This is a genomic window from Microbacterium candidum, from assembly GCF_030315975.1.
Classification (GTDB): domain Bacteria; phylum Actinomycetota; class Actinomycetes; order Actinomycetales; family Microbacteriaceae; genus Microbacterium; species Microbacterium candidum.
Genome location: NZ_JASXSZ010000006.1, coordinates 26,702 through 82,709, shown reverse-complemented (window position 1 = coordinate 82,709; position 56,008 = coordinate 26,702). Strand labels below are relative to the sequence as shown.

Below are 56,008 nucleotides of genomic sequence, written 5' to 3'. Positions count from 1 at the left end.
CAGGTGGCGGTGGTGCCCGGTTCCTCTCGAGCGAGCTTTGCGAGTGCGAGCAGGGTGTTGGCCGCGGAGTGACCAGCGCCCACGACAGTGGTGTGCCGGCCGGCGAAGGTGGCGCGGTCCCGACCGAGTACGTCGGGGAGCGCGTGGGTCACGGCATCCGAGATCTCGTCGAAGCCCAGGAGTCCGAGCCCGTTCGAGGACAGCGAGTTGGGTGATAGGTAGGTGCCGGATGCATCGATGACGGCTCGGGCCGTCAGGTCCTCAACGTTGTCACCCTCACGCGTGCGGAGCGCGAAGGGGGTCGCCGCCCGCCCGCGGGTGCGGGTACGGTCCATGCCCTCCCGGGTGACGCCGAGAACCTCGACGCCGAGTCGGGTCCGCGACGCGATCTGCTCGAGCCGCGACAACGGGAGGACGTAGTCGTCGATCAACTCGTGGCCCGTCGGCGCGCGATCAGGCGATGGCAGCTCCCATCCGGTCGCTTCCAGCAGGCGCCGGGATGCCGGGTCGACGAGATGCTTCCACGGGGAGAACAGACGCGTGTGACCCCACGCTCGCACGCTGGCCGCGATCTCATCTCCGGCCTCGAGCACCATGAAGTCGATGCCTCGCTCTGCGAGGTTCGCTGCGGCAGCCAGCCCGATCGGGCCGGCTCCGATGATCGCGACCGGCAGCGTGTCCAGCCGGTCGCTGGTGGCGACACGTGGGGTGAGGTCGAGCAAGGTCATGGCGTCCTCCATATATCGATGATCTTCGATATGGCAGTCTCCGCCCTATATCGACAGATGTCAATATCGACTATTATCGATGCATGATCGAGCTCGAGGTCACCGATGTCACAGCGACGTGCTGTGCTCCGCTCGTCCGAGAGACGCTGTCGCCGGAGGATGCCGAGCGGCTCGCGCACACAATGAAGGCCCTCGCCGACCCGACCCGGCTGCGACTGCTCTCCATCGTCGCGGCCTCCGAGGGCGCCGAGGCCTGCGTGTGCGACCTCATCGAGCCGGTCGGCCTCAGCCAGCCGACGGTGTCGCACCACCTCAAGGTGCTCACCGAGGCGGGGTTCCTTACGCGCAGCAAGCGGGGCACGTGGGCCTACTTCGCGCTCGTACCCGGTGCCCTCGACCGTATCTCGGACGTCCTCGTCAGCAAATAGCCGACGGCCCTCGGGCGGCCGGGCCGGCGCGCGTAATCGGGTGCGCGCGTGTGTGGTCGCGATCCGGATAGACGGTCGTTCATCGACCTAGTGGCCGATGCGAATGAGCGTTGGCTCCGACAACGCGAGATCGACTCGAGAAGCAGGGACCGTGAGCCTCGTCCAACAGACGACGAATGCAATGCACGCAGGCACTTTGAAGTGACACTCCCCCGATCCCCTGCAATGTCTGGGATCCGGTGTAAACCGGGTTGCATGGTCCGAGGAAGGTATTCGAAGGCAAAGGTCCGCCGCGAGGACATTTATCGACGGCAGCGCGAGGCGAACGACGCCGCGGTGACCGTTGCTCGCGAACGCGCCGCGGCCAAGCGTGAGGCTGAGAGAACATATACGGCGTCACGCGAGCTCGAGGTCTTCTGGGGCGGCCGTGAGGATGGACTTCGTCGGCTTAGCGACATCTCCCGTCAGCTCGCGAAGTTGCATCGCGCCGAGCACACGCTGCTGAATGAGCGAGATGAGTTGGTGGGCGCGTTGCGCTCGGCCGACGTATCGTGGGCACTGCTCTCGTCGTGGTCGGGACTGAGTCGGCAAGCCCTGAGCAAGCGAGCCGCTCCGATGGCGGGAGCCGATCAACGTTAGGGATCCTAGAGTTGATTTACCCTCCGACGTGGCAACTTTGCGGTTGTCCGCTCAGAGCTTGGCGAGCACCTCACGGACGGCAGTGGCGGCCTCGGTAGCTGTCACCGCTGGGATGCATTGGTGCCCGAGGGAATCTTGCCATTCGGCATCCGTCGGTAAGCGGGTGAACGAGATCTTCGACGCACTCGTGTACGGCCCGTATCTGCCGAACACCTTCTCGGCGGCAGCATCGATCTTTCCGGCCTGCGCGAGCGCCCAGAGATCGTAGAGGTCACGAGGCGCTGCACGATCGTGCCAGGACGACAACTTCGATGCCACGAACGCCGACGGCGTGAGCACCCGTAGCTTCGCGGGCGGGGCATCGCTGTAGCGCTGCTCGATGTCTACGATCTCCGTCGGCCAGTCGGGATATCCGTTGGACGCGAGCAGCTGGATCTGGACGCGCGTGGCACCGACCTGCATGACCGATGGATCGGGATGTCTGGCCTCCCGGATCCGAGGAGTGAAGATGACCGCTCCGAACGTGCGCCGGAATCGGTCGATGATCGCGGCTTCGATCCTGTCGCCGAGCTCGGCGCGGTCACTGCGCGCGATAAGGTCGATGTCCTCCGAGAGCCGGACGTCGACGAGATGAGTGCGCGCGAGAGCGGTGCCGCCGAAGAACACGACGTCGTCGGTGCCGACGCTCGCGATGGCGGCGAGTGCGTGCGAGATGACGTGATCGCGGATGACCTGCTCTGCTGCCACACCGAACAGCTGCTCCACGGCGATCTGTTCATCGGGGTCGAGCACACCAGGAACCGGCGCCGATTGTGATCTCGCGGGCATGCGGTTGGCTTCATCCCGCTGCGCCATGCAGCACCTCCTCGCTCATCTCGTTCAGCATCGTCCGAAGTTGCGCGTTCGCGCGGCCGTGCACATTCACGATCGCATTGAGATCCTCGGGTCGAACCTGGGCCCGCAAGTTGCGAACAGCTGCGGCCGCCTCGTCGGGCATCCCGCCCTGAGCAGGCTTCATGGTCAGGTCATAGAGCGTCTGCGCCGGGGTGGTGACGAGTGCCGGCCCCAGCTCGGTCCGTTCGAGAACCGCGTCGAGGCGTCCGATGTCGCGGGGGATCATGTAGACGCGGCCGCCTCGGTCCAATTCGACCGGCGGCCGGCCTGCCTCGGGAACCGCCACCGTCGTGACGCCGATCGCACGAGGAATGGCCGCCCAATGGCGCGCAGCACCGAGCCCCATGAGGACCACGCGGCGGTTCCCGAAACGCGCGGTGGCAACCGCGAGGCCCGCCGCTTCGATGGTGGGACGCCACGTTCGGCCGTCGCGGCCATCCGGAGGCACCGTGTAGACGCCATGAGCAAGGCGAGTAGCGGCCCCCCGTTCGACGAGTCGGTCAACGTTCCGCCATACGTTGGTGCCGAGTGCGCGAAGGTCCACGTACCGCGCAGTCCGCAGTGGGGCGCGCTCGATCGTCCGGACAATGTCGATGTCGGTGACCATGGAATCTCCCTTACTGAGAGTGAGTATACACCAGTCGTATACTCACTCTCAGTAACTTAACCACTCGGCCACCGCAGGCTACGGAAATCGATCGGCGCCGATAGCTCCCCACCTCATGAAGCAGCGCGTCGTGGCCGAAGCAATCAAGGATCCGCAGACACGCGCGCCTCCGTCGATGTCGCAGTGGTGGCCATCGCCGTGGCGACGCTCGTCATCGCCGCGCTCGTCATCGCAATCGTCGTCGTCGCGCTCGTCGCCGCCGTCTTCGCTCGTCGCCGCCGTCGTCGTCGACGCTCGTCATCGCCGCCACAATTGCTGCCCGCTGCGCGCGGGCCGACTCGGCACCGAATTCGACGCGATGCCGAAGGCACTCCTCAAACGGGCCGAGGCCAGAGCGCGAGCCGCTCAGGCGACCTCGCCACAGGTGACACATCTACTGGCACAGTTAGGCGCGACACGCCGTGTAGATTGGCGTATTTTCGTGCAGGTGAGCCACCGAGCGAACTCTCGAAAACCGCGGAATTCCGCGGTAAAACGGGGCAAAGGCAATTAGTATTACGAAAGTTCGAATCCCCCATCCTCCGCCACTTCGTCTACCTCGAGTCGCGTTCGGCCTGGCGGCGCGCGCCTTGAGCCCGGCTGGATGCGTCGCGCTTCTTTCCTCCGCTGGTCTTTCTGTGTTCTCGCGTCACCCCGGCGCCGGAGACTTTGCCGCCGGAGATGGGGGCGCTGTCCGGACCGGTTTCCTTCCCGGCCTGAGCACGGGCAAGCCGTTCGTTCTTGAGTTGCTCGGCGTGCTCGTGCGCAAGCGCGGCGAGCCGCTCGGAGACTCGGGCGAGCGCTTCCTCGAAGGCCTCAGCACGGAGGCGATCTTTGCTGCCCTTGGGATGCGCGGCACCGCGCGAACCCATATCGACCACCGTCCGGGCGGCTTTCCGGCGATAGTTCGTGACGTGCTTATTGCGTGCCCGGCGGATCCGTTTGTGCAGGCTGAGAAGCTCATCCTCATCCAGCCGCTCCATGCGCGTCGACTCGATCTCTCGGAGGAGATCCCGTTCTGAGTCTTTCAGGACCCACAAGTAGTCGTCCATGGCGTCTCACCGCATGTGCATGTGGAAGGGGGTCAATTCCCTGTCCAGCAGTCCCTGGAGCTGGGCCCACGCCGCCGCATCCCCCAAGACCACCGTGGGGTCTCCTTTCCCGTTGACCTGCGCAGGCGTGGCCTCGACAACGACCGCCGCGTCGGGCGCCAGCCCGTCCTCGACGTGAAGCACTCGGTTGCGGATGCGAACGGTGAGTTCCTTGCCCCCGTCGGCGGGACGGATCCCGACAGCCAGGTTGACTCCTTTCGCCTTCTCCGCATCCAATTGGTACCGCCAGCGGCTGACCACCTCGGCGACCGGCAACTCGACCGCGAAGACCTGTGCGAACGCGCCGAGGATCTGGGCGGGATCCACCGTCCCTTCGAGTTCGAGGGCACCGGTGAGGTACCACGATCGTGCGATGGGGTTGATCTGCTGATAGCCGAGAGCTCGCAATGCCGCTGCCTTCACCAGGCGCGCGTCCTCATTCTCAGGGTCGGCGCGCAGGGCGATCTGGGCGAGTTCGGCCGCAAGCTGGTGCTCGCCGGCAGCATGGTCGGCTTTCGCCGCATCCAGGACCTTGTCGACGCCCCCCATGAGCTCGGTGAAGCGCGCGGCCTTTACAGCCGGCTGGGACGGGAACAGGTCCGCGGAGTCACCGGAGAACCAGCTCACCCACCCCGTGAAGAACTCCGGGACGGAGGTGATGGGGGTCCCGTACATGGGCACCGTGTAGGGCGGGTCCCACATCTCCTCGGGCAGATCCTTCAGCGCGTGCTGCAGTTCGACCGGCGTGTAGCCCTTGTTGATGAGCCGGATCGACTGATCCCACAGATACTTCGTCGCGTCGATGTACTTGCTCACGTGGCCCGCGATCTCGTCCTTGCCCTGAATCGGTCGGAGGTGAGAGCCGACCAGCCACTCGGGCCGCACCTCGAGGACCCTTTTCAACGCGGCGATGTAGTTGTCCGGAATGCGCGGCTTGGAACCTCGGATGCTGTGCAGGTTCGGGATGCCGGTGAAGAACTCGTCGGCGATCGCGATCAAGTCGTACTCCGGCACGTGGAGGCCGAACTCGCTGATCGCCTCACCGCCTGTATAGAACGCGGTCAGTTCCAGGCCCGCCACGGTCAGGGTGGTGTCCTCCGAGAAGAACTTCGTCGGCGGTATGTACGCCCCCGCACCTGGGCGAATCAGCCCGATGCCGTGATGATGCATCTCTTCGGGGGCGAGGAAGGCGCCGCCGAAGTACCCGGCACCCATGGACTGCCGTTGCAGGATCTCGCCGAACTCGTTGGCCATTTCCTCGAGGAAGTTCGACCAGGCGTAGATGTCGACCTCGCCGGCGGCGACGGCGGCCGGATCCACGATCGCAGCTGCCCCGTTGTAGTGGTCCGTGTGGTGGTGGGAGTAGAACACCGCCTTGATCGGCTTGTCCGAGATCTTCTTGATCTCCTTTGCGATGAACTCGCCCGCTTCATGGCTCATGCCGACGTCGTAGAGGATGAGACCCTCGGGTGCATCGAAGACGATGCAGTCGCCGATGAGGCCGTCCGGGCAGTAGATCGTCCATACCGGCAGGTCACCGCATTGATAGGTGCCCTGCTGTTCGACGGTCAGCCGCCGATGCTCCAGGAAATAGTCGGGCCAAGAGCGTTCCACGTCATACGGATTTCCCATCGCACTCTCCTTTGTCTGGCGATCTTGTGGGAATGAACAGCCGGAAATTCGAGCAGCCGTTCTCAGAAACTCTGAAGTCCTTCTCCGATCAGCACGACACCGATCACGAGGAGCAGGACGGCCATGATGGTGGCGTTGTTCCGCACGAGCCACTCGCGCAGCGAATCGAGCGGACCGCTCATCGCGTCTCGTGCGACGAAGTAGCCGATGACCGGAATGGCGACGGACGCGGCCGAGATGATCACGAAGACGACGATGGCGATCACGGTCGCAGCGATCGTCAGCTCGGCAGCGCCGATAGTGATCCCCGCGCCCGAGGCGAGCACGATGTTCTTCGGGTTGATCGCCACGAACAGGAAGGCCAGGACGATGGCCCGGCCGACCGTGAGCGAGTCGATCGCGCTCAGCCAGGCGGGCAACGTCGCCGGTTCGTCGCCCTTGGGCCGTGAGCGCCATTGCCTGACGGCGAGGAGCAGCAGGACGACACCGAGCACGATCCTGATCGTCCCGGCGATCGGCTGGGACGCGCTGGGATCCGCGACCGGGATGACGGCGCCGAGGAGGGTGAAGACCACCACGCTGATCGTGATCCCGAGGATCCACCCGAGCAGGAACGCCGTACTCGTGCGCCCCGCGCGCGGCGACAACAACAGCAGGATTGTGGCGATGATCGGAATGGGACTGATTGCAATCCCGACGGCCATCGGCAGAATCTCACCGATTACGGCCCACACTGACAACCCTCGATCCTGAGAGTGCACGCCGACTCGACACCATGCACTTTCGAGCCGGATGCCAGGCAATCGTCTTGCGCAGTAGATTATGCGCCCCGATCCGACAATCTGCCATACCCGTACGGCTACCCGCACGGAGTTCGGCGCCGTATGTCGAGGTACTCCGACTAGTGGGTAGTGACCGGCCGACAGCGGAGATACGGTTGCCTCGAGTTCTCGCCGTGGATTCCTCCTCAGGTGAGAAAAGGCGTGGATACTCGGCCCCGCGGGTGCGATCCTGGCCGTGCCTGTGACGATCGTGCTGAAGGCCGTCTTCATCGACAGGGATGATCGGCCTGCCTGGTTGCGCGGTCTCGTGTTGTCACGGCGCGGAATCAAGCGTCGACTGGATTCCGATGGGGATGCTCCGGCATTCGAGTAGGTCGCTCATGACCTTCGCGCCCGTCTTCGCGCGACGCGGGCGGAATCACGTCGCGCTGACTTCTTTGCCCGCGTCCGCGTATGCCACGCGCAGTGTCCTGCCGACCCATTCGGTGCCGCGGTAAAGGTTCCGTTCGCCGATATCGGCGGCGAGACCGCTTGAGATGAGGTGGTCGTACACGCGCTTCTCGCTGACGACGAGCTTGAGCGTCGAGCCGGCGCCGGCCAGCGCGGAGTGCAGGCGGCGCAGCACCTCGATGATCGCGAGGCCGATGTCGTCGGTGCCACGCAGCCGGACGATCACCACACTGCCCTTCGACTCCGGTGTCACCTCGGGGAACTGCCCTTCCACGATCGGGGCGCTCGCGAAGAAGAGGCTGCCGTATGGCTGCAGTATGACGATCTCGCCCCCGCCGACGGTGGCGGGCGCCTCCGTCTCGCGCACGTGTCCGTCGTCGGCGATCATCACGCGGCGCACGAGCACCCGGTTCGACTGCTTCGCGACGAACAGCACGATGCCGAGGCCCGCGCCGACGAGCACCGCGAACTGCAGCGGGATGAGCAGGGTCAGGAGGAACGTCACGATCATCGTCGTGGTCTGCAGCAGCCCGCTTTTGATCACCGAATACACACGGCTGGGTTTGACCGATCCGATGCCGACGACGACGAGCAGCGCCGCGAGCGCCGGCATCGCCACATGACCGACGGCTGCCGCTCCGATCAGGATGGTGAGGGCCATCGCGATCCCGGCGTAGATCAGCGACATTCGGGTCTTCGCGCCTGCCTGGACGACAAGAGCGGATGCCGACATCGATCCGCCGACCGGCATCCCGCGGAACAGCCCGGACACGATGTTGCCGGCGCCCTGGCCGAGGATGTCGCGTGAGGCTTCGGCCGGCCGCCCGTCCGGGGTGGGGATGCCAGCCGACACCCCTGCGCCCTGCACCATCCCGACGAACGACAATGACACCGCAGGGAGCAGGAGGTACGGCACATCGTTCGGCGATGGGAGCACCGGGGCCGGCAGAGCCGGCGGGACGACGACGATGTCGTTCAGGACCTCGACCTGCCGCCCGACCCACAGGTTCAGCAGCGCCGCGACGACCGAACCGAGCACGACGGCGACCACGAGCCCCAGGCTTCCGACCCGAGTGCGCTCGAGCACCACGATCGTCAAGATCGTGATCGCGCCGACGACGACGGCCGGAAGACTCCAGTCCGCAATATGGAACAGCAGGTCGAAGGTGCGCAGGATGCGGTTGGCGCCGTGCGCGTCGTAGCCGGTCAGGTTCCCCAGCTGGCCCAGCACGATGTTCACGCCGACCGCGGAGATGAACCCCGTCATGACCGCGGTCGGCACGAACCGGACGAGCTTGCCGGCGCGCAACAGGCCGGCGATGATCATCAGGGTCCCGACCATCATCGACAGGGTGTACAGCGCGCGGTCCGGGTCGGGGCGCGTCTCCAGCCCCGCATCCGCCACGATGAGGGCCATCGCGCCGGTCGCCTGCACCGCCATATACGCGCTGCTCGTGAACACTGCCGCGCCGACCATGCCGAACAGATAGCCATACAGGCCCGCCAGCGGGTTCACCCCCGCGAGAACACCGAACGCCAGCCCATCCGGGACGCTCGTGACACCGAGCACCAGCCCGGCGACCGCATCCCTGCCGGCCGTCTTCCTCGAGAACCAACGCTCAGCGTCATTCCCCACGCGCTCAGCCTAAGACGCGAGGCGGGACCGAGGTACCCGGGCGGATGGAGATCGCGTCGTCCCGACTTTCGCCCTGCGAGGGGTTGACGCGACCTGCCGGCGTCGTGCCGCTCTTCTCCGTCGAAGATCCGCCACAGCGTGAACCCTGGCGGGCTCCACCTCGTGTGAGTGAAGACGGGCCTGCGCCGTTGCAGGCCGCATCTCGAGGAGGCGCAATGTCATGGTTGCCAAAAGAACCATCGTCGGAGCCGCCGGCCTAGCGCTGGCATTGGCCGTGGCGGTCGCCGGACCGGCGAACGCGGCCGGAACGGGCACATTTCAACAGATCAACCTCGTGTCCAATCAACCAGGAGTCGCGGCGCTCACGGATCCAGCGCTCGTGAACGGCTGGGGCTTGTCTCACGGGCCCAACACGCCGGTATGGGTCTCGGACAACGGATCCGATCAAACGACGCTCTACACGGCGGGCACCGGAGGCAACTCGGTGACCAAGGTGCGCTCCGTCGCCATCCCGGGCGGTGCTCCAACAGGCCAGGTGTTCAACACCACGCTGGGGTTCGACGTACCCGGGACCACCACCCCCACACCGGCACGGTTCATCTTCGCCGGCGAGGACGGCTTCATCTCCGCATGGGCCGGTGGTGCCGCAGCCACCCAGGTCGGCGGGCAGATGCCCGACTCGGTCTTCAAGGGCCTGGCTCTGGTGCAGAGCCCGACCGGACCGCTGCTGCTCGCGACGAACTTCCGCGCCAACCGGATCGACGCCTGGAACTCGTCGTGGACCCTCGTGTCGACGCCGTCGATGTTCCACGACCCGGGCCTGCCCGCCGGCTACGCGCCGTTCAACGTGGCCGAGATCAACGGCCAGGTGTTCGTGACGTACGCCCAGCAGGACGCGGCGCTCCACGACGACGTTGCAGGGCCGGCGCACGGGTTCATCGACGTCTACACGACGGGCGGCGACTTCGTGAAACGGTTCGCGACTCACGGCGTGCTCAACTCGCCCTGGGGCATGACCCTCGCACCCGCGAGTTTCGGCCAGTTCGGCGGCGACCTGCTCGTCGGGAACTTCGGCGACGGGCGGATCCACGTGTTCGACCCGCAGACCGGCGCGGTCCTCGGAGTTCTCCGCGGTATGTCTGGAGGACCGCTGGTCATCGACGGGCTCTGGGGCCTGATCGTCGGCACCCAGGTTGCCGGTGGCACTGAGTCCGTGTGGTTCAGCGCGGGGCCGAACGGCGAGTCGAACGGCCTGCTGGGCCTGCTCCAGCCCGCTGGGAACGGCTAGACACCGACGAGCGGTGAAGGTGGCCGGGACCGCGGCAGCGGCCTCCGGCCACTCGGTGCGCGAGAGCGCCCTATGCGGCGTCGGCGCCGAGGCGCAACACGACGTCGCTGTAGGCGACGCCTGCCACCGAGTGCTGGCGGCCGGGAACTCAGGGACGGACGGTGTGACGCTGGCAACGCCCAGGATCGATCCCGCCTCGCTCCGCACGGCGAGATGGAACGCCCCCGGCACGTCGTCATCCGGCATGTGCAGGCCAAGGTCCGCGCGATCACGGCGGAGAAGCTCCCGACGCAGCGGGTACGTCTGCTCAGCCGACACTTCGGTCACGGTCCACGTCGCGCCTGAGAGTGTGTCACGCAACTGCAACGCTACGAACCAGTGACGACCCCCTGAGATCGACTGGTGGATCGCCACCGTGGCACAGCGCGCCCCCGCCGCTACACGCCGGGTCACTCGACCGGCAGCAACTCGACCTCGAGCCGCCCGTCTGTCTCGACGACGACCGTCATCATCGTGTGCCGCGGCTGCCTGCGGCGGTCCGTCGGCGAGCCCGGGTTGAGCAGGCGAAGACCGCTGGGCGTCACGGTGTCCCACGGGATGTGGCTGTGCCCGAACACGAGCACGTCCGCATCGGGGAAGGCCAGGTCCATGCGCCGCTCCCGCGACTTCGCGTCGCCCGTCTCGTGCACGACAGCGAATCTGAGCCCCTCGATGGTGCGCCGCGCGACCTCGGGCAGCACCGCGCGGAGGTCGTCACCGTCGTTGTTGCCGTACACGCCAAGCACCTCGCAGTGCCGCTGGAGCTCTTCGAGCACGGATGCCGCGACCCAATCGCCGGCATGGACGATGAGGTCCGCCGCATCCGCCTCACGAATCACGGCATCGGGCACCCGGCGCGCGCGGTCCGGGATGTGCGTGTCGGAGATGAGGAGGAGCCTGGACGTCACCCGTCCAGCATCCTCGATCGAGCGCGACCTCGCCCGCGGAGAGGCGGCCCCCCGAGCCGGCTACTCCGCGGTTCGTCACGCCTCTCGGCTCGTCTACACCCTCGCGAAGAGCGACGACGAGGCCTCCCGGGATGGACCCGTGGTCGTGACGGTGGGCTGCGCCGAACCCGGCGGGCTTCAGTCCAGCAACGCGGTCAGCTCGGCGACGATCTCGGCCGCGGACTGAACCCGATGCACGTGATCGATCGAGAGGCCCGCGTACCACGGCATCACCCCGGGCCGGTCGGACCCGCTGGCGGCCGGCATCGTGCTCCGGTTGCCCGCGGACCGAGCGCCCTCGAGCGAGGTCCTGACGACGCGCACGGTTGCGGGCCAATCGCCGTCGTCATCGAAATAGTCGGTGAGCACGGTGTCGCCGGCCGTTCGAGCGATCAGCGCCGCCAGATATTCCGGATGAACTCCCGCTTCACGCGCGCCCAGGAATCGCGTGCCGATGCGCACTGCATCCGCGCCGGCGTCGATCAGCTCCCGGACTCGCTTAGGCGTACCGATGCCACCTGCCGCGACGACGGGGATGCTCACGTTCGCCAGAGTGTTGCGAAGAAGTTCGTCCAGCGGACCCGCTCCGCGGACATGGCCGCCGGCCTCGATCCCCTGGATCACCACGAAGTCACACCCCGCCTGCTCCGCCAGCGCGGCCTCCGAAGCGGAGCCGACCTGCCATGAGACCAGCGCGCCCGCCTCGTGCCCTGCCGCCACGCCCGCCGCCACGGGCTCGCCCCAGAAGAATTCGACCACGCGAGCTCCGCGCGTCCGCTCGGCTATGCCCTCGAACGTCGGCAGGTAGGGCAGCAGGAACCCCATGCCCAGCGTGCCCGCGGGATGGGACGGAAGACCGAGTCCCATAGGGAGCATGCCCAGGCCGCCGGCGGCCGCGACGGCCTGCGCCAGCTCCTCGGTTCCGACCCCGCCGAGAGCGGCCAACTGCAGAGGCAGCTTGCAACCGACCAGGTCGGTGAACCGTGTTCTCATGGCGGCATTGTGCCACGGCCGCCGTCATCGCCCCAGGGCCATATCCGGATCTTCAGCGACCACCGCACGGCAGAAGGCGATCCTTGTGCTTCACCGAAGCGGATCCACCGGTCGCGTTCTCCCCGGTCAGGGTTTGGTGCCGGTGGAGACCTGGTGCTCGAGTTGTTTGAGATGCTCGCCCAATTGACCGCTGACCGCGGGATAGCTGCTGACCGGATCGGGTGCCGACCGGGTCGTGGCGGTGAGGGCCATGAAGGCGATGATGCCGCCGGCCACGGCTGCCAGAAGGCCGATGACCAGGACCATCGTCCGCGACCTCGGTGGTCTGGGGGCGACGGATGCCGCGTGATCCATTCGCCGAGTCGGCGTGGGAGCGGGGTCGGGGGCGGGCATGATGAGAGTCGCGCGGGTGGATCCCCCGTCATCGGACTCGGCCCCCAGCAGCAAGCGGATGGTCGCCAGATCATCGACCGGAGCATCGGCATCGGGCACTATGGCCTGATCCGGCAGTCGGCTCAGACGGCTGACGACTTCTTCGGCAGTGGGACGTCGCGCAGGGTCGCGGGCTGTCATGGCCCGCAGGAGCTCCCACCACGGCGAGCCGAGCCGGACGGGAATCTCCGGGTCGCGGGCCAGTCGCGCTGAGGCCGCCTCGACCGGATTGCCCTCGAATTCGCGGCGCCCCGTGAGGCACTCCAGGAGCACCAGTCCGAGCGAGTAGATGTCGGTGGCGGGCGTGAGGCCCCATCCGGCGACCTGCTCCGGACTCATGTAGCTGGCCGTTCCGATGACGGATCCGGTGGCTGTCAAGTTCGCCGCGTCGACGAGCCGGGCGATGCCGAGGTCGGTGAGCTTGGCGGCGACGGCATGATCCGACTCCGGCAGCAGGATGTTCGCCGGCGAGACGTCGCGGTGGATCACGCCCTGGCTGTGGATGTATCCCAGCGCACGTGCGATGTCGGCTCCGATCGCTCCGACAGCCGCCTGGTCGATCGGCCCATGTCGCAGCCGGTGTCGGGCGTCCGATCCCGCGACGAATTCGAGGACGAGGACAGCGCGTCCGTCCGCATCCGCGATCGCGTCGAAGAGGGTCACCAGGCATTGATGCGACAGCCGCGCGAGGAGGCGCACCTCCCCTTGCTGGCGATCGAGGTCGTCGGCTGACGCGTACTCGGGGCGGAAGATCTTCAACGCGACCTCGCGGCCCAGCGTCTCGTCGGTCGCCCGATAGATCTCGGCCATTCCTCCGCGGCCGATCATGTCGGTGATCCGGTACCGGCCCGCAACCAGTCCGCCGACCGCGGGTCGGTTGCGCTGGAGTCTCCTCGTCTGCGTCACGCTCAGCCTCCGTCCCCGTTGTCGCCCTTGCCGTTCTTCCCTTTCCCGTTCCGGTTCTGCTGATCCTCCTGCTGCTGTTGGATCTGCTGGAGCTGTTGCTGCAGGCGGGCTTGCGCGGCCTGGTCCAACAGGTGCGAAAGATCGGCGCGGATCGTCGCGATGGACGCCGTGATCGCGTCGTGCCGGACGCGACTGATCTCACCTCGGCCGAACGCGGCGTTGTTCAACCGCTCCAGAGCGGCGAGCTTCTCCTTCGCGCCCGCCAGATCATTCGCGTCGGCGGCCTGCGCCACCGCGAGCACCCCGTGCTGAAGTGTGCTGGCCGTGTCGGTGGAATACGACCCGCCGGTGCAACCGGTCAACGTGACCGCCAACACCACTGCACCTGCGACAGCCCACCGGGATCTCGTCGTGTCGGCTCGCGACGTCAGCCAGCTTCTCGACATCCATCAAAGGTAACCGCCGAGGGCGCCGCCGGAAGCATCTTGACCGGGCGGTCAGTCAGGCATACCGTTGAGTCGACCCCCGAATCGGGAGCCATCACCTTTCGAAGGAGGGAGAGTCGAATGAAGAAGTGGATGCGTTGGGAGGACTGGGTGGCCGTCGGCGTCGGACTCGTCGTCGCGCTGTCCACGTTCGTCTTGCCGCACGTCGGCGCCTCGATGGCGTGGATGCTCACACTCGGCATCCTGCTGATCGCTTCCGGTGTCGTGAACCTGGCCATGCCCGGCCTCGTCGCCACCGAATACGTGCAGCTGGCGCTCGGCATCCTGCTCGTCATCGCGCCGTGGATCGGCCAGTACGCGAGCGGAGGGAACATGGGGCCCGCGTGGGTCAGTTGGATCGGCGGCGCGGTCGCGGCGATCGTCGCGGCGATCGCCATCAGACCGGCCATGCACGCGCACGACAAGTCCCTCCCGCACTGATTCGTCGTTCGAGAGACTGGGATGACGGCTGAGCCGCCGTCCCAGTCGCGCTTGTGAGGAAGTCGCCATGACCAGAAGCCGGGAGAGCAGGGCGCTGATCCTGGATGCGGCGGAGCGCCTGTTCGCGGAGCGCGGCTTCGACGCCACGCCGACGGCCGCGATCGCCGGTTCCGCGGGTGTGCCGAAGGGGCTTCTGTTCTACTACTTCCCCAGCAAGACGGATCTCCTGCGGGCACTGGTCGGAGAGCGGCTCGAGCTCGACCCGATCGACATCACCGCACTCATCGCCCGCGGGGACCCAGCGCGCGCCCTGCTCAACGTCTCTCGCGTGCTGCGCCGCCTCCAAGAGGAGTCAGCCGTACGGCGCGTCATCGTCTGGCGCGAGCAGCGCACGCATCCCGAGGTGCACGCGAGTCTGCGCGACTATCGCCGTCAGCTGCAGAGCCTCGTCGAGCAGGTGCTGCGGGCCAGCATCCTTCATCCGATCGCCGCACACCGGCTCCGGGCTGCAGCGACCGCCTGGGTGGCGATCATCATGACCCCGACGCTGCACGACCACATCGCGCCGGATGCGCCCGCGCCTCCCGAGCTCGCAGAGGCACCCGCCGATGCGGCCGACGCCGCCGACCTGCCAACGCTCGCCGACCTGATCTCCGCCGGCCTGCAGGATCCGGCCGCCTGAGGAGGCGAGAGCGGGGAGCCGACGACCGAGATGCGCGAGCGCGATCGGCCCCGCGCCTTCCGGCGGCACGCACAATAGGTGCCATGGTCGAGATCTCCGACGCAGACTTCCAGGCGATGGTCGGCGAGGAGTACGACGCCCTGCCCGACGACATGGTGAGGGGTCTCGAGAATGTCGCGATCCTCATCGCGAATCAGCCTCCGGGCGAGCGGCCGCGGCTCTTCGGGCTCTACAGCGGACGTCCGTTGAAGACCCGCGGTGTGTACGGCTATGGCGAGCTCCCCGACCGGATCACCCTGTTCAAGAACAACATGCAGGAGCACAGCGCGGATCTCGACGCCCTCCGGCTGCGCGTGCGCATCACCCTCGTGCACGAGATCGGGCACTACTTCGGGCTGGATGACGCGCGCCTGCGCGAACTCGGGTGGGCCTAGACGCGGAGGCGGTGCCGTCAGTGCGCCCGCGAGACGTGATCGTCAGGACTCATGCGGGTCACGTCGCGCCTTATGCGCCGCTCGTCGTCGCATCCGTTCCTGCATGATTCAGGGCGACGTCGAGCGCATCCACTGCGGCGCACGCGATGTCGGGGACCACGCCGACCCCCTCCCAGTTCGCGCCCGTGACGGCGTTCACCGAGCGCGCAGTCGGGACGTGCAGCTGCAGGTGAGGCGTGAGCTCGAAATCCTCACGCGGGTGGGCACCGCCGCCGGTCCGCTCACCGACGACGATGGCGCGGCCGAGCGCCTGCAGGTCGTAGGCGAGCTCCTCACCGCCGCTGAACGTCCGGGCGCTGGTGAGCACGTAGACGGGGATGTCGGGATCGACCTTCGGTGAGACGAACGTCGCGGTCCAGAACTGCGTGACACCGCCGTCGCGGCGCACCAGGTCCTGCACGTGCACCGGCTCGTCGCCGGTCAGGTGGCTGACGATCATCGACACGGTCTCGGGGACACCGCCGAGGCATCCGCGCAGGTCGATGATCAACGGCGACACACCCTGCAGGAGCGTCAGCGCGGCCGAGATGGCCGGGCCGGCGTACTCCCCCGTCGGGATCACCGGCCCGATCGCGAGCAGTCCTTCGTTGCCGGGGAGGCGGCGAACCTCGGTCACACCCGGTCCGTTCTCGCGCACCAGCTCGGCGATGACCTCGCGCGGGTCCGGCTCGGGTGCGATCGGCGCCGGGAAGTAGCGCACGCGCAGATGCCGGTCGCCGTTGACCTCTTGCAGGGCTGCTGTCAGCGCCTCCGCCGCCGCCGGGCCGTCGGTCTCGTCCACCGCGAACCCGTCGAGGCCGTCGGCGATCGCGGCGGCGATGTCGGGAAAGACGTAGTGCTCGCGGACGAGGTCTTGGATGCGGTCGATCAGCATCGTCCCAGTCAAGCGCACGCCGCAAGCCGCGGCGAGCATCGGCTGCGGCCAGTCATGTCGTCAACACCACCTTGCCGGCACTCCGGCGATCTTCGATGTACGCGTGGGCGTCTCGAACGTCGTCGAACGCGAACGCTCTGTCCACATGCGGACGCACCCACCCGTCGTCGACGGCATCCAACAGAGTCGACATCCACCCCGCGACCATGTCCGACTCGCCCCACATGTGCCCGAGGTTCACACCGAACACCGCCTTGTTGGCGCTCAGCAGCGCCACCGGGTGGAACAGCGGCATGCCGGCCGCCGCCTTGCCGAGCCGCAGCGACCCCGGCAGCCGGGACGAGCTCGCGGTCGATACGCCGAACATGCCGAGCCGGCCGGTCGCGCGGAGCGCTCGGTAGCTCTTCTTCCAGTGGCTGCCGCCGAGCGGGTCGGTGATGAGCGCGACGCCCTTGCCTTCCGTGAGGCGATCGACCTCGACCGACCAGTCCGTCGTGCGGTAGTCGATGACCTCGTGCGCTCCCCGCTCGAGGAGGAACGCATGCTTGCCCGCACTGGCCGTGCCGTAGATCGTGGCTCCGATGTGCCGCGCGATGTCGATGGCCGCGAGCCCGAGACCGCTTCCCATGTTGTGGATCAGCACCGTTTCGCCCGGCTTGAGCGAGCCCATCACGACGAGCAGCTGCCAGGCCGTGAGGTAGCTCACGGGGATGCCGGCGGCCTCCTCGTACGAGAGCGCGTCCGGCTTGTCGAACACCTGCGCGCGGGGCACGCAGACGACATCGGAATAGCCGCCGAAGCGCGTCAGCGCGACCACATCCTTTCCGATCCAGTTCGCATCCACACCGCTTCCGACCTCGTCCACCGTGCCGGAAACCTCGTAGCCGACGACGGTCGGCAAGGGCGGAGCATCCGGATACAGACCCTGCCGCGCGAGGATGTCGGCGAAGTTGATCCCGCTCGCGCGCACGCGGATGCGCACCTCCCCCGCGCCGGGTCGAGGATCGGGGGCTTCGCGCACCTCGAGCTTCTCGGGACCTCCGCGGCCGACGAGGACGATCTGCTTCATGGCACCTCCGGTGCACGACACGAGGTTCGGAACGCTCCACGATCGCACGCTGGACGCCGCGAGCGCCACACTTCAGCGCCGAGCGCGGCGCCACCTGACCCAGATGGCCACAAGTGTGCCGAGCACCACGATGAGCATCGCAGCGAGCCAGATCCACACGTTCGTCTCGATGCCCACGATCGAGCGCTGATACCCACCGCACGACGAAGTCCCGCCTGGCACGGCATCGTCGCACCAGCCCACACCGATGACGGGCGCGAGGAGCACCGACGCGATCACGACGGCGAACAGACCCCACCAGCGTGCTGCGGCGGGCGGCCGAGGGTTCGTGGCCATGGCGAAAGCATGGCAGAGCAGCCGCCATCCACGCGTGATCGATGGCAGATCGCAACCGAGCGCACCGCTATCGTCGCGCCGCAGGTGGGCCTGCCGCCTCGAGATCTACCTCAGTGAGCCGGATGTCGACATGAACGAGTGGGCGACCGAGCTCGCGTTCAAGCTCGCGGACGACTGAAACGGGCAGACCGCATCGCCTGCGAAGATGGCCCCATGGCCACGCAGTACGACGAGATCTCCGACCGCCTCCGCGAGTTCATCGCGCAGCAGCACATGTTCTTCGTCGGCACGGCCGCGCGCGACGGGCGGGTCAACGTGTCGCCGAAGGGCCTCGATTCGCTCCGGGTCCTCGGGCCGAACCGCGTCGTGTGGCTCAACGGCACGGGCAGCGGCAACGAGTCCGCCGCGCACCTGCTGGACACGCCCCGGATGACCTTGATGTTCTGCGCGTTCGAGGGGAAGCCCCTCATCCTCCGCCTGTACGGCACGGCACGCACCATCCATGAAGGCGAACCCGGATGGGACGAGCTGATCGCGCTGTTCCCGCCGATGCGCGGCGCGCGCAACATCTTCGACGTGGAGGTCGACCTCGTGCAGACCTCCTGCGGGTTCGGCGTGCCGCTCTTCGACTACGCCGAGCAGCGCACCCTCATGGACTCGTGGGCCATGAACAGGGGCCCCGAAGGGCTCCAGAGCTACCAACGCGAACGCAACGCCGTCAGCATCGACGGATTCCCGACGGGCCTCCCCGTGCGCTGACCCGCCGAGAGCTTCTCACCCGCGGACAGCGCGCTCCAGCCGTTCGGCGTTGTCGCGCAGCCACTGCGCTCGACGCCGGATGCGGTCGCCGATCCCGTCATCCCACATCCGCTGCCATCCGCCGCCAAGGGTCTCGGCGCGCGACTTCATGAGGAACCACGAGCGATCGGCCTGGTTGATCGCGAGCTCCACCAGCACGGCCCGCGCCGCGTCATCCAGCCCGTACGCGTCGACGATCAGCGTGCCGGTCGCGACCGGGTCGACATCCCGGGTCGCGCGCTCACGATCGTCGACCGGCATCCACCCGCCCCACCACAGCAGGACGTTGGTGACCTCCTCCGCACGGGTCGCGGGACGTATCAGGTCGAAGTCGATGAGCGCGGCCGCTCTCCCCTCTCGGAAGACCACGTTCTCCGGCGTCACGTCGAGGTGGCCGACGAGCGTCGGCCGAGGCGCGATGGATGCGGGGATGCCGGGAGGGTCCGGATGGCGCAACTCCGTCGCCCAGTCGGGCACGCCGAGCGACTCGACAGCGTCGTCGTATGCGCGCACCAGCATGGCAACCCCGGCGATCCGCTCGGGATCGGCAACCCACTCCGGCCACGGGCGGCCGGCGACCTCCCCGTCGACGAAATCCAGGATGTCGCGGCCCTTCGCATCGACACCGTGGAAGCGCGGGGCGCCGGCGAATCCCACCGACTCCAGGTGGCCGAGCACACGGCGCACAGCGTCGGACGCTCCGCTCACGGGCCGACGGACGGTGTCGCCGACCCGCACAACCCCTTCGGTGACGTCGCCGCCGAGGAGCGGCACCTCGATGTCATCCGCATTCGACGTCATCCCTCCAACCTATGGCCGACGCGAGCGATGGATGCCGCGGAACCCTGGGTAGCATGCACGGCATGGCCATCAGACTGGACAACGTCGGCATCGCCGTGCGCGACCTCGACGCAACGATCGCCTTCTTCACCGACCTCGGACTCACGGTCGTCGGGCGCGACACCGTGAGCGGCGAGTGGACCGACACGGCGGTCGGGCTCGACGGCAATCACGCGAAGATCGCAATGCTCCAGACGCCCGACGGGCACGGCCGGATCGAGCTCTTCGAGTACATCCACCCCGACGCGATCGAGACGGAGCCCACGCTCCCGAACGAGATCGGCATGCACCGCGTCGCCTTCGCGGTCGACGACATCGACGAGGCCCTTGCGATCGCGGCGAAGCATGGATGCCACCCGCTGCGCGGTGTCGCCGACTACGAGGGTGTCTACAAGCTGACCTACGTGCGCGGTCCGAGCGGCATCATCGTCATGTTCGCCGAAGACCTCCGCCGCCGCGGCGCCTCCGCGGAATCGTAGCGACGCCCGTCAGCGCCAGGACGATTCCGGGATCGAGTCGGGCGACGTCTGCGCGTAGGTCTGGAAGTCCAGGGCGATCGACGGCGTGTTCGGATCTTCCGCTGCCGCGTCGGTGCCGATCTGCACCCACGACTGCAGCGTCAGCGTCGACAGCGTCGTGCGCGACGGATCGGCGTTGAGGGCGGCTGCCACGACGTCCCCGATGGCGATGAGCTTCGCGCGGGTGAGCGGCAGGCTGCACGCGTGCACGATCGCGTCGTACATCCCCGGATGCTCGGTGGAGGCCACCACCTGCACCCCCGGGCTCAACACCACGCCGGCCGGCAGCTCAGCGCGCGAGGCCGCCCCGACGATGGGCTCGCCGCCGGCCACAGCGGGCAGCGGACTGCTCGCGTACTTCTCGCATGCCGCCGGAGCGCTGGGCGTGGAAGGCGTGCGCGAACCGCCCTCCGTGGCTGGATCGGGCGTCGTCGCCGCGCAGCCGGCCAAGAGGAGAACAGACATCGAGACGAGCGAGAAGGACAGCCTGTGCTTCGGCGACATGGCCACTCGATTCCTATGAACGATGTAGTTAGTGTCGCACGAGGCGATCGCGGGTGAAAGCGACTACACGATCGCGCGCACCCCGAGCGGCGTCGCGATCCGTGCCGAGATCGGCGCGTTCACGAAGACGACGGTCTGCCCGACGGTCCCGGGCGGAGGCTCATGGGGCGGCCCGGGCAGGGCTGAGCCACTCACCTCGCCGGACGTCGCTCACATGCGGAGCCGGATGACGAACAGGAAGTAATACAGGACCGGCAGTGCGAGCACCGACAGCACCGCGATCGCGGTGCGCGCCCGGCTGCGACCCCGTAGGACCGCGCGGAGCACGACGAACAGCAGGATCCCCAGGAGCCCACCCAGGCAGTTCAAGATGACGTCGTCGATATCCGAGGCGCCGAGCGCGAACAGGCCCTGGATGATCTCCACCGCGACGCTCACCGACGCGATGACCAGCATCGTCTTCGCAATCGTCATCCTCGTCAGCAGGGAGAGATATGCACCGAGCGGAATGAAGAGGAGCACGTTGCCGGCGATGTTGCCGAACGCGAATCTTCTCGTTCCCGCCGAACCGCTGAACAGGTAGTCGGCGACGCTCGCGAACGGGATGAGGTTGATCGATCGCTCGGAGCCGGGTGTGCGCGAGAGGAGCAGCAGCTTCAGGAGGAATGCGACGTAGAGCGCGAACACCACCCAGATGACGACGGTCTCGACCTTGGCGCGCGTGGTCAGGAGCCGCCAGGTCGACCGGTCCTCGACGATGTCGCTCTGCGCAGGCATCCCCGCACAGTACACGGCGAACCTCTTCGCCGACCGATCAGCCGCGGACTACTCCCCTGAGAGTACGCACAGCTACGCCTGGGGCCTCATGACAGCGCCCAGCGAGGCGAGCAGGATGGGCATGTCCGGCTCGATCCGCCGAAGGAAAGGCATCCCCCATGTCCACCCCGACCACCTCACCGCAAGATCTGGTCCGCCGATCCCGTGAGGCGCTCCTCGCCCTCGCTCTCCAGTTCCTGCTCGGAATGGGCACCAACCTCATCGGCACGCCGGAGGAGAACACCGGCGCCGCCAGCGTCATCGCCGGCATCCTCCTCGGCCTGCACGCGCTGGTCGGCATCGGCGTCATCATCGTGTCCGTCCGCGTCTGGATGGTCTCGCGACGCACCGGGATCGCCGTGAACGCCGCGCTCTGGGCATTCATCGTCATCATCGTCACGTTCCTCGCCGGTGTCGGCACGATGATGACGAACAACAACGGCTGGCTGTCGTTCGTCATGTCCCTCGGGTTCGTCGTCGCGGCGGCGCTCTACGTCGTCACCGGCGCCAGCGCACTGGCACGGCAGCGGACCGGGGACGCGGCCTGACGGCCGGATCGCAGGAGGGCCGGGTCCTCATCGGCGGATGAGCGCCGATGAGGAGCCGGCCGCGAGGAACGCCGTCCCGAAGCACAGCTCGGTCCACGAGCACTCGGGGAGCGCGTCCTGCATCGCCGCACGGATCGTCTCCCAGGGGCGCCGCGCCATCCACTGATCGAGGGATGCGGACGTCCCCACCACCGCGACCCCGAGGTGCGACAGCCACCCGGGAGCGTGCTCCGGAAGCTTGAGATCCAGGACGACCCACCGGCCGCCGGCCGAGAGCGCCGCCGCGCCGTGGGCGATCACGCTCCCGCAGTCCGGAACCTGCGTCAGCGCGTACGTGGACAGGATCGCATCCGCCCGTTCCGGAAAGGGGAAGGCGGCCGCATCCATCTGCACGAGCCGGACGTTCCCCCATCCGTGCGCTTCGACGCGGACCTGCGCCCGCTCGAGCATCGCATCGGTGAGGTCGACGCCGACCAGGTGTCCGCTCGGGCCGATCGCGTCCTCGATCATCCCGAAGTTCGCGCCTGTGCCGCAGGCGATCTCGACCACGGCGTCCCCCGCGTGCAGATTGAGCGCCCGCACGGCACGGACGCGCTGGGCGTGCTCCGGATAGCCCGGAACCGGGGACAGCCGGGAGACGAGGTCGTAGTGCCGAGCCTTGCGGCGGTAGGTCTCGATGAGCCGCTCGCGCGTGGAGTCCGCCTTGGTCACGGCTCCCCCGCATCCGCCTCGACCGCGGCCTTGATCGCCGCCATCTCGATGTCGCTCGTGTGCTGGACCTGCGATTCCAGCGTGCGCGCGGGGATGGCGCGCATCACATTGGCGCGGTCGATCTCGACCCACATCATCGTGTCGGTGTGCCCGCCGTCCACGGCCGCGAACTCCATGCCCCACCGAGCGACGGATGTGCCCATCGTGCCCGCGAACGCGAGAGATCGGGGCGAATCGACGAGCGTCACGCGCTCACTGCGCCGGTGGTTCCAGCCGAAGTCCCGCGCGCGCTGATCGATCCAGCCGCCCGCCTGCAGCACGCCGCCTCCGCGGACCTCGCACGCGAGGACCGTCGGCGCCCACTCGGCCCAGCGCCCGACATCGCACAGGTAGCCCCACACGTCGTCGACGCTGCCGGCGACCGTGAGTCGACTCTCGGTCCTGATCGTCATTGTTCGGGAGAGCGGATGCCGGCCGCGTGGTCGACACGTCCTCCTCGTGTGACACGAAACGGCCGCGCGGATGGTTCAATCCACGCCGCCGGCTGCCTCAGTCGCCGCCGAGCTCGAACGGGTGCGTGAGCCGCCACCAGTCCGTGGGCGGCGCGATGCTGCCCTCGATCTGCACCGGGACGCTTACCGTCTGCGAGCCGGCCTTCCAGGTGAGGCTCCCGACGACCGCGCCGTCCTGGTACGACGTCGGTGTCGTCGTCTTCATCGTGACGGTGATCGGCGTATCCGACCAGGTGCGGATGGACGCGCTGTCACGGATGACCATGCGGGCGCTCGAGCCCCATCGGGTCGTGTACGTACCGAGCTGCTGCCCCGCGTCCGCGAGGCTGACGTCGTGGAATCCGGCCTTGATGCTGTCGAGCAGCGCCTTGACGTCGTGGCTGACGGAGTCATGCGTCTGACCGCCGAGCATCACTCCGGTCACCTGGAGCGGGGCGCCCGAGCCGACGTCGAGGGACGCGGCGTACAGCAGGTTGTGAGTGCCCGTTCCGAGGTTCCCGGTCTTCAGGCCCGTGATGCCGTCGACACCGAGCAGGTCGTTCGTGTTCTGCAGCGCGCCTGCGCCCGGCACGTTCTGGGACTTGGTGCCCGCGATCGCGACGAGTGCGGGATTGGTCGCGGCGATCTTCCCCAGCTTGATGAGGTCGGTCGGCGTGCTGGTGTTGCGCGCGCTCATCCCGGTGGGCTCGACGATGGTCGTGTGGGTGAGGCCGTTCGCAGCGAGCCACTTCTTCGCCGCACTCGTATAGCCGCCCGGCGAGCCGAAGGCCCAGGTGGACAGTGCGTCCGCGTAGTTCGCCGATGACGGGAGCAGCATCGTGGAGATCGCGTCGCGCTCCGACATCGAGCTGCCCGTCGGCATGGGCGAGATGGTCGCGCCCATCACGAAGTACTTGTCGTACAGGTCGTGCTGCGCCTTGCTCCACGTGATCGTGGGTCCGGCGTCGTTGGCATCCGCGAGCGGCTTGGCGTGGAGGACGACGAGCGCCGTGATCAGCTTGCTGATGCTCGCGATGGGGCGAGGGCCATCCCCTCCGCTCGTCTTCCAGATGCCTGCGGCATCCGCACCGAGGTACTGGTCGGCACCCGCGACCGAGATGGCGGCGGACCCTTCCGCCGGCAGCGCGAGGGTCGCGGCAGCGGGCGTCGGGATCGCCGGCGGCTGGGAGGACACGGTGGGCGAGCTCACCGGCGCGTTCAGCGCCCAGGCCGCATACCCGGCCGGCGTGCCGAGGAGGACGAGCAGTACGACCGCCGTGATGATGAGGCCCCGCCGGCGGCGGCGGCGCCGGGTCGGCTGGTCGGCCCCGGAGCTGACGGCGTCATACTCGCGCTCGTCGAGCATCAGCTCCTTGAGATCGGCGAACTCGTCGCGCGACTCTTCCTGCGTCGTCATACGGCGCGCCCTTCGGGGATCCGGGGAGAGGCGACGCGGCGGGATGCGTCTCCTTAATCACACTTCAGGACATATCTAACATGCTTTCTTGATGCTGAAGCTGTGAAGTGCGTCCCGGTGTGGAGACGCCAGCAGACGTGCCGATCGAGGCGGTTCGTGCGGGAGCACCAACGTCGCCGCAAGCCTCGTCGGGACGAACGAACGCCGCGTCGTTCTGCGCGCATAGTCTCGGCGCACTGCCGTCGCCCCGAGAGACGGCGCACTCGACGAAGAGGAGCGCTCATGTCCGATCTGACCGAAGTCGGCGCCTGGGTGCGGGACAACCTTCCCCGCATCATCGCCGACGCGCACATCCCCGCCGCATCCGTGGGGATCCTGACCGCCGACGGCGAGATCTTCACGACCGCCGCCGGCATCCTGAACCGCAACACTGGGGTCGAAGCCGATGAGGACTCGGTCTTCCAGATCGGCTCGATCACCAAGACCTGGACCGCGACGCTCATCATGCAGTTGGTGGACGACGGCCTGCTCGACTTGGACGCGCCCGTCCGCGACGTGGTGCCGGCGTTCGAAGTCGGCGACGAGGCGGCGGCGAGCGCGATCACCGCCCGTCAGCTGCTCAGCCATGTCAGCGGCTTCGAAGGCGATCTCTTCAACGACACAGGCGCGGGCGACGACGCGGTCGAGAAGTATCTCGCCACCATCGGAGACACCCCGCAGCTGTTCACCCCCGGCGAGCGGTTCTCCTACAACAACGCCGCCTACGTCGTCCTCGGCCGCATCGTCGAGGTCCTGCGGGGGAAGCCCTACGACCAGGCGCTGCGAGAGCATCTCGTCGCGCCGCTCGGGCTCACGCACGTCGCCACCGACGCATCCCAGGCCATCATGTTCCGCGCCGCTCTCGGACATCTCCCCGCAGAGGACGGCGGCGAGCCTGTCCCCGCACCGGTGTGGAGCCTCGTACGGTCGAACGCCCCCGCCGGATCGATGCTCGCGATGACCGCGCACGACCTGCTCGCGTACGCGCGCATGCATCTGGCGGGCGGCGTCGCCGCGGACGGTACGCGAGTGCTCTCGGGAAGCAGCGTACGGGCGATGCAGGAACGCCAGGTCACCCTCCCCGATCTCGGCGTCCTGGGAGACGCCTGGGGCCTCGGCTGGGAGATCTTCGATTGGCCCGGCGGCCCCGTCATCGGCCACGACGGCGGCACGATCGGCCAGAGCTCGTTCCTGCGGATGGTCCCCTCGGCGGGAGTCGCCGTGGCGATCCTCACCAATGGCGGGCAGACGGTCGACGCGTACACGACCATCACGAGCCGAGTGCTCTCGGCGCTCGCCGGCGTCTCCGTGCCCGCGCTGCCCACCCCGCCGGAGGTCGCCCTGCCCGTCGACCTCGAGCGGATCCTCGGCACCTACTCCTCGTCGGTGTCGGACTCCACGGTGAGCATCGACGACGAGGGGCGGATCTGGCTGACGCGGACCATGAAGGGCATCTTCGCAACTCTGGGTCCCGCCCCGGAGCCTGTCGAGCTGGTCGGCTGGAGCGGAGAGACCCTGCTCCCCCGGACGGCGTCGCAGGGGATGCACATGCCGCACGCGTTCGTCGGCGACGACGGCGACGGCCACGCGCTGTACCTGCACACGGGACGCGCCGACCGGAGGGTCGGCGCATGACCGCCATCGGAACGGACGCCGGGACGATGACCGATCCCGCGATCGCGGAGATCTTCGCCGACGCAGGCGCGGACGGCTTCCTGCACGCGCGGGAGATCGGCGTCGACGGCGATGCCGAGGTGGACTGCGGCGCCGACGAGCCCGTTGTCCTGGCGTCGGTCTTCAAGATCCTCGTCCTGACGGCGTTCGTCCGCGCGGTCGCCGCCGGACAGCTGGATCCGACCGAGAGGACGACCGTCACCGCGCGGTACCGCACGGGCGGCATCGGCACCGCCGGCTTCTCCGACGACGTTCAGGCCAGCTGGCGGGATCTCGCTCAGAACATGATGACGATGAGCGACAACGCGGCCACCGATGTCGTGTACCACCGTCTCGGCGCTGACGCCGTCGATCGCGTCATCGCGGACCTCGGACTGCAGAACACACGACTGATCGGCTGCTGCGAGGATCTGTTCGCCTCCGTCGTCGCGGATCTGGACGGCGAGGACGGCGACGATCTGGACGAGCTCCTCGGCGCGGCCGGTCCAGAGCGACTGCTCGGGATCGGCGCCCTGGATCCGGCCCGGACGTCCGCATCCACCCCGCGTGACATCACGACTCTGCTGACAGCGCTGTGGACCGATACAGCGGCCCCCGCCGAGGCCTGTGCCCAGGCGCGCGCCATCATGGCGCAGCAGATCTGGCCGCACCGACTCACCTCCGGATTCCCCTCCGGCGTGCAGATCGCCGCGAAGACCGGAACCCTGCCCACCTGGCGCAACGAGGCCGGCGTGGTCACCTATCCCGACGGCCGCCAGTACGCGGTCGCCGTGTTCACCCGGGCGCACACGCTCGCCGAGCGGCAGCCCCGCGTCGACGCCGCGATCGGCCAGGCCGGGTACGCCGCCGTGGAGCGACTGCGCGCTGCCGCATCCTGACCCGCGGGCGGACCGGTGCGCCGGTCCGCCCGCCCTTGGGCTCCTCGCGATCCCGCATCACTTCCTTCGATCCCGCATCACACGACACCTGCTGGAGACATCTCATGCGACACCGCATTCCGCTGATCGCGCTCCTCGGCGCGACCGCCCTCGCCCTGACCTCGTGCGCCGGAGGCGGCGCGACCGCAGCCGGCAATGACGCCGCGCTCGCGAACGGAAAGACGTTCACATACGCCATCGCCACCGACCCCGGTTCCCTGGATCCGTTCGTCACCGTCCTGTCGGTGGCCCGCAACATCGACCGGTTCCTGTACGCGCGACTCGTCGAGGTGAAGGACGACGGCACCGTCACCTCCGGCCTCGCCGAGAAGTGGACCGCCGACACCACGACCGCCACCTTCACTCTGCGCGACAAGGTCACCTGCGAGGACGGCACCCCGCTGACCGCGACGGCCGTCGCGGCGAACATCACCCACATCGCAGACCCGGCGACGGCCTCTCCCCTGCTGGGGCTCCAGGTGCAGCCGGGCACCACGGCCGTCGGTGACGACGCCGCCCGCACAGTGACCGTGACCAGCGGCCACCCCGACGCGTTCCTCCTCGACAACGTCGGGAGCGTCCCGATCGTGTGCGGCACCGTGATGAAGGACCCCAAGGCGCTCGCCGCCGGCAAGGGCGCCACGGGGATGTTCACGATGACCCAGGTCACGCCGAACAGCCAGTACGAGCTCACCCGGCGCAAGGACTTCACGTGGGGACCCGGCAACTGGGATGCGGCTCAGAAGGGCCTGCCCGACAAGACGGTCTTCCGCGTCATCCCCAACCAGACCACCGCGACGAACCTCCTGCTCTCCGGAGAGGTCAATGCGGCCAATGTCACGGGGCCGGACCAGAAGCGCCTCGAACAGGCGAAGCTCTTCAGCGCCCAGATCGTGACTCCTGCCGGTGAGCTCACGTACAACCAGGCCTCGGGCCGCCCGACCGCGGATCCCGCCGTGCGCAAGGCGCTCACACAGTCGTTGGATCTGGCCCAGGCCCGGCAGGTCCTCGGTGGCGTCGAGCCGACCGGCCTCGTCACCGTCGTTCCGAACCCCTGCCGCGCCGACACTGTGAAGGGGAACGTCGCAGGCTACGACGCGAAGGCCGCGGGCGCCGCGCTCGATGCCGCCGGATGGAAGCTCGGCTCGGACGGCGTCCGCACCAAGGACGGCAAGCCGCTCGCGCTCAAGATGATCTACTCGACCCAGCTCGGCGACACCGGCACCGCGGCCGCCGAACTCCTGCAGTCGATGTGGAAGAAGGCCGGCGCGACCGTGACCGTGACCGCGGTCGACGGGCCGACCCTCAGCGAGACCCTGTTCTCCACGGGGGACTGGGACATCTCCGGCGCCGCGCTCACGGTCGGACTGCCCTCGCAGCTGGTGCCGTTCTACTCCGGCCCGGCATCGCCCAACGGCACGAACTTCGCGGGGGTCGACAACGCCGACTACAAGGCCTCGGTGACGGCCGCGTCGACCAAGGCCGGCACGGAGGGCTGCGACGACTGGGCGGCCGGTGAGAAGGCGCTGATGACCACCTCGACCGTGGTCCCCTATGCGAACCTCGCCGTCCCCACCTTCGGCAACAAGGCCACGTTCACCGTCGGAGACGGGATCGACCCGACGTCGATCCGCATGTACCAGTGAGCGAGGACATCGTGCTCGACGAGCTGCAACGGCTCCTGGACGCCGCCGTCCGTGAGATGAACGTGCCGGGCGTGGCGATCGGCATCGTCGACGGCGACTCCGATCACGTGCTCACCGCGGGCGTCGCGTCCACCGTGACCGGCGCCCCGGTGACCGCGGACACCCTGTTCGCGATCGGATCGACTTCGAAGACCGTGACCGCCACGGCGGCCATGCACCTCATCGAGGAGGGCGCATTCGACCTGGACACCCGGGTCGTCGATCTCCTGCCCGAGCTGCGCCTGTCCGACCCCGAGGCGCAGGAGAAGCTCCTCGTGCGGCACCTGCTCACCCACTCCGGAGGGTTCCTCGGCGACATCGACGACGACCCCCAGGACTGGGGCGCGGACGCGCTGGCGCGGAGCATCGCGGGCTTCCGTGAGCTGCCGCAGCTCTTCGCACCGGGATCGATCGCGTCGTACAGCAACGCCGGGCTGCGCCTGCTCGGCCATCTCACGTCCGTCGTGGCCGGTCGGCCATTCGAGGATCTCATCGCAGGGACCGTGCTGAACCCCCTCGGCATGACGGACAGCGTGTACTTCCCGTGGGAGGGGATCGTACGACCGGTCGCGGTGGGCCACACCGTCGCGGACGGCATGCCGAAGCCGGCCCCTGTGTGGGGGCTCGCCCGTGACATGGCGCCCGAGGGCGGGCTGCTCTCGTCGGTGCGCGACCAGCTGCGGTACGCCCGATTCCATCTCCGCGGAGAGGCGCAGGGCCCCGCGCCGATCGGCGACGAGACGAGACGGATGATGCAGCGCGCACACATCGAGGTGGGCCCGCCCCTCGAGGCCATCGGCCTCCCCTGGCTGCTCACGCACGTCGGCGACGCGCGCGTCGTGCGGCACGGGGGGAACATCTCCAACCTCCAGCTCAGCGAGATGGTGCTGCTTCCCGACCACGACCTCGCCGTCACCGTCCTGATGAATGGTGCGAGCCCTCTCGGACCGCAGCTGGTGTCGTGGTGCCTGGAGAATCTGCGCGGCATCCATCCCGCCCCGGCCGAGGATGCCGTGCCGCATCCGTCGCCCGAAGAGGTCGTCGGGAGCTACGACGTCAACCTCTGGCAGAACGTGGTGACGCTCGAGGGCGGCGACATCGTGGTGACCCCGGAGCTGCGGCAGGACCTCGTCGATCAGGGGTTCCCTCCGCTGCCGACCGTGCGCGCGCGGCTCGGAGCCGATCTGCTGCTCCGGGATGCAGACGGGCACGCGCTCGGCCGCTTCCTCACCGCCGCGGACGGCACGGAGTTCCTGCACATCGGACTGCGGGCCGCGCCGCGCATCTGAAACCGGCATCGCGAGAACGAGGTTGTGAGGAACCAGTCGTGACCAGTACCACCGCCACACGGGCCATACTCATCCGATCCGCGCGTTCGCGGAGCCCGTGGCTGTCCTTCCTGACCCGCCGCGCGGGGTTGTTCTTCCTCTCGGTCTGGGTGCTGGTCACGGCCACCTTCCTGATGATCCACCTCGTCCCGGGAGACCCCGTGCGCGCCGCCCTGGGTCTCGCCGCGCCGGCAGAGCTCGTCAACGCGCGGCGTGCGGCCCTCGGACTCGATCAGCCGCTGATCGTGCAGTACTTCACCTACCTGGGGAACCTCGCCCACGGCAACCTCGGGGTCTCGATGATCACCAACCAGCCGGTGTCGGACATCATCGCCACCCGGCTTCCTCCGACCCTGCAGCTCGCGCTGCTCGCCGTGCTCGTCGTGCTGCTGGCGTCTGTGCCGATCGGCGTGTCGATGGCGGTGGCGACGCGCGCCGGGCGACGACACGGACTGGAGCTCGGCTTCGCGATCGTCACCGTCGTGTTCGCCGCCATCCCCGAATTCCTCCTCGCGGTCGGGCTGGTCTACTTCTTCGCCGTCCAACTCGGGTGGTTCCCGGTCGCGGGATACGGCGGACCGATCTTCTTCGTGCTCCCGGTCGCCGCACTCGCGATCGGCCCCATCGCGGTCTTCTCCCGCCTGGTCCGTGTCGAGGTGCTGGGCGTCCTCGGGCAGGACTACATCCGCACGGCGCGCGCGAAGCGCCTGCATCCCGTACGCGTCTACACGCGCCACGCGCTGCCCAACGCCATGACGGCGACTCTCACCCTGACGGGACTGCTGCTGGCCGGGATGGTGACCGGCACCGTCCTCGTGGAGAACGTCTTCGCCTGGCCGGGGCTCGGGACCATGATCGTGCAGTCGATCCTCACCAAGGACTATCCGGTGGTGCAGGCGATCGTGCTCGTCTACGGCATGGCCGTCCTGCTGGTGAACCTCGTGATAGACATCGGCCTCGCCGTCCTCGATCCGCGCTCGACGATCAAGGAGGCGTGATGTCCGCCGCATCCACGATGAAGGCCGTCGTCCGGTCGCCGTTGGGGCTGGTGTCGCTCGTCCTGGTCGGCCTTCTGCTGCTCGTCGCGGTGCTCGGACCGATGATCTGCGGCGCCCAAGCGGCGCAGATCGATCCGGCCGCGATCTATCAGAGCCCGAGCCTCGCGCATCCGCTGGGGACCGATGCCCTCGGCCGCGACGTGCTCGCGCGGGTCCTCGTGGCGACGCGCCTGTCCCTCGAGCTGGCGCTGGCCGCGGTGGTCATCGGGGTCGTCACGGGAACGATCCTCGGCACGGCGCCCGCCGTGCTCCCCCGCCCGGCCGGCCGGGCCCTGTCGACGTTCGTCAACATCGCCGTCGCCTTCCCCGGCCTTCTGCTGGCGCTGTTCTTCGCCGTGATCTTCGGCGTGGGCAGCACGGGCGCCGTCCTCGCGATCGGCTTCGCGATGGCGCCGGGCTTCGCGCGGCTCACCCACACGATGTCCGCGGCCATCGCCGGGCGCGACTACATCGCCGCGGCCCGCGTGGCCGGAGTCTCCCGGTTCCGTGTGCTGACCCGGCACATCCTGCCGAACATCGGCGAGCCGCTCATCGTGAACGCCACGATCGGCGCAGGCGGTGCGCTGCTCGCCTTCGCAGGCCTGTCGTTCCTCGGCCTCGGAGTGCAGGCGCCCGCATACGACTGGGGGCGGCTCCTCGGCGAGGGGCTCAACCGCATCTATCTGAACCCGGCGGCGGCCCTCGGCCCCGCTGCCGCGGTCGTGATCGCAGGACTCGCCTTCAACCTCCTCGGCGAGACGGCGGCCGCAGCCCTCGGGGGCCGCACCGCGCGTCACCCCCGCCCGCTCCGCCAGACCGCGCCGAGAGATGCCTCCGAGCCCGCGAAGGCCGTCGTCGACGACGACGCCGTCCTCATCGTCGACGACCTGCGGGTGTCCTTCCCCGCCGCAGACGGCCGGGTGACCCCCGTGCGCGGCGTGAGCTTCTCGATCTCTCGCGGCGAGGCGGTCGGGGTCGTCGGCGAGTCCGGATCCGGCAAGAGCCTGACCGCCCTGGCGGTGGCGCAGCTCATCGAGACGCCGGGCCATGTGTCGGCCGCACGCCTCGAGTTCTGCGGCACCCCCCTGCTCGACACGCCCGAACGGGCGACACGACGTCTGCTGGGCACGTCGCTCGCGATGGTGTTCCAGGATCCGATGACCTCGTTCAACCCGACCCGCAGGGTCGGGTCGCAGCTCGCCGAGGCCGCATCGGAGTACCAGGGGCTCAGCAGCGCGGCATCCATGGACCGCGCGATCGAGCGCCTCAAGGCCGTCCGCGTGCCGGCGGCCGATCGGCGCGCCCGCCAGTTCCCGCACGAGTTCTCCGGCGGGATGCGGCAGCGCGCCATGATCGCCATGGGGCTGATGAACCACCCGAAGCTGATCATCGCCGACGAGCCGACCACGGCGCTCGACGTCACGGTGCAGCGTCAGGTGCTGCAGCTGCTCGCGGCAATCCGCCGCGACACCCAGGCGGCGATCCTGCTGATCAGCCATGACATCGCCGTCGTCGCGCAGACGTCCGATCGGGTGCTCGTGATGTACGCGGGCCGCATCGTGGAAGACCTCCCGGCGACCAGCCTGAACGAGAACGCCCGGCACCCCTACACGCGCGCGCTCCTCGACGTCGTCCCGGATCTCGACACCGACCGGCACGCGCCGCTGCGGATGATCCCGGGCCGCCCGCCGGCCCCCGGCGCGTTCCCGGTCGGCTGTGCGTTCGCGGATCGCTGCCCGTTCGCCTCCGCTGTGTGCCGCGAGCGCGACCCCGAACCGGTCGATGACGGCGCCGGTCACAGGGTCGCCTGCTGGCATCCCCTCGACGGCGCCGCACCCGTCGTCGCTGTGCCGGCCATCACCGCGACCGTGCCCGTCTCCGAGCGGGAACCCGAACCCGAGGGGGTCTCTCGATGAGCGAGCTGCGCTTCGATCACGTGAGTGTGCGATACGGCACGCACCGGTCCGGCCTCACCGCGGTCGACGACGTGAGCCTCGTCGTCCCCTCCGGATCGGTCGTGGGACTCGTCGGGGAATCCGGGTCCGGCAAGTCGACGCTCGCGCGCGCCGCGATCGGGCTCGCACCGATCAGCGAAGGCGCGATCACGCTGGACGGCGCCGACGTGCGCTCGTTCCGCCGACGTCGGCCGATCCAGATGGTGTTCCAGGATCCGTTCTCCTCTCTCGATCCGCGGATGAGCATCGGCGAGTCGATCGCCGAGGCGCTGCCGCGCAGCATCCGGGGTCCTGTGGCCCGTCGCGCCAGGGTCGCTCGACTCCTCGAGCTGGTCAGCCTCGATCCCGATCGTGCCGGGTCCCTCCCGTCCGCACTGTCCGGCGGGCAGCGGCAGCGCGTCGCGCTGGCCCGTGCGCTCGCCGCGGACCCCGAGGTGATCATCGCCGACGAGATCACCTCGGCGCTGGACGTCTCCGTGCAGGGAGCCGTTCTCAACCTCGTCCGCGAGCTGCGTCAGGAGCTCGACCTGACGATGCTGTTCATCTCGCACAACCTCGCCGTGGTGCGGTATCTCAGCGACCACGTCGCCGTGATGTACCTCGGCCGGATCGTCGAGTTCGGCCCGACCGAGCAGGTGCTCGCCGACCCGCAGCACCCCTACACGCGGGAACTGCTCGCCGCCGCGCCCACCCGGCACGGGGATCTGCTCGGCACCGACGGCGCGGCAGCGCTGGACGTGGAACCGCCCGACCCGCACGACCCGCCGAGTGGATGCCGCTTCCACCCGCGATGCCCGATCGGGCCCGCGGTCCGCTCGGATCGCGCGGTCTGCAACATGGTCGTCCCCCTGCTGCCCACCGGGGCTCGTGGCGCTGCCTGCCACTTCGCCGGCACCGGTTCCACGCTGCCGATCGGCACTGTGCCCGAGCTGCCGATCGGCACTGTGCCCCGCGCCGAAGACGGCGCCGACCTTTCAGCGCAGACGACAACATCCGCCGTCGAGGTGCGGACACAGTGAATACCGACCACCTGATTGGAGTCCGCATGACCCGCCCAGCGACCATCGACGACCTGCTCGCCGTCTCCTCCCCCGAGCAGCCCGCGCTGTCCCCCGACGGGACTCGCGTCGTGTACGCGCTGCGCAGCGCGGACCGCGACAAGGACCGCGATCTCCGATCGCTGTGGCAGGTCCGCACCGACGGCGGTGCTCCCGAACGCCTCACCCGCAGCGAAGCCGACAGCACCCCCGTGTGGAGCCCCGACGGATCCACGCTCGCGTTCTTGCGGGCCGAGGACGGTCCGGCTCAGATCTGGCTGCTGCCCGCGACGGGCGGCGAGGCGCGCACCCTCACGACGCTGCCGCTCGGAGCCGGCGCCCCGCACTGGAGCCCCGACGGCGCCCGCATCGCGTTCGCCGCCCCCGTCGACACCGCCGCGCTCCCCGGCGAGGGACCCGAGACGATTCTCGCCCGGCGATCCGCGCCGGCCGTCGCCGATCGTCTCGGATACAAGGCGGACGGCGCGGGACACTTCGGCACCCTCGTTCAGCAGCTCCACGTCGTCGAGATCGCCACGGGCGAGGTCACCGTGCTGACCCGCGGCCGCGCACACGCGTCCGATCCGTTCTGGTCGCCCGACGGGGCGCTTCTCGCGTTCTCCTCGGCGCCGGACGACGATGCCGACCTCACGATGCGCATCCAGGTCTTCGTCACCTCCGCGACCGACCCGAACAGCACCCCGCAGCGTGTGTCCTCGGCCGCCGTGCAGGCGAGCGTTGTCGGCTGGAGCGCAGACGGCCGGCACGTCCTCGCCGCGGGCCGCACCGACACGGAGGTCGGCAATGCCGATCTGATGCTGTTCCCGCTCGACGGCGGTGCTCCGATCGATCTGACGGCGCCGCTCGACCGCAACGTGATGCCCGGCGGCCCCGGCTACCCCGGGGGCATGCCGCAGGCGGCGGCCGACGGGACGCTCCTGTTCTGCCTTCGCGACAACGGCTACTCCCATCTGTGGCGCATCGCGCCCGACGGCTCTGCGGCGCGCGCCCTCGTGGATGGCACCGCGAATGTCTCGGGCCTGTCGGTCTCCGGCACCGTCGCGGCGATCGTGCGGGCGACCCCGGACTCGTTCGGCGAGGTCGCACTGGTCGACGTGAACGACGGGACGACCACCGTGCTCACCGCATCCGGTCTCCCGGAGATCGCCCTCGTCCCCGCCGAAGAGCGCCGGTTCACGATCTCCGACGGCACCGAGGTCACCGGCTGGCTGCGACGGGATCCGAACGCGACCGGCCCGCTGCCGCTTCTGCTCGATGTGCACGGCGGGCCGCACAACGCGTGGAACGGCGCCGCCGACCTCATCCACCCCTACCACCAGGTGCTCGCGAGCCGCGGGTGGGCGATCCTCACCCTCAACCCGCGCGGCAGCGACGGCTACGGCGACGACTTCTTCCGGGCCGTCGCCGGCGGGTGGGGCGTGAGCGATGCGAACGACTTCCTGGAGCCCATCGACCAGCTGGTCGCCGAGGGCATCGCGGACGCTGCGCGCCTGGCCGTGACCGGGTACAGCTACGGCGGGTACATGACCTGCTACCTCACCTCGCGCGACCAGCGGTTCGCGGCCGCTGTCGCCGGCGGTGTCGTGACCGATCTCTTCTCGATGGGCGGAACCTCCGACGCCGGGCACTTCCTCTCCACGAAGGAGAACGGCGGCCTGCCCTGGCGCGACGAGGCCCTCATCGCAGCGCAGTCTCCGTTCACCCAGGTCGAGCAGGTCACGACGCCCACGCTGATCCTGCACGGCGCCGACGACGAGCGCTGCCCGGTCGGTCAGGCCGAGCAGTGGTTCACGGCGCTGCGGGAGCGCGATGTGCCGGCCCGCCTGGTGCTCTACCCCGGCGGCTCGCACCTGTTCCCGCTGTCCGGTCCGCCGTCGCACCGCGCCGACTTCTCTCAGCGCGTGATCGACTGGGTCCAGCAGTACGCGCCGGCCGCCGGTCGACCGACGCGTGCGCGGCTGGATGCGCGGCACTGGCAGCAGCGGCTCAGCACCCTCGCGGCCGCCCACAGAGTTCCCGGCGCGACCCTCGGCATCCTTCGGCTCGGCGAGGATCCCGTCTTCGCGCACCACGGCATCCTCAACGCCCGCACGGGCGTGGCGGTGACCGACGACTCCCTGTTCCAGATCGGGTCGATGACCAAGGTGTGGACCGCCACCGCGATCATGCGGCTCGTCGACGGCGGGCTGCTCGATCTCGACCGCCCGGTCGTGGACTACCTGCCCGAGTTCCGCTCGTCCGAGGACGACATCACACGCACCGTGACGCTCCGGCATCTGCTCAACCACACGAGCGGCATCGACGGCGACGTGTTCACCGATACCGGCCGCGGGGACGACGCGCTCGAGAAGTACGTCGAGATCCTGGCGGGCGTCGCCCAGAACCATCCGATCGGCGCGACGATGTCGTACTGCAACTCCGGGTTCGTCCTCGCGGGGCGGGTGATCGAGAAGGTCACCGGCACCACGTGGGATCAGGCTCTGCGGGACCTGGTGATCACGCCGCTCGGACTCGAGCATTCGGCCACCCTCCCCGAGGAGGTGCTCCTGCACAGCGCGGCCGTGGGTCACACCGAGATCCTCGACGACGGACCGAAGGTCGCACCGGCGTGGATGCTGCCGCGTTCGATGGGGCCGGCGGGCCTGGTCTCCTCCACGACCGCGGATGTCCTCGAGTTCGCCCGCATGCACCTGTCCGGAGGCCTCGCGGCCGACGGCACGCGCGTGCTCTCCGCGGCGAGCGTGGATCGGATGCAGCAGCGCGAGGTGGACGTGCCCAACCCGTACACGCTCGGAGACGCATGGGGCGTCGGCTGGATCCTGTTCGACTGGAACGGGCGACGGCTCTACGGCCACGACGGCAACACGATCGGGCAGTCCGCGTTCCTGCGGGTGCTGCCCGACGAGGGCGTCGCGGTCACGCTGCTCACCAACGGCGGCAACACCCGCGACCTCTACAACGAGCTGTTCGACGAGATCTTCTCGGAGATCGCGGATGTCCACATGCCGGCCGAACTCTCCCCGCCCGCCGAGCCCTTCGCATCCGACTTCTCCGAACTGCTCGGCACGTACGACCGTGCCGGCGTGCGGGCGGAGGTCCTCGACTCCGGAGACGGACTGCGACTGCGCACGACGATGACCGGGCCGCTGGCCGCGCTCCTGCCCGATCCGGTCGAGGAGCACCCGCTGATCCCCGTGAAGGAGAACGAGTTCGTCATCCGGCCTGAGGGCACGCAGACGTGGAACGCGGTGGTCTTCTACCGTCTCGCCACGGGCGAGCAGTACCTGCACTACGGCGTGCGCGCCGCACCGAAGGTCTCGTGATGACGATGCACGCGGACGTCGACGACGCCGTCTCCGAGATCGATGCCGTCGTCGCGGACATCGGGGAGCTCGTGCGTTGCGAGTCTCCCTCCGCAGACCACGAGGCGGTCGCGCGGAGCGCCGAGGTCGTCGCGGCGCTGGGCGAGCGTGTGCTCGGCGTCGCTCCAGAGCGCATCGTCGTGGATGGCACGACCCACCTCCGCTGGCGTTTCGGCGCGCCGCGCGTGCTGCTGCTCGGGCACCACGACACGGTGTGGCCGATCGGATCGCTGCAGCGGCATCCGTTCCGCGTCGATGACGGCGTCCTGCGCGGCCCGGGATGCTTCGACATGAAGACGGGAGTGGTGATGGCGCTGCGCGCGGTCGCCGCACTCCAGGACCGCGACGGTGTGAGCATCCTCATCACCGGTGACGAGGAGCTGGGATCCCCGTCCTCGCGCGCGCTCATCGAGGCGGAGGCGCGCGGCTGCGCCGCCGCCCTCGTGCTGGAGGCGTCGGCCGATGGCGGCGCGTTGAAGACGGCGCGCAAGGGCGTCTCCATCTACCGCGTGCACGTGACGGGCAGGGCCGCGCACGCCGGGCTCGAACCCGACCGCGGTGTGAACGCCTCGGTCGAGGCAGCGCATCTCATCCTCGCGGTCGCCGCGCTCGGCGACCGCGACGCGGGCACCACCGTGACCCCGACCCTGCTGCACGCCGGCACGGCGGGCAATACGGTCCCCGCCGCCGCCTCCTTCACGGTGGACGTCCGCGCGGTCACCCGCACGGAGCAGGATCGCGTCGACGCGGCGCTGCACGCGCTGCGGACGACCCTCCCGGGTGCGGAGGTGTCCATCGAGGACGGTCCGAGGAGCGCCCCGATGGAACCGATCGCATCCGCGGACCTGTTCGCCCGCGCACGCGCGCTCGCCGCCGACCTCGGCCAGCCGCCGCTGGACGGCGTCGCCGTCGGCGGAGGCTCGGATGGAAACCACACCGCGGGCATCGGCGTCCCGACGCTCGACGGTCTCGGCGCCGTCGGCGGCGGTGCGCATGCCGACGACGAGCACGTCGTCGTCGGCATGATCCTCGATCGCATCGCCCTCGTGCGCGAACTCGTCGCCGACGTCCTCGCAGGAGGCGGGCGATGACCATCATGGAGACCTCCAGCCGGGAGGCCACGGATGCCGCCTCGGCCGCCACCACGGCTGCTGCGGCGGCCGGCGTCGAGATCAGGATCCTCGCGGGAGTGGACGAGTTCGCACAGGTCGCCGAACTGTTCCGCGGCATCTGGGCCGGCAAGGGCGATCGATCGCCCGTCAACGTCGAGACCCTGCGCGCGCTCTCCAAGGCGGGGAGCTATGTCGGCGGCGCCTTCGAGGGCGAGGTCCTGGTCGGCGCCTGCTTCGGCTTCTTCGCCGCACCGGAGCGCCGCTCGCTGCACAGCCACATCGCGGGCGTGTCCCCGCGCATGCGCGGCCGCAGCGTGGGGTTCGCGCTCAAGGTGCACCAGCGCGCCTGGGCGCTGGAGCAGGGCCTCGACGAGATCGCCTGGACCTTCGACCCCCTCATCAGTCGGAACGCCTACTTCAATCTCGTGAAGCTCGCGGCCACGCCGACGGGATATCACCGCAACTTCTACGGCCACATGGGCGACGAACTGAACGGCGCGGACGACACCGACCGGATGCTGGTCACCTGGCGTCTGCACGATCCGGCCGTCTCAGCAGCCTGCCGGGGCGCGTTCGCCGCGAGCACGTCGATGCCCACGGAACCGCTGCTGACCGGCGACGACGGCATCGGCCCGACCCGTCACGAGACGTCGGCCCGGCTTGTCAGCGTCGCGCTCCCCCGCGACATCGAGTCCCTCCGCCGCACGAACCCGGACCTGGCCACCCGCTGGCGACTGGCGCTGCGAGAGACCCTCGGCGACCTCATGGAGGACGGAGCCCGCGTGCTCTCCTTCGACCGTTCCGGCGCCTACACCATCGACAGAGGAGAAGTGCAATGAAGCTCAGCGGGATCGAAGTCCGCGTCATCGAGATGCCCCTGGTGTCCCCGTTCCGCACGTCGTTCGGCGTCGCAACCTCACGGGAGGCCCTCGTGGTGCGAGCGGTCACCGACGAGGCCGAGGGCTGGGGCGAGGGCGTGGCGATGCGCGACCCGCTGTATTCCTCCGAGTACGTGGAGGCGAGCGTCGACATGCTCACACGCTTCCTGATCCCCGCGCTCGCCCGGGTGCCCGATCTCGACGCGTCGAAGGTGGCGCCCGCCCTCGCGAAGTTCAAGGGGCATCGGATGTCGAAGGGCGCCATCGAACTCGCGATCCTCGATGCGGAGCTGCGCGGGAAGGGCGTGCCGTTGTCGCGCGAGCTCGGCGCGGTGCGCTCGAAGGTCGACTGCGGCGTGTCGGTCGGGATCATGGACTCGATCCCCGAGCTCCTTGATGCCGTCGCCGGCTACCTCGACGAGGGCTACGTGCGCATCAAGCTGAAGATCGAGCCGGGCTGGGATGTGGAGCCCGTGCGCGCGGTGCGGGAGCGCTTCGGCGACGACGTGCTGCTGCAGGTCGACGCCAACACCGCGTACCACCGCGGCGACGCCCATCTGCTCGCGCGCCTCGACCCGTTCGATCTCCTGCTCATCGAGCAGCCGCTGGATGAGGAGGATCTCCTCGGTCACGCGCAGCTCGCGAAGACCGTGCGGACGCCGATCTGCCTGGACGAGTCGGTGGTGTCCGCACGCGCGGCGGCCGACGCCATCGCTCTCGGCGCCTGCTCGATCGTGAACATCAAACCGGGGCGCGTCGGCGGATACCTCGAGGCGCGCCGCATCCATGACGTCTGCGTCGCCAACGACGTCCCCGTCTGGTGCGGAGGGATGCTGGAGACCGGGATCGGTCGGGCCGCCAACGTCGCGCTCGCGGCCCTCCCCGGGTTCACGCTGCCCGGCGACACCTCGGGGTCGAACCGCTACTACACGCGCGACATCACGGAGCCTTTCGTGATCGAGGACGGCACGCTGAGCGTGCCGACCGGCCCCGGGATCGGCGTCACGCCCAGCCCGGAGGCGCTGGAGGAGGTCACGGTCCGAACCGAGTGGATCACATTCTGAGTTCGACCCCCTCGACAGGACGGGCGGCTCCCCACGAACGGGGCCGCCCGTCCTTTCCGTTTCGCCCTTCCGTCTGCCGCGCCCGGAGTTGGTCGCACTACGATGCATTGTGCGCGCGGACGAAATCCGGCGACCATTCTGGTGGCGTGCACCATCGTCCTCCGAGTCCGCCGCTCCTACCCTGGGGGTTGTGCTCATGTCAGTGACGACGCGGCCACGCGCCAGCCTCGGGCGCGTGATCGAGGATCTCGGCAACACGCTCCTCGAGGTGGTGTGCGGTTCCGCCGATGGCGATGCGGAGATCGAGCACGTCGTCATCCACGACGTGCTCGACGACGCGATGCCCATGCGCAACGCCCTCGTGCTCGGGGTCGGAATGAGCGATCCGGCGGAGATCTCCGAGCTGCTCTCCACCCTCGCCGCGCAGCAGGCCGCGGCGCTCGTCCTGCGCGCCCCCGTCCGCGCGGAGGAACAGGTCCGCGCGGCGTCCGAGGCGTCGCGCATCCCCGTGCTCGCCCTGACGCGCGGCGCGTCGTGGGCGCAGCTGGCCGCCATGCTCCGCTCCCTGATCGCGGAGGGCGACGTCGGCGACCAGGGCGCGCAGACACTCGGCGGCATGCCGTCGGGAGACCTGTTCGCCCTCGCCAACGCGATCGCCACGCTCCTGAACGCGCCCGTGACCATCGAGGACCGCAACTCGCGGGTGCTCGCGTTCTCCGGACGCCAGGACGAGGCCGACCCCGCCCGGATCGAGACGGTGCTCGGCCGGCAGGTGCCGGAGCGCTTCAGCCGTCAGCTCGAGGAGCGCGGCGTGTTCCGCGAGCTGTACCGCAGCGAGGACCCCATCGACATCGCGCCGATCGCCACCGACGAAGGGCTCCCGTCGTTCCCGCGCGTCGCCCTGGCCGTCCGCGCCGGTGACGAGATCCTCGGCTCCATCTGGGCTGCCGTGCACGAGCCGCTCGGACCCGACCGCGCGCGGGCGCTCAAGGACTCGGCGGGACTCGTCGCACTGCACATGCTGCGCGAGCGCGCCGGTGCGGACGTCGAGCGCCGGCTCCGCGCCGATCTGCTCGCCACCGTGCTCGAGGGCGGATCGGGTGCCGCGGATGCAGCGTCCCGGCTCCGGCTCGACGGACATCGCTGCGTCGTCCTCGCCCTCGCCGCGCCGGATCGCTCACGGGACGAATCGTCCGCGGACGCCCGGGGGATCGCCGAGCGCCAGCACATCGCGGACGCGTTCGCCATGCATCTCGGCGCGGTCTACCTCCGCTCCGCCGTCGCGCCCATCGGCGACGTGGTCTACGCCGTGGTCGGCGTCCGCACCGATCAGGAGGACGCAGACGTCCACGCGACGCGCGTCGCCACGGACTTCCTCGGTCGACTCGGCAGCTCACGCGAGGTGCGCGTCGGCGTCGGCACGGTCGCCGACGACACCCAGAGCATCCCCGTTTCGCGCGTGAACGCCGATCGGGCGCTCCGCGTGCTCCAGGACTTCCCGCACCGCGAACCCGTCGCCCTGTTCACGACCGTGCAGGTCGACGCCCTCCTCGTCGAACTCGGCGATCTCGCCCGTGCCCGCGGGGATCAGCCCGCGGGGGCCGTCGGGCTCCTGATCGAGCACGACCGGGAGAAGGGCACCCAGTTGGTCGCGACGCTGCGCGCGTGGCTCGATGCGTTCGGCGACGTCAGCGTCGCCTCCGCCCGCATCTACACGCACCCGAACACGTTCCGCTATCGGCTGCGCCGGCTCGCGGAGATCAGCGGGCTGGACCTCACGGATCCCGAGTCGCGGTTCTCCGCGATGATGCAGCTGCGGCTGCTCACGACCGTCGAGCGCTGATCCCGCCGAGGTTCAGGAGAGCTCGCCGAGCAGGATCTCCACGCGTGCCCGGATGGCGTCGCGGATCGGCCGCACGCGTTCGATCGGCTGTCCGGCGGGGTCGTCCAGCTCCCAGTCCTCGTAGCGCTTTCCGGGGAAGATCGGGCAGGCATCTCCGCATCCCATCGTGATCACGGCGTCCGCTTCGCGGACCGCATCCACGGTCAGCACCTTCGGCGAGTTGCCCGCGATGTCGATGCCGACCTCCGCCATGGCCTCGACCGCGATCGGGTTGATCTGATCCTTCGGCTCCGACCCGGCGGAAAGCACCTCGACGCGGTCCCCCGCCAGCGCGCGCAGGAAACCCGCCGCCATCTGCGACCGGCCCGCATTGTGCACGCACACGAACAGGACCGTGGGCTTGTCCGCCGCGTGACCGTCATCCATGGATGCGACTCTACCGACGCCGGTCCAGCCGAGGCTCGGAAGGGAGACGACGACGCTCCCCCTGGGGACCGGCGACGACGACTCGGTGCACGACGCGGTCGCAGCCGCCTTCGGCCTCGATGAGGATCAGGCGCGCGCTGTGGTCGACCTGCAGGTCCGGCGGTTGTCGCCGCTGCGCACCGCCCAGATCGGGTGGGAGATCGCCGAGGTCGATCGGATCCTCGCCGACTTCGCCGGCTGACCCGACGTCAGGGCTCGCGAACCAGCTCCGCGGGCAGGAGCGAGAATGTCCGCGCGTGCGCGAGGTGCGCGTGCTTCGTCATGTAGCCGACGAGCGCCCAGGGTGCCGTGACCGTCGTCTCCTCCTCGACGACGGTGCCGCTCTCGGTCTGTGCGGTGCGCGTCAGGGTCTCGAGGCAGCAGCCGGGCGCGGCGCGCACCCATCCCCGCATCGTGTCGGGACCGAGCCGGGTCATGCGCGCCGGGAAGCGGATCGTGTACCGCAGCGGGCCGAGCGCGGGCCGTTCGACGATCCGCCAGTCCGACCAGTCGCCCTCGGCGTCTGCGCCGGTCGCGACGACGTCGGCGGACTGCAGATAGGGATGTAGCCCCCGGTGCCCGTCGAGCTGCATCAGGAAGTCGATGACGTCCTCGGGAGATGCATCGACGGTCGCGGAGAGACGGAAGCTGCGCACGGACACCACCCCATCCTGGCGTGCGGTCGCAGGCCCTAGGAATCCGGCCGCAGACCGCTCGAAATCCGCTGTGCCCCTCGACAGGCTCCGAATCGATTCGATACGCTTGATGTCTGCATCCTCCGCCTGCCCGGCATCCCTCCTTCTCCTTCGAGAGCCCTTCATGACCACCTCCCTGACGACGGGACGCCCTTGGCGCGTCATCCTCGTGTTCGCCGTGCCCCTCCTGGTCGGCAACATCGTGCAGCAGCTGTACCAGTTCGTCGATGCGATCGTGGTGGGCCGGCACCTCGGCGTCGACGCCCTTGCCGCCGTCGGTGCGACCGGGAGCATGCTGTTCCTCCTGCTCGGATTCGCGTGGGGCCTCACCTCCGGATTCGCGATCCCGACGGCACAGGCGTTCGGTGCGCGTGACTTCGTCGCCGTGAGGCGCTCCGTCGCGGCGGGCACGCTCCTCACCGGTGCATGCACCGTGGTGCTGACGGTCGGTGCACCGCTTCTCGCCGCCCCTCTCCTCGCGCTCCTCCAGACGCCGCCCGCGCTCATGGACGACGCCGTCGTGTTCGCACAGGTCAGCTTCCTCGGCGCGGGCGCGCTGATGTTCTTCAACTACCTCTCCGCGATCATCCGCGCCATCGGCGACTCCCGCACGCCGCTCGTCTTCCTCGCACTCGCGTGCGGCCTGAACGTCGCACTCGTGATCCTGATGGTCGGCCCACTCGGCTGGGGTGTCGGCGGCGCGGCGCTGGCCACCGTCGTCTCGCAGGCGATCTCCGTGCTCCTGTGCCTCGAGTTCGTCCGCCGCCGGGTGCCGGTGCTGCACGTGCGGCGGGAGGACTGGCGCGTCTCGCGCTCCGAGCTGGCCGACCACCTGCGGCTCGGGCTGCCCATGGGCTTCCAGGCCTCGATCATCGCGATCGGCACGCTGACCGTGCAGGTCGCCCTCAACGAGCTCGGCGCCGAGGCCGTCGCGGCGTATACCGCCGCATCCCGCGTGGACAGCCTCGCCGTCGCGCTCCTCCAGTCGCTCGGCCTGGCTGCATCGATGTTCGTGGCGCAGAACCTCGGCGGCGGCCGGCCGGATCGGATCCGCCGCGGGGTGAAGCAGGCGACGTGGATGTCGGTGGTCGCCGCCGTGATCCTGGGCGGTCTCATGATCGCCTTCGGCACCGTCATGGTGCGCCTTTTCGTCGGCGACGGATCACACGAGGTCGTCGGGCTCGCCGCCCAGATGCTCGCCATCAACGGCGCCAGCTACTGGCTGCTCGGCATTCTCTTCGTCCTCCGCGGCACGCTGCAGGGGCTCGGCCACGCGCTGATCCCGACGGTCACCGGCGTCATCGAACTCGTCATGCGCGTCGGCGCCGCGGTCATCCTCGGCGCGATGTTCGGCTTCGTCGGCGTGGCGATGAGCAACCCGCTCGCGTGGTTCGGCTCCGTCGTCGTGCTCGTCCCCGCCTACCTCGTCGCACGGAAGCGCCTCGCGGCCATGCCGATCGCGCCGCCGGTGGCCACGCCCACGACGCCGATCGCGGTCATCGGCCCCACCGACGGATCGATGGCGGTGGATGCCATCGTCACGGCGCCGATCCCGCTCCCGCAGCCCGCGGCGATGAGCGCCCGGCTCCCCCGGTTCCGCCGTTCCTTCACGCGGCGAGGTCGCGTCGACCACCGCTGACACGGAGGCTCAGGATGCGTCGACCCCGTACTGCCCGAGCCGGAAGTCGCGACCCTCATCCCACGGCTCGGTCCAGCCGAGCCGGTCGAACAGGCCCTCCAGCAGCATCGCGGTGAAGCCCCACACGAGGTGCTCCCTGCTCCCGTTGTGAACGAGGAAGCCGGGACCGCGCCACTCGTGGCCGTCGCGCCGGATGACGGTGCTGCCGCGGTTCGCGGGGTTCAGGAGGTCGGCGACGGGCGCCCGGAAGACGTCGGCCGACTCCGCCTCGTCGACGACGTGCACCGGCGACGGATGCCGCCACCAGCCGAGCACCGGCGTCACGAGGTGCCGCGAGTACTCGAGCGGCACGGGCGGGAGCGGGCCCAGCACGTCGACGCCGTCGGGATCGAGGCCGGTCTCCTCGCGCGCTTCGCGCAGGGCGGCCTCGACCGGCCCGCCGTCGCCGGGGTCGAGCCGGCCACCGGGAAAGGCGACCTGCCCCGGATGCGAGCGGAGCGTCGCCGCACGAGCGAGGAGCAGCACGTCGAGGTCGCGCGAGACGGCCTCCGCCCGCGCGTCGTACCGGCTCGGCACGGAATCGAGTTCGCCGAAGAGCATCAGGACGGCCGCCGGCCGCCCCACGGGATCGGCCGGATACCAGTCCAGCAGCCCGCCGTCGCCTCCCGCGAGCGCCAGCAGCTGCGCACGCGCGGTCTTCGGGGCGGTATCGACCGGCACCCGTTCAGCGTATGCCCCGCCGGGGACACCGGCTCCGGCTGCCCGGGGCGGAACTCGAAGCGCGCTCCCAGCTTCGCGGGACCAAATCCGCGCTCGCCTCCGTTTCACCTGGTGATGTCGCAGCCAGCGGCGTCATCCCACGGAGGAGCCACACTGTGAGCAACGACTACGGAAAGACCCCCGACGCGCTCGCCCGCCTCACGGACGCGCAGTACCGCGTCACGCAGAAGGAGGGCACCGAGCCCGCCTTCCGCAACGAGTACTGGAACAACCACGAGGACGGCATCTACGTCGACATCGTCTCGGGGCAGCCCCTGTTCGCGTCCGTCGACAAGTACGACAGCGGAACGGGCTGGCCGAGCTTCACCAAGCCGATCGCGCCCGACGCCGTCACCACGAAGACCGACCGGTCGCTCTTCATGACGCGCACCGAGGTCCGCTCGTCGGGAGCCGACAGCCACCTCGGCCACCTCTTCCCCGACGGCCCACGGGATGCCGGCGGCCTGAGATACTGCATGAACTCCGCCGCATTGCGATTCGTGCCCGCATCCTCGCTCGAGGACGAGGGCTACGGCGCCTACCGGAACCTCTTCCCCACCGAGAACGCTCAGAACACCGAGAACCAGGAGAACGCGTCATGACCAGCGGACCTTCCGACACCGGAGCCATCACCCGCACCCCCGGCACCGAGACCGCGGTGCTCGCCGGAGGCTGTTTCTGGGGCGTGGAGGACCTCATCCGGCGCCAGCCGGGCGTCGTGAGCACGCGCGTCGGCTACACCGGCGGGCAGAACGACCACGCCACCTACCGCAACCACCCCGGCCACGCGGAGGCGGTCGAGATCGTCTTCGACCCGACCCAGACGTCGTACCGCGACATCCTCGCCTTCTTCTTCCAGATCCACGACCCGTCGACCCTGAACCGGCAGGGCAACGACATCGGCACGAGCTACCGCTCCGCGATCTTCCCGCTCTCGCCCGAGCAGGCAGACGTCGCGCGCGACACGATCGCGGACGTCGATGCCTCGGGCCTCTGGCCGGCGAAGGCCGTCACGACGATCGAGCCCGAGGCCGCGTTCTGGGAGGCCGAGCCGGAGCACCAGGACTACCTGATCCGCTACCCGGACGGGTACACGTGCCACTTCCCGCGCGCCGGCTGGGTGCTGCCCACCCGCAGCGAGAGCGAGGCCACCGCCTGACCCCGCACCGCAGCTCGCGCTACCGAAACCTGCAGTCGCGCTCGTTCACAACGGGCGCGACTGCAGGTTTCTATCGCGCGAGCAGGTTTCCGCGGCGCGACCGTCAGCCGCGGAAGAACACCTCGGCCACGCGGGACAGGTCCCGCAGGTCGCTCACGCCGGCCAGCTCGCGGGCGGAGTGCATCGACAGGATGGGGATGCCGACATCCACCGTCCGGATGCCGAGACGCGTCGCCGTGATCGGACCGATCGTCGACCCGCAGGGCACCGAGTTGTTCGACACGAACTCCTGGCTTCCGACCCCCGCGTCGGCGCACCAGCCGTTCCAGGCTGCGGCGCCGACGCCGTCGGTCGCATAGCGCTGGTTGGCGTTGATCTTCAGGATCGGCCCCGACCCGAGCACGGGACGCACGACCGGATCGTGCTTGCCCGCGTAGTTCGGGTGCACCGAGTGCCCGACGTCGCTCGAGACGCACCAGGATGACGCGAGCGCGCGGTGCTGCTCCTCGCGATCGGCGCCGAGCGCGAGCTGAACGCGCTCGATGACGTCGGAGAGGAACGGCCCCGCGGCGCCCGAGCGCGTCTCGGACCCGATCTCCTCGTGGTCGAAGACAGCGAGCATCGCGATGTCGTCGCCGACCCCGTCCGCCGCGCGCGCCAGCGCGACGACTCCGGCGTGCACGGAGGCGAGGTCGTCGAGACGGGCGGCGGCGAAGAACACGTCGTCCTTCCCGAAGACGGCGCCGCGTGCGGCATCCGCCGTGACGATGTCGTAGCCGCGGATGCGCGCCGCATCCACTTCGGCCGCGGACGCGAGCTCGCCGAGGAGATCGGCCGAATCCTCGTCGCCGAGCCCCCACACCGGCTGGGTCTGCATCTGCTTGTCGAGCGCGAGTCCGTCGTTCGCGGCGCGGTCGAGGTGGATCGCGAGCTGCGGCAGCCGCAGCAGCGGGCCGGTCGCCGCGAGCACCGTCGAGCCGTCGTCGAGCGCGATCCGGCCGGCGAGGCGCAGTTCGCGGTCGAGCCAGGAATTGAGGAGCGGTCCGCCGTAGATCTCGACACCGGCCTGCAGCCAGCCGAGCCGCCCCGTCGTCGGCTTCGGCTTGAGCTTGAACCCCGGCGAGTCGCTGTGCGCGCCGAAAACCCGCACCGCAGTGCAGGTGCCCGCACCCTGCGGCACGACCCACGCGATCACGGCCCCGTCGCGCACGACGAGGAACCGGCCGCCCGGCTGCGACGGCCACGCATCCTGCTCGTCGAGCGGGGTGAAGCCCGCATCGGTCAGCCGCCGTCCGACCTCCGCCGCGGCGTGGAAGCTCGACGGCGAAGCCGCGACGAAATCGGCCAGATCCGCCGCGTGGGCGAGTGCGTCAGGGGACAACGAGGACCTCCTCGGGAAGACGGACGTCCTTCGATCGTACGCGCGGGCTACTTCTTCTTCGGCTGCAGCCGGACGCCGGCCGGCGTCGTCTCCATCGTGAACAGGCCGATGGCCTTCACGAGGTCGGAGAGCTTCGCGTAGCCCCAGTTGCGGGAGTCGAAATCGGGCTGCTGCTTGCCCATGAGCTGCCCCACGGCGCCGAGGTTCGTCCATCCGTCGTCCCCGGATGCCGTTCCGACCGCCGAACGCAGCATCGAGACGAGCTTCGCGTCCTGGCGCAGCTTCGCGGGCGTGACCCGCTTGGATGCGGCGGCCGCGGTGTCCGCCTCCACCGCCGGCTCTTCGAGCACCTCGAGGAACGTGAAACGGTCGCAGGCGTTGCGGAACGCATCCGGCGTCTTCCGCTCGCCGAACCCGTACACGATCACGCCGTCCTCGCGGATGCGGGACGCGAGCCGCGTGAAGTCGCTGTCGCTCGAGACGATGCAGAAGCCCTGGAACCGGCCCGTGTAGAGCAGGTCCATCGCGTCGATGATGAGCGCGCTGTCGGTGGCGTTCTTGCCCGTCGTGTTGTCGAACTGCTGGATCGGCTGGATGACGTGCTCGCTCGCGGCATCCTTCCACCCGCGCAGCTGCGTCTTCGTCCAGTCGCCGTAGACGCGTTTGACGGATGCCGTGCCGTACTGCGCGATCTCGGCGAGCACGGCGCCGATCCGGGCGGGCGACACGTTGTCGGCGTCGATGAGGACCGCCAGGAGGTCGTTCGGCTGGGCCATGGCCACAAGCTACCGTGTATCGGTGACATCTGTGTCGGGCGAGTGGGACGTGATCGTCGTCGGCGCAGGGCCGGCGGGGTCGACCGCCGCGCGGGTCGCCGCCGCAAGCGGTGCCCGGACACTGCTCATCGACCGGGCGACGTTCCCGAGGTACAAGACGTGCGGCGGCGGGCTCATCGGCGCGAGCCGCGCTCTGCTGCCGCCCGCGGCTGCCGCGACCATCGAGCGGCAGGTCGACGAGGTCGTCTTCACGCTGCAGGGCGCGCGTCCGGTGCGGGTGAAGAGAGATGCCGCGTTCCTCGCGATGACCCGTCGTGAGACGTTCGATGCGGCCCTTCTCGCTGAGGCGCAGGCGGCGGGTGCCGAGTTCGTCGGCGGAGCGGCGCTTCGCGACCTCACCGTCTCCGGCGATGTGGTGACCGTCGTGACGAGCGCCGGGGATGCCACTGCCCGCTGCGTGATCGGCGCCGACGGCGTCGGCGGGCGCGTGGGCCGCTACGTCGGCGTCATCCCCGAGCGCATCGATCTCGGGCTCGAGGACGAGCTCGACGCATCCGGCCGTCCCGAGGTGCTCCTGGACTGGGGGCCGGGCGCGGGCAGCTACGCGTGGACATTCCCGAAGGCGTCTGTCGATACGGTCGGCGTCATCGAGGCGAAGGGCCACGCGGATCGCACGCGCGCCTACCTCGCGGACTGGCGGACGCAGCAGGACGATCCGGATGCGGCGGTCGTGCACTCCAGCGGGCACCTCACGCAGTGGCGACGCACCGATTCACCGCTGCGTCGCGGTCCGGTGCTCGTCGCCGGCGACGCGGCGGGGCTTCTGGAGCCATGGACCCGCGAGGGCATCTCCTTCGCGCTGCGCTCCGGCGCCCTCGCGGGCGAGGCGGCCGCCGCGTACGTCTCCACGGGGGCCGATCTCGACGCCTACGCGGCCGCCGTCGACCGGACGCTCGTCCCGGAGATGCGGGTCGGCGCGCTCCTGCTCGCCGTCTTCGAGAAGCATCCGCGTCTCGTGCATCGTCTGGCCACGCGATCGCGCCGCGCGCAGCGCTACTTCGTCGAGTTCTGCGCAGGAGAGCGCAGCCTCGCAGACCTCGGGCGGAGACCCTGGATCCTGCGAATGCTGCGCTCCCTGGCCTGAGTGGCGCGAGCGGGTCAGACGTTCTCGACGGATGCCCGCCAGCAGCGGGCCGTCACGCCGATCTCGTTCCACGCGTTGATGCTGACGAGGATCGCGAGGATCGCGGCCGCCTCGGCCTCCGTCCACACCTCGAGGACGTCGGCGACGATCGCGTCCGGGACATGCGTGTCGGCCAGTCGCGCGACGGAGTCCGCGAGCGCGAACGCGGAGCGCTCCTTCTGGGTGAAGAAGTTCGACTCCTCCCACACGGCGACGGCCGAGATGCGCTGGAACGACTCGCCCGCGTCCCGCGCGTCGCGGGAGTGCGTGTCGACGCAGTAGGCGCAGCCGTTGATCTGCGACGTGCGCAGACGCAGCAGCTCGGTGAGCCCGGCGGGGATCCCGGCACGCTCGGCCTCGACCTTCGCCGCGTGGTCGAGCGAGGCGACAGCGCGCGAGAAGCTGGGCACGAGGGCGTCGAAGTCGAAGCGGATGGCGGGGCGGATGAGGGTCTCTGTCGTGTTCATGTCCTCAACGCTACGGGCCGATTGTCCTGTGCAGCAGTCCAATACGATGGTGCTCATGTGGGCCAATTCCGGAGCGTTCGAACCGGGCCGCGACCTGCTCGTCGCGCTCGATCCCGTCCGCAAGACGGATTCGCTCGAGCGTGCGCTGCGCGACGCGATCCGCACGGGCGCCCTCGCGGCGGGCGAACGGATGCCGCCGAGCCGCACCCTCGCGGCCGACCTCGGCATCTCGCGCAACAGCGTCGCGGAGGTCTACGGAAGGCTCACGGGCGAGGGATGGCTCGAGGCGCGGGTCGGCGCGGGCACGTGGGTGGCCGCATCCCCTGGCCGCCTCGAGCCCGGTCCCGCATCCATCCGTCGGCGCAGGGCGGCGCGCCTCGACCTCCGGGCAGGGATCCCGGATGCCTCCGCCTTCCCGATCGGCGCATGGATCGCGGCATCCCGCCGCGCCCTCGCGAGCGCCTCGACCTCGGCGTTCGGATACGGCGAGCTCGCCGGCGCCCTGCCCCTTCGCGAAGCCCTCGCTGCGTACGTCTCTCGCGCCCGGGGCGTCTGGGCGTCCGCCGACGCCGTGCATGTCACACACGGGTTCGGTCAGCTGCTCGCCCTCGTCGGCGGTGCGCTCGTCGATCGGGGCGCGCGCGTCATCGCGGTCGAGGAGTACGGGCATGAGCTGCACCGCGACATCCTGCGCGGCACGGGGCTCGAGGTCGTGCCGATCCCGGTCGACGGCGACGGCGCCGACCCCGCGCGTGTGACAGCGGATGCGGTGCTCCTCACGCCGGCGCATCAGTTCCCCACCGGCGCGGTCCTCTCCCCCGCGCGGCGCGCAGCGTTCGTCGATTGGGCGCGGCGCGGCGACCGGATCGTCATCGAGGACGACTACGACGGCGAGTTCCGCTACGACCGCCGTGCCGTGGGCGCGCTGCAGGCGCTCGCGCCCGATCACGTCGTCTACGCCGGCACCGCGAGCAAGGCGCTCACCCCGTCGCTCGGGCTCGCCTGGGGTGTGCTTCCGCCGTCGCTCGTCGACGGCGTCGCCGCGCGCGCCCGCCTCGCCGGTGCGGCGACCGACGTCCTGTCCCAGCTGACCCTTGCCGAGTTCCTCCGTCGCGGCGACTACGACCGCGCGGTCCGCTCGGCGCGCGTGCGGTATCGCGCACGACGTGAGGCACTCGATCTCCTCGTCGCCACGCGCCTCCCCGGCGCGCACCTCGGCACGGAACAGGCGGGGCTCCAGTGCATCCTGGAGCTCCCGCCCGGCACGTCTGAGAAGGACGTGATGGATGCCTCAGCATCCGATTCGCTCGTCTTCGACGGCCTCGGGACCTATCGCTTCGGCGCCGGCGCGCCCCGGCCGCCCGCGATGGTCGTGGGCTTCGGCGCTCCGCCGCCGCACCTCTTCGACGACGCGCTCGACGCTGCCGTGGTCGCGATCCGCGCAGCCGACGCCTCGACCCACGGGCTGTAGCGTCGTCGCGCGGCGCTACCCGGCGGTCTCCCCGTCCGCTGCGAACACCTCGAGGAGCTCGGCATCCGCGCCGTTCCGCGCGAAGACCGGGATGCGATCGATCGGCGCTTCGACGGAGACCGTCCGGCCGCCCGAAGTGCTCTCGCCCGTCCAGACGTCCGTCCAGTCGCCCGCCGGCAGATAGACCGTCCGACTCTCGACGCCGGGCTCGATCACAGGGGCGACGAGGAGGTCGTCGCCCAGCAGCCACTGGGCCTCGGCACTCCACACACCTGGGTCATCCGGCCACTCGAAGAACAGCGGACGCATGAGCGGGCGATCGGTCGCGACCGTCTCCGCCGCAGACCTGACGAGGTACGGCACGAGGCGCTCGCGCAGCTGCGCGTATTTCCGGAACAGCGGGATCACCCGGTCGTCACCGCTGCGCTCCGCGATGTTCCACGGCGTGCGGTCCCGGGACGGCGTGCGGTGGTGGTTGAACTCCGAGTGGTACTGCATCACGGGAACGAAGGCGGCAGCCTGCACAGCCCGCAGATAGAGCTCGGCCGGCGGCACGTCGCCGGAGAATCCGGCGATGTCCCATCCCCAGTAGACGATCCCGCTCGCCGCGGCCGTGAGCCCCGCGTTGAGGGACCACCGGAACGCCTCCCAGGTGGAGTTCTCGTCGCCCGCCCAGAAGGCGCCGTGCGCCTGGGAGCCTGCGAAGCCCGCACGACTGAAGGTGACGGGCGCCTTGCCGGAAGATCGGAGCAGGTCCCCGTACGCGGCGGCATAGGCGACCGGGAAGACGTTGTTGCCCTCGTCGCCGCGGCGGCCGTCGAGGTAGACGAGCTCCGCACCCCACGCATGCTCGCCGCCATCCGTCTTGAATCCGTCGATGCCGATCTCGTCGACGAGGTAGCGGCGCTTCTCGGTCCACCAGCGAGCGGCGCGCTCATCCGTGAGGTCGGGCATCAGCCCGAGCGGGAACCACCAGCCGCGATTGCGATACGGCCTCGTCCCACCGCGAGGATCGGACTCCCGGATGAGGACGTCCTCGCGGATCGCGGCAGCAGCGTCGGCCGCGAGCTGGCCGTGCGGATGCGGACGCATCTTCAGCAGCGGGATCTGCCAGAGGTGCAGGCGGATGTCACGCCGGTGCAGCTCATCGGTCATTCCCTTGGGGTCCGGCCACGCACCCTCGGCGGGGAACGTGAAGTCCGCGAGACGGTGCGGCGCGCCGTCCCCCGTCACCTCGTACTCCGCATCACGGAAAGCGGTGAACGTGGATTCGTCGCTCCACGCCTCGATCACGACCGACCCGACCGGGATGTCGTGCTCGGCATGCAGGTCCATCTGGCGCATCACCTCGGCCTGTGTGTTCCACTCGTTGCCGCTGGCCCACAGCCGGAACACCCAGGAGGGCAGCTCCGTCGCTCGGCCGACACCGTCGAGGAAACCTCGCAGGACATCGGTCGGGAGCCCGTCGAACAGCCGCAGCAGGATCGCCCCGTCGGCGCCGCACTCGGCGTCGACGGCGATGCGGGTTGCATCCGCCTCCCCGACGTCGAACCACACCCGCCGAGAGGTGTCGACGTGAAAGCCCCATCCGTCGCCGCCGACGACGTGCGCGAACGGCATGGGCATGTACGTCTTGCGCTCGGCCCCCTGGCTCTTGTACTGCTCGAAGACGACGGAGTCGAGCGACGTCCCCGTCTGGTCGACAGCGTCGTAGCGCTCGCCGAACCCCGTCACGTGCTCGCCCTCGCCGAGTGGCAGTGCGAAGCGGACGCGCCACGCGCGTTCGCCGTCGTACAGCGTCTCGACGGAGCCCGAGATCACCCGAGCGATGCCGTGCTCGACGACGGCGCCGGCCGTCGGCATCCATCGCGCCGCTCGGAACTCGAACCAGCGCGTCCGTTCCACGCGCCCGTCTGCGTGGTGCGCGGAGAACCGGTAGCGGTAGCGGCCGCCGGCGGACAGCGCCGGTGTCGTCGTCTGCCATCCGCCGACCGCGCGGGCCTGCCGGGCCGCGGCCGAGGCGAGATGCCCGCCGTCGGTCATGCGGCCGCGCGACGAGGTAGCCACGCGCTCCAGCCCGAGCTCGATGGTGGAACCACCGGCATCGTCGTCGGGATGCCACTCGAGAGTGCATGTCGCCGACACGACCCCGGCGTCCGCGCGCAGTCCGAGAGTGGCCGTTCCGCCGGCCTCGGGGACGACCGGCCAGCGCTGCTCCGTGTCGACGGAGTACGGATGCCCGGAGCCTGCGGGGCGATGACGGATCATCGGACGAATCCTTCCTCGGCGAAGGCAAGCTCCGCCGGCGCGATGCGACCGAGCTCGATGCCCAGACGCAGGAACATGGCGTGACTCCACAGCAGAGGCGTGGCCACCGGCCCCCAACGATCGATCCACTCCTGCCGCATTCCCGGGGCGATGAGGTGGTCGCCCACCTGCTCGGGGAGGTCGAAGTCCGCGGTCGCCGTGCCCGCCGCCCAGTCGAACAGCTCCGACGCGCGGTCTCGGTCGCCCGCGGCGACGTGCGCAAGCCCGAGGAAGCAGGACAGCAGGGGCCACTGGCCGCCGCCGAAGAAGGTGTCGCCGAGGTAGCGGTGCACGCCGCCGGCGACGCAGAGATGCGCCTCGAGGACGTCGATCGTGCGCCGCGCGAGGTCGGACTCCGGGTCGATGACGTGGAGCGGCGCGATCGCCGCCGCGAGACTGCCGTCGACGGCGGTGCTCCCGAGCCACTTGATCAGATGCCCGTCCGCTGTTCCGCGGCCCGCGATCAGTCGGTGGATCGCTGCGGATTCCGACCGGATGCCGTCCGCGAGCGACTCGTCGACGAGGCCCGCACGGGCGATGGCGTCGAGGCCGCCGACGATGCAGGCGAGGGTCGACACGTGCACGTGCTGCGCGTGCTCCTCCCACCAGTCGTAGCAGGGGCGCTCCCAGGAGGCGAGGAGGTACTCGACGGTCAGGGCGACGGCGGGCCGCCACCGTTCTGCGTCCAGGCTGTGCCGCTCCACGTGCTGCGACAGCGCCCACAGCCACGTGCCGTAGCCGTCGAGCTGGAAGTCCCACCACTCGTCCGCGCCGTCGTCCCCCGCGAACGTGAACCGCGCGGGCAGCATGTGCTCCGAGGCCGGCTGACGGCCGGCGCGACTCTCGCGCACGATGGCGCGGATCGCGTCGCCCCGTCTCGTGATGACATCGGCGCACCAGTCGAAGAATCGGCTCGCCGAATCGGCTCGCCCGGCGGCGGAGGCTGCATCGGCGATGAATGCGCCGTCGCGCAGCCAGCTGTATCCGACGTACGCCGAGAATGTGGGGCTCGCCGGGTATGCGCCCTCGGGGGTCTGCAGGCTCGTGATGAGCCGGATGCTGTGCCTGGCGAGGGTCGAGATCGTGCGATCGTCGATGGCCGGGACGGTGACTGACACGGGAGGCCCTTCGTTTCGGTGTCGTGGCCGGGGCGCGCCGCCCCCGGCCCGCCCGGGGGGGGGGGCGACGGGGGGAGCCGG

General features: G+C 69.6%; 55 protein-coding genes (1 of these 55 only partly in view). 27 read left to right on the top strand and 28 right to left on the bottom strand.

Annotated elements, in window-relative coordinates:
- Positions 1 to 728 carry the 5' portion of an FAD-dependent oxidoreductase gene (locus QSV35_RS16820; protein WP_286289982.1) on the bottom strand. 586 nt of this gene lie to the left of the window's left edge, so only the first 728 of its 1,314 coding nucleotides appear in the window; it begins with the start codon at positions 726 to 728; its stop codon lies beyond the left edge, outside the window.
- A gap of 83 nt (positions 729 to 811) precedes the next feature.
- Between QSV35_RS16820 and QSV35_RS16815 the strand changes: the two genes are divergently transcribed.
- Positions 812 to 1,156: an ArsR/SmtB family transcription factor gene (locus QSV35_RS16815; RefSeq protein WP_286289981.1), complete on the top strand. Its 345-nt coding sequence runs from the start codon at positions 812 to 814 to the stop codon at positions 1,154 to 1,156.
- A gap of 690 nt (positions 1,157 to 1,846) precedes the next feature.
- Here the strand turns inward: QSV35_RS16815 and QSV35_RS16810 are convergent.
- The 6 genes from QSV35_RS16810 to QSV35_RS16785 all read right to left on the bottom strand — a co-directional run bounded on the left by QSV35_RS16810 (position 1,847) and on the right by QSV35_RS16785 (position 8,926).
- A complete protein-coding gene (locus QSV35_RS16810; RefSeq protein ID WP_286289980.1) occupies positions 1,847 to 2,650 on the bottom strand; it encodes a nucleotidyl transferase AbiEii/AbiGii toxin family protein in 804 nt (267 codons plus the stop codon).
- On the bottom strand, positions 2,634 to 3,296 hold the full coding sequence (locus QSV35_RS16805) for a hypothetical protein (RefSeq protein WP_286289979.1): 663 nt from the start codon (positions 3,294 to 3,296) through the stop codon (positions 2,634 to 2,636). The genes QSV35_RS16810 and QSV35_RS16805 overlap by 17 nt, the downstream gene beginning before the upstream one ends.
- A gap of 593 nt (positions 3,297 to 3,889) precedes the next feature.
- Positions 3,890 to 4,387, bottom strand: a complete 498-nt coding sequence (locus QSV35_RS16800; protein WP_286289978.1) for a hypothetical protein — start codon at positions 4,385 to 4,387, stop codon at positions 3,890 to 3,892.
- Between the two features lie 6 nt (positions 4,388 to 4,393).
- A complete protein-coding gene (locus tag QSV35_RS16795; protein ID WP_286289977.1) occupies positions 4,394 to 6,211 on the bottom strand; it encodes an alkyl sulfatase dimerization domain-containing protein in 1,818 nt (605 codons plus the stop codon).
- On the bottom strand, positions 6,121 to 6,762 hold the full coding sequence (locus tag QSV35_RS16790; RefSeq protein WP_286289976.1) for a GAP family protein: 642 nt from the start codon (positions 6,760 to 6,762) through the stop codon (positions 6,121 to 6,123). Before QSV35_RS16790 ends, QSV35_RS16795 begins: the two co-directional genes overlap by 91 nt.
- Positions 6,763 to 7,258: 496 nt before the next feature.
- Positions 7,259 to 8,926 carry a SulP family inorganic anion transporter gene (locus tag QSV35_RS16785; RefSeq protein ID WP_286289975.1) on the bottom strand — a complete coding sequence of 556 codons (1,668 nt, stop codon included), beginning with the start codon at positions 8,924 to 8,926 and terminating at the stop codon, positions 7,259 to 7,261.
- 220 nt (positions 8,927 to 9,146) lie between these two features.
- Here QSV35_RS16785 and QSV35_RS16780 point away from each other — a divergent pair, with 220 nt between their 5' ends.
- Positions 9,147 to 10,214 (top strand): TIGR03118 family protein, encoded by a 1,068-nt coding sequence (locus QSV35_RS16780; RefSeq protein ID WP_286289974.1) that lies wholly within the window; start codon positions 9,147 to 9,149, stop codon positions 10,212 to 10,214.
- Positions 10,215 to 10,663: 449 nt separating this feature from the next.
- Here QSV35_RS16780 and QSV35_RS16775 read toward each other — a convergent pair whose 3' ends face one another.
- The 4 genes from QSV35_RS16775 to QSV35_RS16760 form a co-directional block, all read right to left on the bottom strand.
- The gene (locus QSV35_RS16775) at positions 10,664 to 11,161 is read right to left on the bottom strand and encodes a metallophosphoesterase family protein (RefSeq protein WP_286289973.1); all 498 of its coding nucleotides are present in this window, start codon (positions 11,159 to 11,161) and stop codon (positions 10,664 to 10,666) included.
- 177 nt (positions 11,162 to 11,338) lie between these two features.
- Positions 11,339 to 12,193, bottom strand: a complete 855-nt coding sequence (locus tag QSV35_RS16770) for an NAD(P)H-dependent flavin oxidoreductase (RefSeq protein WP_286289972.1) — start codon at positions 12,191 to 12,193, stop codon at positions 11,339 to 11,341.
- A gap of 126 nt (positions 12,194 to 12,319) precedes the next feature.
- Positions 12,320 to 13,531: a serine/threonine-protein kinase gene (locus QSV35_RS16765; protein ID WP_286289971.1), complete on the bottom strand. Its 1,212-nt coding sequence runs from the start codon at positions 13,529 to 13,531 to the stop codon at positions 12,320 to 12,322.
- Positions 13,532 to 13,533: 2 nt separating this feature from the next.
- Positions 13,534 to 13,977, bottom strand: coding sequence for a hypothetical protein (locus tag QSV35_RS16760; protein ID WP_286289970.1), 444 nt, complete (start codon positions 13,975 to 13,977; stop codon positions 13,534 to 13,536).
- Between the two features lie 120 nt (positions 13,978 to 14,097).
- On the opposite strand from QSV35_RS16760, the gene QSV35_RS16755 reads away from it, so the two are divergent.
- The 3 genes from QSV35_RS16755 to QSV35_RS16745 all read left to right on the top strand — a co-directional run bounded on the left by QSV35_RS16755 (position 14,098) and on the right by QSV35_RS16745 (position 15,573).
- On the top strand, positions 14,098 to 14,457 hold the full coding sequence (locus QSV35_RS16755; RefSeq protein ID WP_286289969.1) for an SPW repeat domain-containing protein: 360 nt from the start codon (positions 14,098 to 14,100) through the stop codon (positions 14,455 to 14,457).
- 67 nt (positions 14,458 to 14,524) lie between these two features.
- Entirely contained in the window at positions 14,525 to 15,139 is a 615-nt protein-coding gene (locus tag QSV35_RS16750; RefSeq protein WP_286289968.1) for a TetR/AcrR family transcriptional regulator, read from the top strand.
- 83 nt (positions 15,140 to 15,222) lie between these two features.
- Positions 15,223 to 15,573 (top strand): metallopeptidase family protein, encoded by a 351-nt coding sequence (locus tag QSV35_RS16745; RefSeq protein WP_286289967.1) that lies wholly within the window; start codon positions 15,223 to 15,225, stop codon positions 15,571 to 15,573.
- Between the two features lie 70 nt (positions 15,574 to 15,643).
- On the opposite strand, the gene QSV35_RS16740 is transcribed toward QSV35_RS16745, so the two are convergent.
- The 3 genes from QSV35_RS16740 to QSV35_RS16730 all read right to left on the bottom strand — a co-directional run bounded on the left by QSV35_RS16740 (position 15,644) and on the right by QSV35_RS16730 (position 17,912).
- Positions 15,644 to 16,507, bottom strand: coding sequence for a S41 family peptidase (locus tag QSV35_RS16740; protein WP_286289966.1), 864 nt, complete (start codon positions 16,505 to 16,507; stop codon positions 15,644 to 15,646).
- 52 nt (positions 16,508 to 16,559) lie between these two features.
- The gene (locus tag QSV35_RS16735; protein WP_286289965.1) at positions 16,560 to 17,576 is read right to left on the bottom strand and encodes a synaptic vesicle VAT-1 family membrane protein; all 1,017 of its coding nucleotides are present in this window, start codon (positions 17,574 to 17,576) and stop codon (positions 16,560 to 16,562) included.
- 72 nt (positions 17,577 to 17,648) lie between these two features.
- Positions 17,649 to 17,912, bottom strand: coding sequence for a hypothetical protein (locus tag QSV35_RS16730; protein ID WP_286289964.1), 264 nt, complete (start codon positions 17,910 to 17,912; stop codon positions 17,649 to 17,651).
- A 213-nt stretch (positions 17,913 to 18,125) separates the two neighbouring features.
- Here QSV35_RS16730 and QSV35_RS16725 point away from each other — a divergent pair, with 213 nt between their 5' ends.
- Positions 18,126 to 18,671, top strand: a complete 546-nt coding sequence (locus QSV35_RS16725; protein WP_286289963.1) for a pyridoxamine 5'-phosphate oxidase family protein — start codon at positions 18,126 to 18,128, stop codon at positions 18,669 to 18,671.
- 15 nt (positions 18,672 to 18,686) lie between these two features.
- Here the strand turns inward: QSV35_RS16725 and QSV35_RS16720 are convergent, their stop codons facing one another.
- Complete coding sequence (locus tag QSV35_RS16720) at positions 18,687 to 19,511, bottom strand: phosphotransferase (RefSeq protein ID WP_286289962.1); 825 nt, start codon at positions 19,509 to 19,511, stop codon at positions 18,687 to 18,689.
- 62 nt (positions 19,512 to 19,573) lie between these two features.
- On the opposite strand from QSV35_RS16720, the gene QSV35_RS16715 reads away from it, so the two are divergent.
- A complete protein-coding gene (locus tag QSV35_RS16715) occupies positions 19,574 to 20,029 on the top strand; it encodes a VOC family protein (protein ID WP_286289961.1) in 456 nt (151 codons plus the stop codon).
- 9 nt (positions 20,030 to 20,038) lie between these two features.
- Here QSV35_RS16715 and QSV35_RS16710 read toward each other — a convergent pair whose 3' ends face one another.
- Complete coding sequence (locus QSV35_RS16710) at positions 20,039 to 20,293, bottom strand: hypothetical protein (RefSeq protein WP_286289960.1); 255 nt, start codon at positions 20,291 to 20,293, stop codon at positions 20,039 to 20,041.
- A gap of 13 nt (positions 20,294 to 20,306) precedes the next feature.
- On the opposite strand from QSV35_RS16710, the gene QSV35_RS16705 reads away from it, so the two are divergent.
- A complete protein-coding gene (locus tag QSV35_RS16705; protein ID WP_286289959.1) occupies positions 20,307 to 20,591 on the top strand; it encodes a hypothetical protein in 285 nt (94 codons plus the stop codon).
- 191 nt (positions 20,592 to 20,782) lie between these two features.
- Here QSV35_RS16705 and QSV35_RS16700 read toward each other — a convergent pair whose 3' ends face one another.
- Positions 20,783 to 21,349, bottom strand: coding sequence for a VanZ family protein (locus QSV35_RS16700; protein ID WP_286289958.1), 567 nt, complete (start codon positions 21,347 to 21,349; stop codon positions 20,783 to 20,785).
- A gap of 158 nt (positions 21,350 to 21,507) precedes the next feature.
- On the opposite strand from QSV35_RS16700, the gene QSV35_RS16695 reads away from it, so the two are divergent.
- Complete coding sequence (locus QSV35_RS16695; RefSeq protein WP_286289957.1) at positions 21,508 to 21,936, top strand: hypothetical protein; 429 nt, start codon at positions 21,508 to 21,510, stop codon at positions 21,934 to 21,936.
- Between the two features lie 27 nt (positions 21,937 to 21,963).
- Here QSV35_RS16695 and QSV35_RS16690 read toward each other — a convergent pair whose 3' ends face one another.
- The 3 genes from QSV35_RS16690 to QSV35_RS16680 all read right to left on the bottom strand — a co-directional run bounded on the left by QSV35_RS16690 (position 21,964) and on the right by QSV35_RS16680 (position 24,555).
- On the bottom strand, positions 21,964 to 22,647 hold the full coding sequence (locus QSV35_RS16690; RefSeq protein ID WP_286289956.1) for a class I SAM-dependent methyltransferase: 684 nt from the start codon (positions 22,645 to 22,647) through the stop codon (positions 21,964 to 21,966).
- Positions 22,644 to 23,099, bottom strand: coding sequence for an SRPBCC family protein (locus tag QSV35_RS16685; protein ID WP_286289955.1), 456 nt, complete (start codon positions 23,097 to 23,099; stop codon positions 22,644 to 22,646). The genes QSV35_RS16690 and QSV35_RS16685 overlap by 4 nt, the downstream gene beginning before the upstream one ends.
- A gap of 97 nt (positions 23,100 to 23,196) precedes the next feature.
- Positions 23,197 to 24,555, bottom strand: coding sequence for a D-alanyl-D-alanine carboxypeptidase family protein (locus tag QSV35_RS16680; RefSeq protein WP_286289954.1), 1,359 nt, complete (start codon positions 24,553 to 24,555; stop codon positions 23,197 to 23,199).
- Between the two features lie 282 nt (positions 24,556 to 24,837).
- On the opposite strand from QSV35_RS16680, the gene QSV35_RS16675 reads away from it, so the two are divergent.
- From QSV35_RS16675 to QSV35_RS16620, 12 genes are all read left to right on the top strand, one after another.
- The gene (locus tag QSV35_RS16675; RefSeq protein ID WP_286289953.1) at positions 24,838 to 26,229 is read left to right on the top strand and encodes a serine hydrolase domain-containing protein; all 1,392 of its coding nucleotides are present in this window, start codon (positions 24,838 to 24,840) and stop codon (positions 26,227 to 26,229) included.
- Positions 26,226 to 27,146 (top strand): serine hydrolase, encoded by a 921-nt coding sequence (locus QSV35_RS16670; RefSeq protein ID WP_286289952.1) that lies wholly within the window; start codon positions 26,226 to 26,228, stop codon positions 27,144 to 27,146. The genes QSV35_RS16675 and QSV35_RS16670 overlap by 4 nt, the downstream gene beginning before the upstream one ends.
- Before the next feature lie 104 nt (positions 27,147 to 27,250).
- The gene (locus tag QSV35_RS16665) at positions 27,251 to 28,831 is read left to right on the top strand and encodes an ABC transporter substrate-binding protein (RefSeq protein ID WP_286289951.1); all 1,581 of its coding nucleotides are present in this window, start codon (positions 27,251 to 27,253) and stop codon (positions 28,829 to 28,831) included.
- Complete coding sequence (locus tag QSV35_RS16660) at positions 28,828 to 30,159, top strand: serine hydrolase domain-containing protein (RefSeq protein ID WP_286289950.1); 1,332 nt, start codon at positions 28,828 to 28,830, stop codon at positions 30,157 to 30,159. Before QSV35_RS16665 ends, QSV35_RS16660 begins: the two co-directional genes overlap by 4 nt.
- Positions 30,160 to 30,197: 38 nt before the next feature.
- Positions 30,198 to 31,196 carry an ABC transporter permease gene (locus QSV35_RS16655; protein ID WP_286289949.1) on the top strand — a complete coding sequence of 333 codons (999 nt, stop codon included), beginning with the start codon at positions 30,198 to 30,200 and terminating at the stop codon, positions 31,194 to 31,196.
- Positions 31,196 to 33,151, top strand: coding sequence for a dipeptide/oligopeptide/nickel ABC transporter permease/ATP-binding protein (locus tag QSV35_RS16650; RefSeq protein WP_286289948.1), 1,956 nt, complete (start codon positions 31,196 to 31,198; stop codon positions 33,149 to 33,151). Before QSV35_RS16655 ends, QSV35_RS16650 begins: the two co-directional genes overlap by 1 nt.
- Complete coding sequence (locus tag QSV35_RS16645) at positions 33,148 to 34,209, top strand: ABC transporter ATP-binding protein (protein WP_286289947.1); 1,062 nt, start codon at positions 33,148 to 33,150, stop codon at positions 34,207 to 34,209. The genes QSV35_RS16650 and QSV35_RS16645 overlap by 4 nt, the downstream gene beginning before the upstream one ends.
- Positions 34,210 to 34,235: 26 nt before the next feature.
- Positions 34,236 to 37,571 (top strand): serine hydrolase, encoded by a 3,336-nt coding sequence (locus tag QSV35_RS16640; protein WP_286289946.1) that lies wholly within the window; start codon positions 34,236 to 34,238, stop codon positions 37,569 to 37,571.
- On the top strand, positions 37,571 to 38,701 hold the full coding sequence (locus QSV35_RS16635) for a M20 family metallopeptidase (protein WP_286289945.1): 1,131 nt from the start codon (positions 37,571 to 37,573) through the stop codon (positions 38,699 to 38,701). The genes QSV35_RS16640 and QSV35_RS16635 overlap by 1 nt, the downstream gene beginning before the upstream one ends.
- A complete protein-coding gene (locus QSV35_RS16630; protein ID WP_286289944.1) occupies positions 38,698 to 39,561 on the top strand; it encodes a GNAT family N-acetyltransferase in 864 nt (287 codons plus the stop codon). The genes QSV35_RS16635 and QSV35_RS16630 overlap by 4 nt, the downstream gene beginning before the upstream one ends.
- A complete protein-coding gene (gene menC, locus QSV35_RS16625; protein WP_286289943.1) occupies positions 39,558 to 40,664 on the top strand; it encodes an o-succinylbenzoate synthase in 1,107 nt (368 codons plus the stop codon). Before QSV35_RS16630 ends, menC begins: the two co-directional genes overlap by 4 nt.
- 235 nt (positions 40,665 to 40,899) lie before the next feature.
- A complete protein-coding gene (locus tag QSV35_RS16620; protein ID WP_286289942.1) occupies positions 40,900 to 42,507 on the top strand; it encodes a PucR family transcriptional regulator in 1,608 nt (535 codons plus the stop codon).
- Positions 42,508 to 42,519: 12 nt separating this feature from the next.
- On the opposite strand, the gene QSV35_RS16615 is transcribed toward QSV35_RS16620, so the two are convergent.
- Positions 42,520 to 42,933, bottom strand: a complete 414-nt coding sequence (locus tag QSV35_RS16615; RefSeq protein WP_286289941.1) for an arsenate reductase ArsC — start codon at positions 42,931 to 42,933, stop codon at positions 42,520 to 42,522.
- Here QSV35_RS16615 and QSV35_RS16610 point away from each other — a divergent pair.
- Positions 42,932 to 43,174: a hypothetical protein gene (locus QSV35_RS16610; protein ID WP_286289940.1), complete on the top strand. Its 243-nt coding sequence runs from the start codon at positions 42,932 to 42,934 to the stop codon at positions 43,172 to 43,174. The two genes, QSV35_RS16615 and QSV35_RS16610, sit on opposite strands and share 2 nt — an antisense overlap.
- Positions 43,175 to 43,181: 7 nt before the next feature.
- Here QSV35_RS16610 and QSV35_RS16605 read toward each other — a convergent pair whose 3' ends face one another.
- Positions 43,182 to 43,634 (bottom strand): hypothetical protein, encoded by a 453-nt coding sequence (locus tag QSV35_RS16605; RefSeq protein WP_286289939.1) that lies wholly within the window; start codon positions 43,632 to 43,634, stop codon positions 43,182 to 43,184.
- Positions 43,635 to 43,791: 157 nt separating this feature from the next.
- Between QSV35_RS16605 and QSV35_RS16600 the strand changes: the two genes are divergently transcribed.
- A complete protein-coding gene (locus QSV35_RS16600) occupies positions 43,792 to 45,306 on the top strand; it encodes an MATE family efflux transporter (RefSeq protein WP_286289938.1) in 1,515 nt (504 codons plus the stop codon).
- Between the two features lie 9 nt (positions 45,307 to 45,315).
- Here the strand turns inward: QSV35_RS16600 and QSV35_RS16595 are convergent, their stop codons facing one another.
- Positions 45,316 to 46,026 (bottom strand): NUDIX hydrolase, encoded by a 711-nt coding sequence (locus tag QSV35_RS16595; protein ID WP_419956863.1) that lies wholly within the window; start codon positions 46,024 to 46,026, stop codon positions 45,316 to 45,318.
- A gap of 155 nt (positions 46,027 to 46,181) precedes the next feature.
- On the opposite strand from QSV35_RS16595, the gene msrB reads away from it, so the two are divergent.
- Both msrB and msrA read left to right on the top strand, forming a co-directional pair.
- Complete coding sequence (msrB, locus tag QSV35_RS16590) at positions 46,182 to 46,667, top strand: peptide-methionine (R)-S-oxide reductase MsrB (protein ID WP_286289937.1); 486 nt, start codon at positions 46,182 to 46,184, stop codon at positions 46,665 to 46,667.
- A complete protein-coding gene (gene msrA, locus QSV35_RS16585; RefSeq protein ID WP_286289936.1) occupies positions 46,664 to 47,224 on the top strand; it encodes a peptide-methionine (S)-S-oxide reductase MsrA in 561 nt (186 codons plus the stop codon). The genes msrB and msrA overlap by 4 nt, the downstream gene beginning before the upstream one ends.
- A 103-nt stretch (positions 47,225 to 47,327) precedes the next feature.
- On the opposite strand, the gene QSV35_RS16580 is transcribed toward msrA, so the two are convergent.
- A complete protein-coding gene (locus tag QSV35_RS16580; protein WP_286289934.1) occupies positions 47,328 to 48,605 on the bottom strand; it encodes a M18 family aminopeptidase in 1,278 nt (425 codons plus the stop codon).
- Positions 48,606 to 48,652: 47 nt separating this feature from the next.
- Complete coding sequence (locus tag QSV35_RS16575) at positions 48,653 to 49,381, bottom strand: NYN domain-containing protein (RefSeq protein WP_286289933.1); 729 nt, start codon at positions 49,379 to 49,381, stop codon at positions 48,653 to 48,655.
- A 22-nt stretch (positions 49,382 to 49,403) separates the two neighbouring features.
- Here QSV35_RS16575 and QSV35_RS16570 point away from each other — a divergent pair, with 22 nt between their 5' ends.
- Complete coding sequence (locus QSV35_RS16570) at positions 49,404 to 50,525, top strand: geranylgeranyl reductase family protein (RefSeq protein ID WP_286289932.1); 1,122 nt, start codon at positions 49,404 to 49,406, stop codon at positions 50,523 to 50,525.
- 14 nt (positions 50,526 to 50,539) lie between these two features.
- On the opposite strand, the gene QSV35_RS16565 is transcribed toward QSV35_RS16570, so the two are convergent.
- Positions 50,540 to 51,031, bottom strand: coding sequence for a carboxymuconolactone decarboxylase family protein (locus tag QSV35_RS16565; protein WP_286289931.1), 492 nt, complete (start codon positions 51,029 to 51,031; stop codon positions 50,540 to 50,542).
- A gap of 55 nt (positions 51,032 to 51,086) precedes the next feature.
- Here QSV35_RS16565 and pdxR point away from each other — a divergent pair, with 55 nt between their 5' ends.
- The gene (pdxR, locus tag QSV35_RS16560; protein WP_286289930.1) at positions 51,087 to 52,502 is read left to right on the top strand and encodes a MocR-like pyridoxine biosynthesis transcription factor PdxR; all 1,416 of its coding nucleotides are present in this window, start codon (positions 51,087 to 51,089) and stop codon (positions 52,500 to 52,502) included.
- 15 nt (positions 52,503 to 52,517) lie between these two features.
- Here pdxR and QSV35_RS16555 read toward each other — a convergent pair whose 3' ends face one another.
- Both QSV35_RS16555 and QSV35_RS16550 read right to left on the bottom strand, forming a co-directional pair.
- Positions 52,518 to 54,770, bottom strand: a complete 2,253-nt coding sequence (locus QSV35_RS16555) for a glycoside hydrolase family 31 protein (RefSeq protein ID WP_286289929.1) — start codon at positions 54,768 to 54,770, stop codon at positions 52,518 to 52,520.
- A complete protein-coding gene (locus QSV35_RS16550; protein WP_286289928.1) occupies positions 54,767 to 55,927 on the bottom strand; it encodes a glycoside hydrolase family 15 protein in 1,161 nt (386 codons plus the stop codon). The genes QSV35_RS16555 and QSV35_RS16550 overlap by 4 nt, the downstream gene beginning before the upstream one ends.
- Positions 55,928 to 56,008: the final 81 nt, after the last annotated feature.

Excerpts from the sequence above, each read along its gene's own strand:
- QSV35_RS16600 (WP_286289938.1), top strand. The coding sequence starts at position 43,792 with ATGACCACCTCCCTGACGACGGGACGCCCTTGGCGCGTCATCCTCGTG.
- QSV35_RS16555 (WP_286289929.1), bottom strand. The coding sequence starts at position 54,770 with ATGATCCGTCATCGCCCCGCAGGCTCCGGGCATCCGTACTCCGTCGAC.
- pdxR (WP_286289930.1), top strand. The coding sequence starts at position 51,087 with ATGTGGGCCAATTCCGGAGCGTTCGAACCGGGCCGCGACCTGCTCGTC.
- QSV35_RS16755 (WP_286289969.1), top strand. The coding sequence starts at position 14,098 with ATGAAGAAGTGGATGCGTTGGGAGGACTGGGTGGCCGTCGGCGTCGGA.
- QSV35_RS16565 (WP_286289931.1), bottom strand. The coding sequence starts at position 51,031 with ATGAACACGACAGAGACCCTCATCCGCCCCGCCATCCGCTTCGACTTC.
- QSV35_RS16720 (WP_286289962.1), bottom strand. The coding sequence starts at position 19,511 with ATGACGTCGAATGCGGATGACATCGAGGTGCCGCTCCTCGGCGGCGAC.
- QSV35_RS16810 (WP_286289980.1), bottom strand. The coding sequence starts at position 2,650 with ATGGCGCAGCGGGATGAAGCCAACCGCATGCCCGCGAGATCACAATCG.
- QSV35_RS16780 (WP_286289974.1), top strand. The coding sequence starts at position 9,147 with ATGGTTGCCAAAAGAACCATCGTCGGAGCCGCCGGCCTAGCGCTGGCA.
- QSV35_RS16615 (WP_286289941.1), bottom strand. The coding sequence starts at position 42,933 with ATGGATGACGGTCACGCGGCGGACAAGCCCACGGTCCTGTTCGTGTGC.
- QSV35_RS16680 (WP_286289954.1), bottom strand. The coding sequence starts at position 24,555 with ATGACGACGCAGGAAGAGTCGCGCGACGAGTTCGCCGATCTCAAGGAG.
- QSV35_RS16665 (WP_286289951.1), top strand. The coding sequence starts at position 27,251 with ATGCGACACCGCATTCCGCTGATCGCGCTCCTCGGCGCGACCGCCCTC.
- QSV35_RS16790 (WP_286289976.1), bottom strand. The coding sequence starts at position 6,762 with ATGGCCGTCGGGATTGCAATCAGTCCCATTCCGATCATCGCCACAATC.
- QSV35_RS16800 (WP_286289978.1), bottom strand. The coding sequence starts at position 4,387 with ATGGACGACTACTTGTGGGTCCTGAAAGACTCAGAACGGGATCTCCTC.
- QSV35_RS16630 (WP_286289944.1), top strand. The coding sequence starts at position 38,698 with ATGACCATCATGGAGACCTCCAGCCGGGAGGCCACGGATGCCGCCTCG.
- QSV35_RS16760 (WP_286289970.1), bottom strand. The coding sequence starts at position 13,977 with ATGTCGAGAAGCTGGCTGACGTCGCGAGCCGACACGACGAGATCCCGG.
- QSV35_RS16730 (WP_286289964.1), bottom strand. The coding sequence starts at position 17,912 with ATGGCCACGAACCCTCGGCCGCCCGCCGCAGCACGCTGGTGGGGTCTG.
- QSV35_RS16695 (WP_286289957.1), top strand. The coding sequence starts at position 21,508 with ATGTCCACCCCGACCACCTCACCGCAAGATCTGGTCCGCCGATCCCGT.
- QSV35_RS16640 (WP_286289946.1), top strand. The coding sequence starts at position 34,236 with ATGACCCGCCCAGCGACCATCGACGACCTGCTCGCCGTCTCCTCCCCC.
- QSV35_RS16635 (WP_286289945.1), top strand. The coding sequence starts at position 37,571 with ATGACGATGCACGCGGACGTCGACGACGCCGTCTCCGAGATCGATGCC.
- QSV35_RS16725 (WP_286289963.1), top strand. The coding sequence starts at position 18,126 with ATGGCCACGCAGTACGACGAGATCTCCGACCGCCTCCGCGAGTTCATC.
- QSV35_RS16610 (WP_286289940.1), top strand. The coding sequence starts at position 42,932 with ATGGATGCGACTCTACCGACGCCGGTCCAGCCGAGGCTCGGAAGGGAG.
- QSV35_RS16745 (WP_286289967.1), top strand. The coding sequence starts at position 15,223 with ATGGTCGAGATCTCCGACGCAGACTTCCAGGCGATGGTCGGCGAGGAG.
- QSV35_RS16740 (WP_286289966.1), bottom strand. The coding sequence starts at position 16,507 with ATGCTGATCGACCGCATCCAAGACCTCGTCCGCGAGCACTACGTCTTT.
- QSV35_RS16650 (WP_286289948.1), top strand. The coding sequence starts at position 31,196 with ATGTCCGCCGCATCCACGATGAAGGCCGTCGTCCGGTCGCCGTTGGGG.
- QSV35_RS16700 (WP_286289958.1), bottom strand. The coding sequence starts at position 21,349 with ATGCCTGCGCAGAGCGACATCGTCGAGGACCGGTCGACCTGGCGGCTC.
- QSV35_RS16685 (WP_286289955.1), bottom strand. The coding sequence starts at position 23,099 with ATGACGATCAGGACCGAGAGTCGACTCACGGTCGCCGGCAGCGTCGAC.
- menC (WP_286289943.1), top strand. The coding sequence starts at position 39,558 with ATGAAGCTCAGCGGGATCGAAGTCCGCGTCATCGAGATGCCCCTGGTG.
- QSV35_RS16670 (WP_286289952.1), top strand. The coding sequence starts at position 26,226 with ATGACCGCCATCGGAACGGACGCCGGGACGATGACCGATCCCGCGATC.
- QSV35_RS16575 (WP_286289933.1), bottom strand. The coding sequence starts at position 49,381 with ATGGCCCAGCCGAACGACCTCCTGGCGGTCCTCATCGACGCCGACAAC.
- QSV35_RS16805 (WP_286289979.1), bottom strand. The coding sequence starts at position 3,296 with ATGGTCACCGACATCGACATTGTCCGGACGATCGAGCGCGCCCCACTG.
- QSV35_RS16735 (WP_286289965.1), bottom strand. The coding sequence starts at position 17,576 with ATGAAGCAGATCGTCCTCGTCGGCCGCGGAGGTCCCGAGAAGCTCGAG.
- QSV35_RS16675 (WP_286289953.1), top strand. The coding sequence starts at position 24,838 with ATGTCCGATCTGACCGAAGTCGGCGCCTGGGTGCGGGACAACCTTCCC.
- QSV35_RS16645 (WP_286289947.1), top strand. The coding sequence starts at position 33,148 with ATGAGCGAGCTGCGCTTCGATCACGTGAGTGTGCGATACGGCACGCAC.
- QSV35_RS16770 (WP_286289972.1), bottom strand. The coding sequence starts at position 12,193 with ATGAGAACACGGTTCACCGACCTGGTCGGTTGCAAGCTGCCTCTGCAG.
- msrA (WP_286289936.1), top strand. The coding sequence starts at position 46,664 with ATGACCAGCGGACCTTCCGACACCGGAGCCATCACCCGCACCCCCGGC.
- QSV35_RS16710 (WP_286289960.1), bottom strand. The coding sequence starts at position 20,293 with ATGTACGACGCGATCGTGCACGCGTGCAGCCTGCCGCTCACCCGCGCG.
- QSV35_RS16715 (WP_286289961.1), top strand. The coding sequence starts at position 19,574 with ATGGCCATCAGACTGGACAACGTCGGCATCGCCGTGCGCGACCTCGAC.
- QSV35_RS16750 (WP_286289968.1), top strand. The coding sequence starts at position 14,525 with ATGACCAGAAGCCGGGAGAGCAGGGCGCTGATCCTGGATGCGGCGGAG.
- QSV35_RS16815 (WP_286289981.1), top strand. The coding sequence starts at position 812 with ATGATCGAGCTCGAGGTCACCGATGTCACAGCGACGTGCTGTGCTCCG.